This is a genomic window from Rhizobium sp. TH135 (assembly GCF_002855515.1).
In the GTDB taxonomy this organism is placed as follows: Bacteria; Pseudomonadota; Alphaproteobacteria; order Rhizobiales; family Rhizobiaceae; genus Allorhizobium.
In genome coordinates this window covers 226,684-283,144 of sequence record NZ_PKRP01000004.1, presented here as the reverse complement: position 1 = coordinate 283,144, position 56,461 = coordinate 226,684, and the positions used below count along the sequence as shown (strand labels likewise).

The following is a 56,461-nucleotide window of genomic DNA, read 5'->3' as shown; positions in this document are numbered from 1 at the left end:
AAGATGCTGGAGCTTTCCGTCTATGATGGCATCCCGCATCTGCTCACCCCCGTCGTCACGGATCCGAAGAAGGCCGTGATGGCGCTGAAATGGGCGGTGCGCGAGATGGAGGATCGCTATCGCAAGATGAGCCGCCTCGGCGTGCGCAATATCGACGGCTACAATGCCCGTGCGGCACAGGCGCGCGAAAAGGGCGAAACGATCACCGTCAGCGTCCAGACCGGTTTCGATCGGCAGAGCGGCGAAATCGTCTACGAAGACCAGGAACTCGACCTTTCGCCGATGCCCTATATCGTCGTGGTGGTCGACGAGATGGCCGACCTGATGATGGTGGCCGGCAAGGAGATCGAAGGTGCGATCCAGCGGCTGGCGCAGATGGCACGTGCGGCGGGTATCCACCTGATCATGGCGACGCAGCGGCCCTCGGTCGATGTCATCACCGGCACGATCAAGGCGAATTTCCCGACGCGTGTCTCCTTCCAGGTAACCTCGAAGATCGACAGCCGCACCATTCTGGGTGAGCCGGGCGCTGAACACCTGCTCGGCCAGGGCGACATGCTGCATATGGTCGGCGGCGGACGCATTGCCCGCGTTCATGGTCCCTTCGTGTCCGACGAGGAAGTCGAGAAGGTCGTCGCGCATCTGAAGATGCAGGGACGTCCGGATTATCTGGGCACCGTGACCGAAGATGCCGACGAGGTCGAAGACGAGCCGGAAGAAGATACCGCCGTCTTCGACAAGAGCGCCATGGCAGAAGAGGACGGCAACGACCTCTACGACAAGGCGGTCAAGGTGGTGCTGCGCGACAAGAAGTGCTCGACCTCCTACATCCAGCGCCGTCTTTCGATCGGCTACAACAAGGCCGCTTCGCTGGTGGAGCGCATGGAGCAGGAAGGCATCGTCGGTGCTGCCAACCATGTCGGCAAGCGGGCGATCATCGTCGGTGGCCGCGAGGTGAATGCCGAGGGTGACTTCGAAGGCTGAGCTTGCTCGCAACAGGTCAGGGACAGAGCCCGTCCCTGACCTCCTTCATCACCCGCTTTCCACCTTGAAACTCATTTCTTGAGGCCCTCTCTCAGGGCTTGTGACTCAGGCTCACTCCAGGCCAAATGGTGGCATGCGTCGCAGGCTGCGGCGCTTGGCAGGAGGAAGAGCATGAGTCGTCTGGATGGCAAAATCGCGGTTGTAACGGGGGGAACGCAGGGGCTGGGCGCCGAGGTTGCCCGGCTGTTTGCCGAGCGGGGGGCGGCGGGCTTGGTTATCTGCGGTCGTAGCGTCGCCAACGGCGAGGCGAAGGCTGAGGAGATCGGCGCACGCTATGGCACGCAGGTTCACTTTGTTGCCGCCGATCTGGCGCAGGTGGAGGACTGCCGCATGGTGATCGCGGCGGCACGCTCGCATTTCGGGCGGATCGATGCGCTGGTCAATGTGGCGGCGATCACGGATCGCGGGACCATTCTCGACACGGATCCAGAGCTGTTCGACCGGATGTTTGCGATCAACACGCGGGCGCCATTCTTCCTGATGCAGGAGGCAATCAAGCTGATGCTGGAGACGAAGACGGAAGGCACGATCGTCAACATCTCCTCGATGTCGGCCATGGCGGGCCAACCCTTCATCGCGGCCTATTGCGCCTCCAAGGGGGCGCTCGACACGCTGACGCGCAACACCGCTTTCGGGCTTCTCAAGAACCGTATCCGGGTGAACGGGCTGAATATCGGCTGGATGGCGAGCGATGGCGAAGATCGGATCCAGCGGGAGTTTCACGGGGCAGCCGACAACTGGCTGGCGGAAGCGGCGGCAAAGCAGCCGTTCGGCCGGCTGGTCGATCCGGCCGAAGTCGCACGCGCCTGCGCTTATCTCTCGTCACCCGAATCCGGACTGATGACGGGTGCGACGATCAATTTCGACCAGTCGATCTGGGGCGCCTATGAGGACAGCCCTCATCCCTCCAAGCCTTTCTGAGGTCAGTCCTGCACAGGCCGGATCACGTCGATGGCGATCTCGCCGTCGACGATGCCGCGGCTGAGATCGGTCCGGTCACGGTCGATCTCGATGACCGTGTAGAGCTTTTCTGAACGGAAGGCGCTGGCCGTGCTGGTGGTCACGTCTTCGGCGGGCTTGGCGTCAATTTCCATATAGTCGAGCTCGCGGGAGGATGCGACCAGGCGGGCATCGCCGGTGGAGCGTGCCGCAACGGTCACTTCGCCCTGGAAGGGTGAGTTGTCCCAGCGCGGATCGTCGGCTTCTGCAATCGGCACCAGACGGTAGAGGTTGAGCCGTTCATTCCCCTTCGGCAAGCCCTGCCCTGCGGCCGAGGCGTCGGCGCGCATCGCCGCGGCTTCTACCGGATCTGTCAGGCGCGGGTCGATCTCGTCCTGCGGCTGGTTCATGGGCGCTGCATTTTCGGTCGTGTCAGGCATGTTCTTCTCCCTCTGGAATGTCTGCCTCTCCAACCGAACGGGGCGACCAAGGGTTCCGTCCGGCGACCGACCGGTCGTCATGGAACATGCGGCCGTGCGGACCAGTTTCTCCGAGAACAAGGAGCCAGACATGCCGCCCACGACGCCCCCACCCTCTCAGCTTGAAGCCGGTCATATGCAGGACGAACGGGGGCGGGATGCGCAGAGTCCGGGCGAAATCCCGGCGCGCGGTCTTTGGGACGTCTCGATGAGGCTGCTGTCGCGGCTGACCTCCGACCGGGTGATGCTGGCCGCGGCGGGTGTTTCATTTTACGTGATGCTGTCGCTGTTTCCCGGGCTCGCGGCGCTTGTATCGCTCTACGGCCTGATCGCCGACCCGACCACGATTGCGGGGCGGCTCGGGTTTCTCTCCGAACTTCTGCCCGCCGATGGGGTTGCGATGATCCTCGGACAGCTACAGTCGCTGGCCGATGAAAACGACAGCACCTTGAGCATCGGTTTTCTGGTCGGCCTCGGCGTGTCGCTGTTCAGTGCGCGCAACGGCATGGTCGCTCTCTTCGAGGCGATGAACATTGCCTATCAGGAACCGGAGAAGCGCGGCTTCATCCAGACCACGCTTCTGGCCGTCGCGTTTACGCTTGGCGCCATGGCCATTCTCGCCATCATCGTCACGGCACTCGCGATCCTGCCGATCGCCATTTCTCTTGTCTTCATTTCCGAACGGGCCGAGATGATGGTCGGATTGATCCGCTGGCCGATCCTGATCTGCGTCGTCTGGCTCGGAACGGTCATGGTCTATCGATACGGGCCGAGCCGGGAGGATGCCAAGCTTCGATGGCTGACCTGGGGCACGCTGCTCAGTTCGCTGGTCTGGCTGATCATGTCGCTCGGCTTCTCCTTCTATCTGGAGCATTTCGCCGACTTCAACGCCACCTACGGCGCCCTCGGCACCTTTATCGGCTTCATGTTCTGGACCTGGCTGTCAGTGGTGATCCTGATCGTCGGGGCGATGCTGAACGCGGAACTCGAACATCAGACGGCGGTGGATACGACAACGGGGCCGACACAGCCGATGGGCTATCGGGGGGCGTATATGGCGGACACGATCGGCGAGTCACAGTAGTCGGCAGCAGGTCCCAAAGAAAAAGGGCGGCACCGGATGCCGCCCTTTCTCCAGACTTTGTTGGATAACCCGGAGCTTTAAACGTTGCGGCGCTCCTGGGCACGGCTGCCCGGGAACAGGAGCTGGATGAAGCTCTCGGCCGTCGGCTGCGGCTCGTGATTGGCAAGCCCCGGCCGCTCATTGGCTTCGATGAAGACATAGTCCGGCCTTGCGGGATCCTGGACCATGAAGTCGATGCCGACGACCGGGATTTTGATGGCCTTGGCGATCCGGCAGGCGGCATCGACGAGTTCAGGATGGACGGTTGCGGTGACGTCGTGGATCGTGCCGCCGGTGTGGAGATTGGCGGCCTTGCGCACGGTGATCTCGCGACCCTCTTCCAACACGCTGTCGAGATCGAGGTCCTGTTCGGCCAAGCATCGCTTCGTCTCGGCATCAACGGGAATGCGGCTTTCGCCGCCGGTTGCGGCAGCGCGGCGGCGGGACTGCTGCTCGATCAGCTTCCGGATGGGCGAGCGGCCATCCCCGACCACGCGGGGCGGGCGACGGACGGCGGCGGCCACAAGCTTGTAGTCGATAACGACGAGGCGCAGGTCCTCGCCTTCGAAGCAGGCTTCCAGAAGCACGCGGTCGCAGACCTGGCGAGCCTGGCGGATGGCAGTCTGCAGCGCATCCATTGAGGAAATGCCGACCGAGATGCCCCTACCCTGTTCGCCGCGCGCCGGTTTCACGACCAGCTTGCCGTGTTTCTCCAGGAAGGCCTGCTTCTCGGCATCGGAGGCGTCAGCGGAGAGCTGCGCCGGAACGCTTAAACCGGCTGCCTCGGCGAAGCGGCGGGTGACGGCCTTGTCGTCGCAGATCGACATGGCGACCGAAGAGGTCATGTCCGAAAGGCTTTCGCGGCAATGGATGCTGCGGCCGCCATGGCTAAGACGGAAGAAACCGCCCTCGGGATCGGTCACCTCGACATGAATGCCGCGGCGGAGCGCCTCGTCGACGATTAGGCGGGCATAGGGGTTGAGCGCCTCGTAGCCTTCGACCGGCTGGGCAAAGAACTTCTCGTTGATGGCGTTCTTGCGCTTGACGGCAAAGAGCGGCACCCGGCGAAAGCCGAGCTTCTCATAGAGGCCGATCGCCTTGTCATTGTCATGCAGGACGGAGAGATCGAGATAGGCGAGGCCACGCGCCTGGAAATGTTCAGCGAGGATCCGCACCAGGCCTTCGCCGATGCCAGGCTGGCGTGCCTGCGGGTGGACGGCGAGGCACCAGAGCGAGGCACCGCGCTCCGGATCGTCGAATAGGCGGTGATGATCGATGCCGGTGACGGTTCCGACAATCTCGCTGGTCAGATCGTCCTGGGCGACGAAATAGGTGACCGGGCGGTTGTCGCGCTCGCCGGTAAAAAAGTCCTCGCGCACCTGGACCATGCCGCAGCTGGCATAGACCGCGTTGATGCCCACCGCATCGCTCTCGGAGGAGAAACGCCTGAAGGTGACGCCCTTCGGACGGCGGCCCCCGGCGCGATAGGTGGAGAGATCGAGGCGGAAGGTGTGGGACGGATCGAGGAAGATTTCCTGCGGCGCCTGGGCGAGCAGGACATGGGGATCGCCGACGTGAAAGGCGATGTCGCGCGTATCAGGGGCTTCTTCGCGGAGCGCATCAAGCAGGTCCTGATATCGGTCGAAGGTTGGGGTGAAGAGGAGACGCCCCCAGCCGCAATCGAGGGCGATGTTGCGGTTTCGGCCCTCCGCTTCCGAGGGCCGGCTGGTTGTGCCGTGGCTGCCGCTGCCAGGTGTGCGCAGGCGCGTCAGACGATGTGACAAAGCATTGCCGCGGCGCGCCTTGCGCGGCTGGGTGGCGATCTTCTTTTCGGCCTTGCTCACGTCAGTTCTCCTGAGCCTGCAACCATATTTCGAGAAGGCCGATCTGCCAGAGTTCGGAGCCCTGCAGCGGCGTGATATGCGAGGCAGGATCTGCCACCAGACGATCGATATAATCCTGGCGGAAGAGGCCACGTTCTCGGGCAGCCTGTGACGATAAGGCATCGCGGAGCATGTCGAGATACGGGCCGGCGATGTATTTCAGCTGGGGTACGGGGAAATAACCCTTCTTGCGGTCGATGACCTCGGAAGGAATGACCTTGCGGGCAACGTCCTTGACGATGCCCTTGCCGCCATCGCGGAGCTTTTCCTCAGGCGGAATGCGGGCGGCGAGTTCAACCAGCTCGTGATCGAGGAAGGGGACGCGGGCTTCCAGGCCCCAGGCCATGGTCATATTGTCCACGCGCTTGACCGGATCGTCGACTAGCATGACGTTGGTATCGAGGCGGAGCGCCTGATCGACCGGGCTGTCGGCACCGGAGCGCAGGAGATGTTCGCGGAGCAGATCGCCGCTGACATCGCGGTCGGCAATCCAACGGTCCTGCAACTGGGTTGTCAGCGTTTCATGGGAGCGATCGCGGAAGGCGCGGCCATAATCGCTGACGACATCCTTGGAGCCGACCAGCGGCGGATACCAGTGATAACCGCCGAAGACCTCGTCGGCGCCCTGGCCCGACTGGACGACCTTGATGTGTTTCGAGACTTCCTTCGACAGAAGGTAGAAGCCGACATTGTCATAGGAGACCATGGGCTCGGACATGGCGGCGATCGTGCCGGGCAGCGCGCCCATGAGATCGGCCGAGGGCACGAAGATCTTGTGATGATCGGTGCCGAAGCGTTTGGCGATCAGGTCGGAATAGACGAATTCATCGCCCTTTTCGCCATTGGCTTCCTCGAAGCCGACGGAGAAGCTCATCAGTCCCGTCTGACCTGCTTCCGCGAGCAGACCGACGATCAGGCTCGAATCGACGCCGCCTGACAGAAGGACGCCGACGGGCACGTCGGCAATCATCCGGCGCTTGACGGCGAGGCGCAGGGCATCGAGCAATTGCTCCTGCCAGTCCTCGCGGCTCATACGGGCGTCTTCGGCGCGGCGCGTATAGGCTGGATCCCAATAACGCTTGTCCTCGAAGCTGCCATCGGGCTGGTAGACTCGGATCGTCGCAGGGGGAAGCTTGCGCACGCCCTTGTAGATCGTGCGCGGCGGCGGAACGACAGCGTGGAAGGTCATGTAGTGATGAAGGGCCGTGACATCGATCGCGGTATCGACACCACCCGCCTTGACGAGGGCCGGCAGCGAGGAGGCGAAACGCAGACCACCGGAGACTTCGGCCAGATAAAGCGGCTTGATGCCGAACCGGTCGCGCGCCATGACGACGCGGCCGGTGTCACGCTCATGGATGACGAAGGCGAACATGCCGTGAAAGCGGGAGACGCAGTCTGTGCCCCAGGCATGCCAGGCCTTCAGGATGACCTCGGTGTCGCCGTCGGAGAAGAAGCGGTAGCCCTTGGCTTCCAGTTCGCTACGCAGTTCACGGAAGTTATAGACACAGCCGTTGAAGACGAGCGAAAGGCCGAGATCGGGATCGACCATCGGCTGCTGCGATTTGTCGGAAAGATCGAGGATGCGCAATCGTCGATGGCCGAGCCCGACATTGCCCCTGACCATCACACCGGCCGAATCCGGCCCGCGGGGGGCCAGAACATCCGCCATGATCGAAACTGCCGCTACCGATGGCGACGCGCCATCGAATCTCACTTCTCCACAAATGCCACACATGAACTGGGCTGAAACCTCCGTTGAAAGATCAAACGCAAATGTGCCGGCGCGCCGATCAAGGATCGTCGGCGTACCGGTCACATGGTTTGCAAATGGCGGAGCGGTTCCATTGTTCCATTATTTTTTGCGGAAGATGGCTGGAAGCGAGGCGACGCCCCGGCCGGCCCGGGGCGTCGAATTCCGATTAGCTCAAGGCCTTCTTCAGCGGGGCAATGTGGCGGAAGACCAAGAGGTCGAGAAGGAGAACCACCAGGAGAACAGCGCCGGAGAGCGGGAAGAGGAGCGCTGTCGCGAGCATGACCAAGGCGCCGGTCTTCCAGAGTGGACCGGGCTCGCCGACCGACGGAGCGACCAGACGGGCGGCACCCTTGGGACGGCGTTTCCACCACATGACGAAGCCGCTGACCGAGAGGAAGATTATCGACAGACAGAAGATGTTGACGAAGACCAGGTTCCAGAGGCCCATGTCGCCCTCGTGGAAGGCGACACCGGCGGCCATGGCCTTGCCCGCTGCGCCGTAGTCACCGAAACCAACATCGGCAAGGATGCGGCCGGTATACTGATCGATATGGACGGTGCGATCATCAAGGGGGTTGGCGCTGTCATTGCTCATCGTGTCGCGGGAGATGGTCCAGACGGCCGTCTCGTCGCCCGGGAAAGCCAGCTGGAAGCGCTGGTCGAAGCCAAGCGTGCGGGCGAGCGTGACGATCGCGTCGAGATTGACGGGCTCGCCATCCGGCGTGCCGGTGACACCGGCATCCGAGCCGGAGGCCGGCATCGGGGTCTGCTCCAGCGTCCACGGAACCTGCTTGATGCCGCCATGGTTCATACTGGCATGGGTCTTGTCCGACAGGGGCACATTGTCCCACTTCTCCGCCGGGAAGGTGCTCCAGGCCTGGGTGAACTTCTCGCCCCAGATGCCAGCCCAGGTGAGGCCCGACAGCAGAAAGACGACGAGGAAGAGCGAGGCATAAAAGCCGATGCTCAGATGCAGCGACTTCCACAGCTGACGACCCTTGGCAGAGAGCTGCGGGACGAGCACGGAGCCGAAGCCGCGGCCGTCACGCGGCCACCACAGATAAAGGCCCGTGACAACGAGCATGATGGCGAAGCCGGCGGCAATCTCGATCAGGCGGTCTCCGAGATCACCGATCAGCAGCGTGCCGTGGATGGTGTCGGCGAGGTCATAAAGACCATTGCGACGTTCCCAGTTGCCAAGGACCTCGGCCTTGTAGGGATCGACGGCCACCATGAAGGAGGCGTCGCCCTGGTTGATGCGAAAGAGCGCGGCCTGCTCCGGCGTGCGCGGCGCAATGTACTGGATGATCTGGCCGGGGATCTCCAGGGTCGCGGCTCCCGCCTGGGCGGAAACGGAGGCAAGGGTCGCCTGGGGTTCGACCGAATAGATCTTCTCGCCATCACGGCCGAAAAGCGTTGCCGTCCAGAGCATGATGAGGCCGGTGACGGCGAGCATGATCAGGAAGGGGGCCACATAGAGGCCGGCATAGAAATGCCAGCGCCAGGCGGTGATGTAGAAGCGGCGCGACAGATCCTTGCTGTTCGCCTTGGTGGGGGAGAGGTCGGGAACGATGGTCATCCTGGGTCTCGACTGGTTGGAGAGAGGTTCAGTGGGAAAGCGAGCGATCGCCGGCGGCGAGGCCCGAGAGCTGCTGCGGGTCGAGCACGGTGACGAGATCGCCGCGCTGGATGTCGATGAGGCCCGCCTTCTTCAGGCGGGTGAGGCAGCGGCTGACGGTCTCGACGGTGAGGCCAAGCCAATCGGCAAGGTCGCCGCGGGTGGGATAAAGATGGAAGGTGATGGTGCCGCGCCGCTTGTCGCGTGCCGGGCGACCGAATTGCCGGGCGAGATCAAGCACGGCAAAGGCCACGCGTTCGGGCGCCGTCTTGCGGCCAAGCAGCATGACCAGGCCTTGAGAGCGGGCGAGCATTTCGCTGAGCGCCAGATCCCGTTCGCTCTGGCTGATGGTGTCAGACACGGCTTCCAGGCGGGTGAAGCCGAGGGTCTCGGCCGAATATTTGGTGTGTTCACCAAGCCCGAGGCCGATCAGTCGGCCGGGTCCGACGAGGTCGATAATCTGGCGCCGCCCATCCGACAGCGTCTGGGCTGTGGCGACACAGCCGTCGACCACGCGGTATTGCGGAGAGCCGGCGAGGCCTTCGAGGAAAACCACGGTTCTCGGCGGCAGAAGCGGGCCGGCCAAGGTGGGTCTTGTTGGCCTGGGGGTCGCGGAAGACGCGGGCGGAAACGCAGGCGACGGCCCGCGATCGGCAAGGAGTTGCAGCATGACAGACATCCGATTTCGACCGGAGCTGCAAAGCGTGCAAACTCACCGGCCTGACGACACTGGTGACCGGACGCGAGACGCGCCGGCCGTGACCTTCGATCAGGCGGTGACGGGTGGTGCGCGGGGATGGGTGTCGGGCGGAAAAAGCTGGCGGAAATGCGCCTCTGCCGGCGGCGGCAGGGCGACGGAGGTGGAGAGGGCCATGCGCGTGCCGACGGCATCGGCGGGCGCTGGCAGGAGGACGGCGGCCGAGATACGGCAGGCCTCGCAATCGGAGGCACCGGCATGGGGCTTCGCCTTGCCGTCATCCGACGGCAAGCAGAGCTCCGGCAGGCTGCCATCCGGCAGCATCAGGGCAGCGATTTCTTCCGGGGAGAATTGCGTCGCGGGTGCGGCGACCGGTTGATGGGCGAGGCCAAGCAGAACGAGCGCGACGACGCAGATCATGCGTATCGCTCGCTCAAAGCTCATCCGGACGCCCGTTTCAGTCATTCTATCCCCCGACAGATTTCCCGTGGATAGCATCGGGCAGCGCTGCTCACAAGACGGTGATCTCGCCGCATGTCGTCGCAGCGAGCACCGCTAAAACAGCGACGCCTGAAGCACTGGTGATCAGGCGGCGGGCTGGCTGCGCATCTGGCCGGGTGTGCGGCCATAGGTGCCCTTGAAGACGCGGGTGAAATGCGAGGTGTTCTGGAAACCGACCTGCAGCGCGATATCGATCAGCGAGGCATTGGTCTGGGTGACCAGCATCTTGGCGCGCTCCATCCTGAGCTTCGTGTAGATCCGGGCGGGCGATACATCAATTTTCTGGGCAAAGAGGCGCTCCAGCTGGCGGCGCGAGAGACCCACCGAGCGGGCGAGCTGATCAATGGTCAGCTCGTTTTCCAGGCTCTGTTCCATCAGGATCAGGACGGCCTTTACCCGGGGATCGTCGCATTCGATCGTCAGTGGCCGGCGTACCTGGATATCCTTATTGGTGCGGGCCTTCTCGATCTGCAGGACTTCAAGCGCGTTGCGCTCGGCGTCATGGCCGAGATATTGGCGGACGATGAAGGCTGCGAGATCGGCCGAGCTGCTGCCGCCGGCACAGGAGCCGCGGCGCCGATCGAGATTGAACAGGCGGTCGGAGCGGACCTCGTGATCGGGGAACCGATCGCGGAACTCCTGGTAATGCAGCCAGCTGACACAGGTCTGGTGGTTCTTCATCAGACCGGCTTCGGCCAAGATGAAGGTGCCGGTGCAAAGTCCGATCAAAGGCACCTTCTGCGCATCGGCCTTCTTCAGGAAGGCGATGGTCTGATCGTCCACGGCGGGCTGGCGACCGAGCAGGCCGCCGACCACGACGATATAGTCAAAGCGGCTGGGATTAACGAAATCGCTGGTGGGCGCCACCTGGACCCCGCAGCTGGAGGTGATCAGATGGCGTGTGCTGCCGATGACCTGCCAATCGGCGAGAACGCGGCCGGAGCGATCATATTCGTCGCTAGCAAGCCGGATGGTATCGATGAAAAGCGCAAAGGCGGACAGCGTAAACGACCGCGACAGCACGAAGCCAATCTTCAGCCGCGGCCTTTTTGTTGCCTCGTCACCCGCCATTGCCTGATTCTCCGAATTCCGGCGAAATCGCCGAGATAAACGCTAGCAGCGGGCGGATGTCGCTGCAATCACGACTCGTCGGGTTCGTCTGCTTTCAGGCTCTGCCGTGCAGGCTCGACCTTCTGGCGGGTGAAGCCGCGCAACCCCGAGACCTCTTCGGAATCACGCTCGATCTGCACCTCGCTCGCCGTATAGTAGACGACGAGCTTTGCCACCGACATCAGGGCATGAAGGTGGATGCGCTCATAGCCATGGGAGGCGTCGACGCCGAAGGCCAGGAGGGCCGTGCGCACATCATGGCCGGCTTCCACCGCCGAGGCCGCATCGGAGCGGTAGTAGCGGAAGACGTCCTTCTGCACGCGAATGCCGTGTTCTGCGCAGAGATCATAGAGCTTCTTCGACAAATGATAATCGAAGGGGCCGGTCTGGTCGGCCATGGCGAGCGTCACGCCGAATTCATCGGAATTCTGGCCGGGCGCCGTCGTGCCATTGTCGATGGCGACGAGGGAGGCGATCTCCGGCACGAGAGCTGCTGAGGCGCCGACGCCGACCTCCTCGCCGATGGTAAAGAGCCAGTAGGTATCGACCGGAGTTTCGATCTCCCCGCGCTGCATCGCCTCGATCGCCGCCAGCATGATCGCCACGCCCGCCTTGTCGTCCAGGTGCCTTGATACGATGAAGCCGTTGTCGAGGAATTCGGGCTGGGGGTCGATGGCGACGATATCACCGATATCGATGCCGAGTTGGACGATATCGTTCCTGTCGCGCGACAGTGCATCGATGCGCAGTTCGACATGGCGCCAGCCGGTAGGTTGCGTGTCCACCTCCTCGTTGAAGGTGTGGCCGGAGGCTTTCAGTGGCAGGATGGTGCCGCGATAGATGCCTTTGGTCGAGAAGATCGAGGCCCGGGCGCCCTCGGCAAAGCGCGCCGACGAGTGGCCGATCGAAACAAGCTCGAGCCGACCATTGTCTTTGAGCGCCTTAACTTGTGCGCCGAGCGTATCGAGATGGGAGACGATGGCGCGGGCCGGTCGTTCCGCAGCGCCCGGCCGTCTCGCGCGGATCGCGCCACGGCGGGTCAGCTTGACTTCGAGACCGAGACGCTCCAGTTCGCGCGCCGTGTAGCGAACAGCTTCGTCCGTGAAGCCGGTCGGGCTCGGGATGGCCAGCAATGCCTTGAGCCGAGCCCTCAGATAATCCGGGTCAATATTGATCGGTGTCTGCATCTTGGCTTTCTCGCAGTCGCTGCCGCCGGGGTCAACAGTAACGGGGCCATTCGCTTCGAAGCCGGGTGCATCTCCTGAGCTCTCCGGCCGGTGCTTTCAAGCCTTGTGCAGAGCCTCGGGCTTGTGAGCGGCGCGCTTTCCCGTCTTGCTGCTCTCGACGATGTATTGCGGTTCCGATTTAGAGGCCTTGACCTCGTGATCCTTGATCTTGGTCGGCGAAGTCTGCTTCTTGACGACCTTGCCTTCCGTCTTTCCCTGGCTGGTTTTCCACTCGACCTTGTCGCCCTTGTGCAGGTTCTTCGTCATGTTCTGATCTCCCGTTTGATGGCTTGCAGCGTATGCCGCGTTCACTGAAGCTGTTCCTTCACCCAGTCGCGTCCGGCATCGCCACCCCACAGGAGCCAGGCGATGTAGCCGGCGGAGGGATTGTCGTCGTCGCCGAAATTCTTCGCCCGCTTGTCGACCTTGTGGCGCGCGAAATAGCTCTTCATGCGCTTCATCGTGTCTTCACTCAGATTTCGCTGGTTCTTGAGATCACGCGCCCGGGCGACGCCGACCTGGGTTCCGCCGCGATTGAACTCCTGGCGCAATTCCAGCCCCCGCGCCGCCTCCTTGGCCACAGCTGCGGTCGGCTTGAACGTATCGGACATCTCGGCTTCCTCCGGCATGACTGGCGGGCACTGGAGTGGCTCGACAATGCGTGACGCGGCGCCAGTGGTCTCGCAGGAGAACGGCGCAGCCGGGATCCGGTTCCGGGGCGAGGCTTGGCAGAGAGCGCGGAGGGCGTGATGCTTACGCTGACGGGGATGCCGTCAGGGCGGGGAGAATGTGTTGGGATAGATGGCGGACAGGGTGGGATTCGAACCCACGGTACGCTTTCACGCACACACGCGTTCCAGGCGTGCGCCTTAAACCACTCGGCCACCTGTCCAGGGGGATCGCGGGGAAAAACCACCGCGGTTGGTCGGGCGGGATATATACCGAGGAATTTCGGCGGATCAACCGAAATCTATCAGAATTTTGACATCGGCCGACAATTCCCTATCTATAAGGCCGAGCGCGGCGAATTGCAGGCCGTGACGGGCTTCAGCCGGAGACTTTGGTCGTGCGTTTCCTCTTCAGGATCTTGAGTTTGCTTGCGCTTTGCGTCGGCGTCGTGTTCGGCGTGGTGGATTCGATTGCGTCGGTTTCGGCATCGCAGGTCATCCTGACGCCGATATCGGAGGCCTGGATCGATGCAAATCCGGGTTCGCTCATGACGCTTGAAGGACTGGTCGAGACACGGCTTGGCGCCGGCGCATGGCTTGCCTTGCGTGACGTGGTGCTGCCGCAGCCGGCTTCCGCCGCTTTCCTCGTGCTGTCGCTGGCGTTCTGGATGATCGGCTATAAGCGGCCCTCGCCTGCCGGGCGCTTTGCGGCCTGAGCCGGGACTTCCTTAGCGCGCGGGACAAGCCGTCCCTCGTGCCGGTTGTAAGTTTTAAGCGGGCCCCGCGACTAAGACCATAGAAACAGGAGCTGCAGACAGTGCAGCTTCTAGTGATCCGCCTCTGGCGGCGCTTCAGACGAACCAGCAGGCCGCTTAGGCCTCAGGAGGTAAAAGATGTTCCTGATCGACATGTTCAACAAGAAGACTGTGATGCCCACGGCGGAGAACGCCCTTCCCGGTCGGGCCGAGCCGATCCCGACGGCCGCCACGCATTTCGTGTCCGGCCTGCCCCTCAAGGGACCGGCGCCTGAGGGCATGAAGACCATCTATCTCGGCATGGGTTGCTTCTGGGGTGCGGAGCGGCTGCTCTGGCAGACGCCGGGCGTCTATCTGACCGTCTCCGGCTACCAGGGCGGCATCACGCCCAATCCGACCTATCAGGAGACCGTCACGGGGCTGACGGGTCACACCGAAGTGGTGAAGGTGGTCTATGATCCTGCGAAAATCGCGCTGGAAGGGCTGCTGAAGATCTTCTTCGAGGCGCATGATCCGACCCAGGGCATGCGCCAGGGCAATGATATCGGCACAACCTATCGCTCGGCCATCTATGTCGAGGACGAGGGCGACATGGCGCTTGCCATTACGGTTCGCGACCGGTTCCAGGACGCACTGGTGAAGGCCGGACGCAACAGCCGGGTGACGACTGAAATCGCCCATGCCGGACCGTTCTACTATGCCGAGGATTATCACCAGCAGTATCTGGCGAAGAATCCGAACGGTTACTGCGGCCTGCGCGGCACGGGCGTCGCCTGCCCGATCTCGCCCGCCGCTTAAGGGCGAATGCCCAAAGGTGCAGCATAAATCCCATTGATCTGACTGATTTTTCAGCGCGCGGCGCTGAAAAATCGGCAGGCTTGTGAATCTTTACCAGATGAAAAAAATCTGGTGAATTTTGAAACGAGCCATGCAAGGATGAAAGCCAGCCAGGACCTCCGGAAAAGGGGGCGGCGGTTCCGCAGACATGTCTTTCTCATGAGGAAGGCTTGCGGGAGGACCCAACAAGATCAATAGCAACAACAGGGCTGCACCATGAAGAAAACCCTCCTCAGTCTCTTTGCCTTGGCCGCGATGTCGGCGACCGCGCTTGCGGCCGACGTCAAGCCGGCGCTGGTCTACGGCACGGGCGGCAAGTTCGACAAATCCTTCAACGAAGCCGCTTACGGTGGCGCCGAGAAGTTCAAGGCCGAAACCGGCATCGACTACCGCGACTTCGAGCCGACCAGCGACACGCAGGGCGAACAGGCCATCCGTAACTTCGCGTCGCGCGGCTTCAACCCGGTTGTCGCCGTTTCCTTCGCCTGGACCTCGGCCGTCGAAAAGGTTGCCGCTGAATTCCCGGATACCCAGTTCGTGATCGTCGATTCCGTCGTCGACAAGCCGAATGTCCGTTCGGTTGTCTACAAGGAAGAGGAAGGTTCCTACCTCGTTGGCCTGCTGGCCGGCATGGCTTCCACCACCGGCAAGGTCGGCTTCGTCGGCGGCATGGACATTCCGCTGATCCGCAAGTTCGCCTGCGGCTACGAGCAGGGCGCACGCGCTGCCAAGGCTGACATCCAGGTCTTCCAGAACATGACCGGCACGACGGGTGCAGCCTGGAACGACCCGGTTCGCGGCGGTGAACTGACCAAGAACCAGATCGACCAGGGTGCGGACGTCGTTTACGCGGCAGCCGGTGCAACCGGTCTCGGCGTTCTGCAGACTGCTGCCGACAACGGCAAGCTGTCGATCGGCGTCGACTCCAACCAGAACCACCTGCATCCGGGCTCGGTTCTGACGTCGATGGTCAAGCGCGTCGACCTCGCCGTCTACAACGCTTACTCGGATTCGAAGAACGACAAGTTCACCCCCGGTCTGCAGGTTCTCGGCGTCGCACAGGAAGGTGTCGCCTACGCTCTGGACGACAACAACGCCAAGCTGATCACAGAAGAGATGAAGGCTGCTGTCGAGAAGGCCAAGGCCGACATCGCCGCCGGCACCATCAAGGTCCATGACTACATGTCGGACAATTCCTGCCCGAAGTGATCTGAAAGCCGGGCGCAGGACGGCGACCTCGTCGTCCTGCGCCCTTTTTGTATGTCTGGGGGACCGGAATGAGTGCAACGAACCAGGCACCCGCGATCGAATTGATCGGCATCGACAAGAAGTTCGGTGCGGTGCATGCCAACAAGAACATCAATCTGACGGTCGCCAAGGGCTCCATCCACGGCATCATCGGTGAAAACGGCGCCGGCAAGTCGACGCTGATGTCGATCCTTTACGGCTTCTACCAGGCCGACCAGGGATCCATCCAGATCGACGGCAAGCCGATCACGATCAAGGACAGCCAGGCTGCCATCAATTCCGGGATCGGAATGGTGCACCAGCACTTCATGCTGGTCGAGAATTTCTCCGTGCTCGAGAACCTGATGCTCGGTGCCGAAGGCGGCGCCTTGCTCGGCAAGGGCACCGATGCTGCGCGTGCAGCACTTAAGAAGCTGGAAGAAGACTACGAGCTGGAAGTGGATCCCGATGCCATCATCGAGGAACTGCCCGTTGGTCTGCAGCAGCGCGTCGAAATCCTGAAAGCGCTCTATCGCGGTGCCGAAATCCTGATCCTCGACGAACCCACGGGTGTTTTGACACCGGCGGAAGCCGATCACCTTTTCAAGATCCTCGGTGTGCTGCGCGACCAGGGCAAGACGGTCATCCTGATCACTCACAAGCTGCGGGAGATCATGGCGATTACCGATACGGTGTCGGTCATGCGCCGCGGCGAAATGGTCGCGACCCGCAAGACGGCGGAAACGACCGTCGAGGAACTCGCCGAGCTGATGGTCGGCCGCCGCGTGCTGCTGCATGTCGAGAAGAAGCCGGCCAATGCGGGCGAGATTTTCCTGTCCGTCCGCAATCTCACCGTTAAGGACAACCGCGGCGTCGTCATGGTCGACAATGTCTCCTTCGATGTCCGCTCCGGCGAGATCGTCGGGATTGCCGGCGTGGCCGGCAACGGCCAGAGCGAACTCCTGGAAGCGATCACCGGCATTCGCAAACCGACCTCCGGGGAGATCTGGATCAACGGCAATAATGTTGCCGGCCTCGACCCGGCGGAACTGCGCGGCATCGGTGTGGCGCATATCCCGGAAGATCGCCACCACATGGGCCTCGTGCTTCCCTTCGAGGAGAGCCAGAACGCAATCCTCGGCTATCACCGCGACGAGCGCTACGGGAAGGGCATGTTCCTAAACCCGGACCTTATTCGAAAGGCTGCGGTTGAAGAGATCGAGAAATACGATATCCGCCCGCCGAACCCGCGGCTGAAGACTGCCAACTTCTCCGGCGGCAACCAGCAGAAGATCGTCGTTGCCCGCGAGATCGAGCGCGATCCGAAGCTTCTGATCGTCGGCCAGCCGACGCGCGGCGTCGACATCGGCGCGATCGAGTTCATTCACAAGCGGATCGTCGAGACGCGCGACGCCGGCAAGGCCGTGCTGCTCGTCTCCGTCGAACTTGACGAGATCCGCTCACTCTCCGACCGTATCCTGGTAATGTTTGCCGGCAAGGTCGTCGGCGAGAAGACGCCTGATACAGGCGAACAGACACTCGGCCTGATGATGGCCGGCATTGCCGCTTGAGGATTTGATGAGCACTGCATCCGTACCACTTCCAAACTGGATCAATTATGCGCTGCTGCCGCTGATCAACCTCACGCTCGCCTTTCTGGTGTCGGGCCTCGTGGTCTGGATCATCGGGGAGAACCCCTGGGAGGCCCTGAAGCTTATGCTGGAAGGCGCGCTCGGCAGCGGCGAAGGCATTGGCTTCACCCTGTTTTATGCGACGAACTTCATCTTCACCGGGCTTTCTGTCGCGGTTGCCTATCATGCCGGCCTGTTCAATATCGGCTCCGAAGGCCAGGCCTACCTGGGCGGCCTGGGTGCCGCACTCGCAGCACTTGCGCTCGATCAATACGTGCCCTGGTATGTCACGATGCCGTTTGCGATCATGGCGGCGGCCCTCTTCGGCGCGGCCTGGGCGCTGATCCCGGCCTGGCTGCAGGCCAAGCGCGGCAGCCATATCGTCATCACCACGATCATGTTCAACTTCATCGGCGCAGCGCTGATGGTCTATCTTCTGGTCAACGTGCTGATCGTTCCCGGCAAGATGGCGCCTGAGACACGCACCTTCCTCGAAGGTGGCCAGCTGCCGAAGCTCGACTGGCTGATTGCCATGTTCGGGGGTACGCTTGGTCCTGCCCCGTTCAACGTGTCCTTCCTGATCGCACTCGTCATGTGCGTTGTCGTCTGGGTGCTGATCTGGCGCACCAAGCTCGGCTACGAGATGCGCACGCTCGGGATCAGCCGGTCGGCCGCCGCCTATGCCGGCATTCCCTATGTGAAGATCGTCATGATCACCATGCTGATTTCGGGCGGTCTCGCCGGGATGATGGCGCTGAACCCGGTGCTCGGGGCCTCCGCCCGCCTGCAGGTGGAATTCGTGGCTGGCGCCGGCTTCGTCGGGATCGCTGTATCGCTGATGGGGCGCAACCATCCGCTCGGCATCCTGCTAGCCGCCATCCTGTTCGGCATTCTCTATCAGGGCGGTGCGTGGCTTTCCTTTGATATGCCGAACATCACTCGCGAGATGATCGTGGTCATCCAGGGTCTGGTGATCCTGTTTGCCGGCGCGCTCGAATTCATGTGCCGGCCGATGATCGTGCGCATCTACCAGTCACTGACAAAGGCCTGAGGACGCGACCATGGAATCATTTGACATGCTCATCAGCATCCTCGGTTCGACGATCCGTCTGTCGATCCCGCTGATCCTGGCGGCCCTTGCCGGCCTCTATTCGGAACGCGCCGGTGTCTTCGACATCGGGCTTGAGGGCAAGATGCTGGCGGCAGCCTTCGCGGCAGCCTGCGTTGCCTATCTCACCGGTTCGGCCTGGCTGGGGCTGTTCTCCGGTATTGCCGTTTCGCTCGTCTTCTCGCTGATCCACGGCTTTGCCTCGATCACCAATCGCGGCAACCAGATCGTCTCCGGCGTGGCGTTGAACTTCGTGGCAGCCGGCTTGACTGTCGTGCTTGGCCAGGCCTGGTTCGGCCAGGGCGGTCGCACGCCACAGGTTTCGGGTGACGGGCGTTTTGCGCCAATCATCCTGCCAGGTGCCGACATGATGCGTGAGGTGCCGATCATCGGGCCGCTGTATTCCAACGTCATCTCGGGCAACAATATCCTGACCTATATCGCCTTCCTTGCGGTGCCAATCTCCTGGTGGGTGCTCTATCGCACGCGCTTTGGCCTGCGGCTCCGCGCTGTCGGTGAAAATCCGGGTGCGGTCGATACGGCCGGCATTTCGGTGACTTTCCTGCGCTACCGTGCCGTGCTGGTGGCGGGCCTGCTCTGCGGCATTGCCGGGACCTATCTCGCGATCGCTCAGTCGGCGGCCTTCATCAAGGACATGTCGGCGGGCAAGGGCTTCATCGCGCTTGCAGCCCTCATCTTCGCCAAGTGGAAGCCAGTGCCGGTGATGTTCGCCTGCCTGCTGTTCGGCTTCCTCGATGCGCTGGCAAACTTCATGCAGGGCAAGGAGATCCCTGTCATCGGCGAAGTGCCGGTGCAGCTCTTCCAGGCCCTGCCCTATATTCTCACCTGCATTCTGCTTGCGGGCTTCATCGGCTCTGCCAATCCGCCGAAGGCCGGTGGCGTCGCATATTCCAAGGAGCGTTGATCATGGCGCACGATCTTTTCGAAGCCGCGCGTGACGCGATGAAATTCGCGCATGCGCCCTATTCGAAGTTCCCGGTGGGGGCTGCGATCCGTGCCGATGACGGGCGCATCTATACCGGCGCCAATATAGAGAACCTCTCCTTCCCACAGGGCTGGTGTGCCGAGCCGACGGCGATCGGCTGCATGATCATGGGCGGCGGCAAGAAGATCATCGAGATGGCCGTGATTGCCGAGAAGCTGGCGCTTTGCCCGCCCTGTGGCGGTTGCCGGCAGAAGATCTCGGAATTCGCATCCGCCGACACCAAGATCTTTCTCTGCGACGAAGTGGGAGTGCAGAAGACCATGACCATGGACGAGCTTCTGCCGCTCAGCTTCAAGACGGATATCCTCGGATGAAGGCGGCAGTAGATCTGCTCGTCGAGCGGCTCAACGGGCTCGTTCCGCGCCATGCGATCGTGCTCGGCTCGGGCTTGGGATCGCTGGTCAACGAGGTTCGCGATGCGGTGCGCGTTCCCTATGCGGAGCTTCCCGGCTTTCCGTTGAGCGGCGTATCGGGCCATGCGGGCGAGATCGTTGCTGGTTATCTCGGGCGCACGCCGGTCATCATGCTTGCCGGACGCATGCATTACTACGAGCACGGCGATGCGAATGCGATGCGCAAGCCGATCGAAGTGCTGATGGGGCTTGGCGTGAAGTCGCTGATCCTGACCAATGCGGCTGGATCGCTGCGTGAAGACATGCCGCCTGGTTCGGTCATGCAGATCACCGACCACATCAACTTCTCTGGCAAGAACCCGCTGATCGGCGAGCCGAGCGACGGGCGCTTCGTCGGCATGACCTCGGCCTATGATGTCGAGCTGCAGGCAGCCATGCGGGCAGCCGCTGAAGCAGAAGATGTGCCGCTCTCGCAGGGTGTCTATATGTGGTTCTCGGGCCCGAGCTTCGAGACGCCCGCGGAAATCCGCATGGCGCGTGTTCTGGGCGCCGATGCCGTCGGCATGTCGACCGTGCCGGAGGTCATTCTGGCCCGTTTCTATGGCCTGAGGGTTGCAGCTGCGTCCGTCATCACCAATTATGGGGCAGGCATGACCGGTGGCGAACTCAGCCACGAAGAAACCAAGGACATGGCGCCGATCGGCGGCAAACGTCTGGCCGCCATCCTGAAACGGATGATCGGCGGAGGAAATGACATTGGATAATCAAGAACTGCGCGCCGTCGCTTCGCGAGCGCTTTCGCTGCTCGACCTCACCAACCTGAAGGACGACTGCACGCCCGAACAGATCGTGACGCTGTGCGGGCGCGCCCAGAGCGCCTTTGGTCCGACGGCTGCGATCTGCATCTGGCCGCGCTTCGTCATGCAGGCGCGGACCTTGCTGGGCCCCGACAGCCCGATCCGCATTGCGACCGTCGTCAACTTCCCCGCAGGCGAGATGAAGACCGAGGACGTGCTGGCCGAGACGCGGGATGCCGTGGCAGACGGTGCAGACGATATTGACCTCGTGATCCCTTACCGGGCGCTCGCCAAGGGCGACGAGAAGGCCGTGACGGACATGGTTTCGGCGGTGAAAGCGGCCTGTGGTCCGGCGATCCTGAAGACGATCCTGGAAACGGGTGAGCTCAAGGATATCTCGCTGATCCGTCGCGCCTCGGATCTCTCGATCGCGGCCGGTGCGGATTTCATCAAGACCTCGACCGGCAAGGTCGGCGTCAATGCGACGCTTGAGGCGGCCGACATCATGCTGCAGGCGATCCGCGACAGCCGCCGGAAGGTGGGCTTCAAGCCGGCCGGTGGCATTTCGACGGTGACGGATGCGGCGCTCTATCTCAGCCTTGCCGATACGATCATGGGTGAGGACTGGGTCATGCCCTCGACCTTCCGCTTCGGCGCTTCCGGCCTGCTTGACGATATCAACGCCGTGCTCTCGGGCGAGCGCTCGACGGCTACGGCATCGGGATATTGAGCCATGCTTCCCCAGGAGATCATCCGGCGCAAGCGTGATGGCGGGACCCTCAGCGGGCAAGAGATTGCCGGCTTCATCGAGGGACTTTCCAAGGAAACGATTTCCGAGGGGCAGGTTGCGGCCTTCGCCATGGCCGTGTTCTTCAAGGGCATGACGCCAGATGAAATCGTGGCTCTGACCCTTGCCATGCGCGATTCCGGCGACGTGCTCTCCTGGGCCGGCGTCGGCAAGCCGGTCGCGGACAAGCATTCGACCGGCGGCGTGGGCGACAATGTTTCGCTGATGCTGGCGCCGATCGTGGCGGCCTGCGGGCTCGCTGTCCCGATGATTTCAGGGCGCGGACTGGGCCACACCGGCGGCACGCTCGACAAGCTGCAGGCGATCCCCGGTTACGACGTGATGCCTGACAATGTCACCTTCCGCCGGACGGTTGACCGCGCCGGCTGCGCGATCATCGGACAGACGGGCGATCTGGCACCGGCCGACAAGCGGCTCTATGCGATCCGCGACGTGACGGCGACGGTCGAGTCCATTCCGCTGATCACCGCCTCGATCCTCTCCAAGAAGCTGGCGGCTGGGCTTGAGAGCCTGGTGCTCGACGTGAAGGTCGGCAACGGCGCCTTCATGGCCAAAGCTGAGGATGCAGAGGCCTTGGCGCGTTCGCTTGTCAGGGTCGCCAATGGGGCCGGTGTGAAGACCACGGCGCTTTTGACCGACATGAACGAGCCGCTTGCAGATTGCGCTGGAAACGCGATCGAGGTGCAGAACGCCGTCGACTTTCTGAAGTGCCAGAAGAGCGGTACGCGGCTCGAAGAGGTGACGCTGGCGCTCGGTGCCGAGATGCTGGTGAATGCTGGTGTGGAGACTGACCAGGCGGCGGCACTTGCCCGCTGCGCAAAGGTGCTCGCCTCCGGCCAGGCGGCAGAGATCTTCGGGAAGATGGTCAGCGAACTTGGCGGGCCTGTCGATTTCATGGAGAAGGCGGAAGGCTATCTGCCGCGCGCCAAGGTCGAAGTGGCCGTTCTTGCCGAGCAGGACGGTTATCTGAGCGCATGTGACACACGCGGGCTTGGGCTTGCCGTTGTCGCGCTCGGTGGTGGCCGCCAGCGTCCGAGCGACACGATCGATCACGGCGTAGGTCTCTCCGGCTTCAAGCCGCTGGGAACGAGGGTCGCGAAGGGTGAGCCGATCGCCTTCGTGCAGGCCAATGACGAGGCTGCCGCGGCTGCAGCGGCGAAGACAGTGGCGGAGTGCTGCCGGATCTCGGAAACGAAGCCGGCTGCCACGCCGGTCATCGGGCTGCGCATCGGCGCAGAGTGAGGGCCAGAGGCCTTATACCAAGTCTCGATGATAGGAACCTATAGGATCGGCTCGATCGCCCCTGCTGGCTAGGAGAGGTTCGAAGAGCGATGCTTGCGCATCGGTCGAGGAACTACTCGACGACGCCAGAAGGGACGAGAAGCCGACCGAAGGTGGCTTATGGCGGGCCTCTGGCGTTGTTGCGCCGCTTGGTCGATGCGACAGCATCGCCCGGCGCGTCGCGCCTAGCCAGCGACCCGCCATAAGCCATCCGATAGGTTCCTATCACCGAGATTTGGTATTACTGGATCATCCGCAGGACGCGCTTCTCGGCGGTATAGGACTTGAGCTTGCTCATGAAGCTCATGCCAACGAGTGTCGACGTCAGCGCGTCGTCGCTCAGGACGAAGGCATCGACTTCTTTCACCCGGATGCTGCCGATCTCGACACGGTCGAGCACGACATGGGCGGCCTTGATCGAGCCATTGGCCGTACTGACGTTATGACGGAAATCAAGCGCTGCGGGGCTGAAGCCAAGACGACGGGCGGTGGAAACATTGATCGCCACCGTCGAGGCACCCGTATCGACCATGGCATCAACGGGCTTGCCATTCATCTTGAACGTGCCCGTGTAGTGGCCGCCCGGCCCCATAGGGAGAACCATCTGACCGGCATGGGAGGCGGAAGGTTTGGCGGCGACCTCTTCGGGAGCGTTCGCTTCGCGTTCATCCAGCATGGCCTGAACCTTCTCCACGATCGTCGGCCACTGGCTGGCGGACAAAGCGAGCATCAGGACTGTGAACAGCGTGCGAGCGAACATCTGAAATCCCCGTGGATCGATGCCGGATGGTAGCAGTCGCTGTTCAGAAATTGGATAAGGCACCACGCAAAACGGCCCGAAACCGGGTTTCGGGCCGTCAAACCTTGCGATCTGGTTAAGAAATCACTTCGTTCCGTACATACGGTCGCCGGCATCGCCGAGGCCGGGCATGATATAGCCCTTCTCGTTCAAGTGGCTGTCGATCGATGCGGTGAAGATCGGCACGTCCGGATGGGCGGCGTGGAAGTTCTTGATGCCTTCGGGTGCGGCCAGCAGGCAGAGGAAGCGAATGTTCTTCGCGCCGCGCTCTTTCAGCTTTTCGATGGCGGCGATCGAGGAGTTGCCGGTGGCGAGCATGGGATCTACAACGATGATCAGGCGTTCCGACAGGGCTTCCGGCGCCTTGAAGTAGTATTCGACGGCCTGCAGCGTCTCGTGATCGCGGTAGACGCCAACATGGGCGACGCGGGCAGCGGGAACCAGTTCCAGCATGCCTTCGAGGAGCCCATTGCCGGCGCGCAGGATCGAGGCGAAGACGAGCTTCTTGCCTTCGAGGATCGGCGACTGCATCTCGGTCAGCGGCGTTTCGATCGTTTCCATGGTGAGTTCGAGATCGCGGGTCACCTCGTAGCAGAGGAGCGTCGAGATTTCGCGCAGGAGGCGACGGAAGCTTGAGGTCGACGTTTCCTTGCGGCGCATAATCGTCAGCTTGTGCTGCACGAGGGGGTGATTGATGACTGTTACGCCGTCCATGGTCGAGCCTTCTTTTCTTGTTTTCTGAGGTGCTTCTATTTTCACGTTCTCTGAAGAGGCCGCAAGAGCGATGCCGCTTTTTGGCCGGTCTTCAACAGTTGCGGTGTCACAACCGGGCGAGAAGCCGCGCGCGCGTCTCCTCGTCGACGAAGGCGGCCTCAATGGCCGTGCGCGTCATGCCGTTGATCTCAGCATCCGTGAAGCCGAATTCGCTCGACGCCCAGTCATATTCCTGGGCGAGTGACGTGCCGAAGAAGGGTGGATCGTCGGAATTGATGCAGACCCTGACGCCGGCCTCGTGGAATTTCCTCAGCGGATGGCTGGCGAAGTCGGGGAAAACCTTGAGTGCGATGTTGGAGCCCGGGCAGACTTCCAGCACGGTTCCGAGATCGACGAGGCGGCGGACGAGCTCGGGATCCTCGATGGCGCGGACGCCATGGCCGATGCGGGCGGGTTTGACGAGGTCGAGGGCATCCGTGACGCTGAAAGCGCCACAGACTTCACCAGCATGGATGGTGAGGCCGAGGCCGGCCTCGCGGGCGATGTCGAAGGCGCGGGCGTAATCCGCCACGCGGCCCATGCGCTCTTCGCCGGCCATGTTGAAGCCGGTGATGAGCGGGTTGTTGCTGCGGGCTGCATATTCGGCGGCGGCAATCACGCTTTCCGGGCCGAAATGGCGCTCGCCCGTGACGATGATGCGGGCTTCGATGCCAGTCGCAGCTTTCGCTGCCTTGATGCCGGCGGTGATGCCGGCGAGGTAGGTATCGGCGCCGAGACCAATCCGGTCGCCGTGATCGGGCGAGACGATGATCTCGCTATAAATCGTGTCAACGTCGGCGAGTTCGCGCAGATAGGTCTCGGTCAGGAGTGCGTAGTCCTCTTCCGTGCGGAAGAGAGCGGCGACCCGGTCGTAAGCCTTGATGAATTCGGCGAAATCGGTCCAGGCATAGGTTCCGTCGCGCATGAAGGTCTCAGGGTCCACGCCGTATTTATGCGCCTGGGACAGCGAAAGCGCCGGCGGGGCCGCCCCCTCGATGTGGCAGTGCAGTTCGGCCTTCTTCAGTCGGTTCGTCACAGAAAACTCCGTCCATAGCGACCGGGGGCGATCCCCAGATGCGCCGCGATCGTTTCGCCGATATCGGCATAGGTGTTGCGGACACCGATGTTGCGCGAGCGCACACCGGGACCAAAGCACATGATCGGTACACGCTCGCGGGTGTGGTCGGTGCCGCGCCAGGTCGGGTCACAGCCGTGATCCGCGGTCATGAGAACCATGTCCCCGGGCTTCAGCTTGCGATGGACTTCCGGCAGCCGGCGATCGAAGGCTTCGAGCGCTGCGGCATAACCCGGCACATCCCGGCGGTGGCCAAAGAGCATGTCGAAATCGACAAAATTGGTGAAGACAAGATCGCCGTCTTCCGCCTCATCCATGACCTTCAAGGTCGCGTCCATGAGCGCCATATTGCCATTGGCCTTGATGACACGGGAGACGCCCTGGTGGGCGAAGATATCGCCGATCTTGCCGACGGCATGCACCTTGCGGCCGGCCTCCACCAGCCGGTCGAGCAGCGTCGGTTCAGGTGGCAGGACGGAATAGTCGCGGCGATTGCCGGTGCGCTCGAAGGTCTGGACGGTTTCGCCGATGAAAGGACGGGCGATGACGCGGCCGATGTTCAAGGGATCGAGCAGTTTGCGAACGATCTGGCAGAGCTCAAGCAGGCGTTCGAGACCGAAATGGGTTTCGTGGGCTGCGATCTGGAAGACGGAATCGCTCGAGGTGTAGCAGATCGGTTTGCCGGTGCGGATATGCTCTTCGCCGAAACGATCAATGACCTCAGTGCCCGAGGCGTGGCAATTGCCGAGGATGCCGGGGAGGTTTGCCTCACGACAGATCGCTTCGACGAGATCCGCCGGAAAGGCTTCCTCGCCTTCGGGGAAATAGCCCCAATCGAACATGACGGGGGTTCCAGCGATTTCCCAGTGGCCAGAGGGGGTATCCTTGCCTTTCGACACTTCGCTGGCCGCGCCATGCAACCCGAAGACCCGTTCCGGGATCGCCATGCCATGCGGCGTGCGGCCCGTAGAGAGCCTGGCTGCGGCAAGCAGGCCAAGTGCCGACATATTGGGCAGCACCAGTGGGCCCTGGCGTAGGCCTTTCCGGTCACCGGCGCCAGCCGCGCAGAATTCGGCGATATGGCCGAGCGTATCGGAGCCGTCGTCACCATAAGCGGGTGCATCGAGTGCACCACCGATACCGAAGGAATCGAGAACGAAGAGGAAAGCGCGTGCCATGTGCAACTCACGGCCGGGTCTGGTTGCTGTGTGTGCCGGCCTTTGCCAGCATCCTTAGCGCCTGTCCAAGGCCTTGGCAAACCTGCTCAGCAGTCGCTGCAGGTGACTTCCGTGCCGAGGCGCTGGCGGAAATAGAACTCTCGGCCGATCGTCAGGCTCTTGGCCTGCGTACCGGACAGGCCGGGCAGGTACATCATCAATTCGTGCGTGACGCTGAGTTCGCTACGGATGAGAAAGGTATCGGCCACCAGCATATCGGCGGGCACGGGAGCCGTTGTTCCGACGGCATAGGGCGCCACTCCGGTTGTCGACCAGGACCAGGCCACCTTGGGGGCCTTGGCGGAGTCGATCTTGATCGCGCTCACTTTGATGACGAGATTGTTGGAGGGATAGGGAACGAAGACGGCTCCGGAGACATCCGCCATGGTGGCGAGGAAGGTCTTGTTGACCTTTTCCTGGCGGGCGACGAGATCGGCCACGGTGCTGCTCGCCATCGACGTCTTTTTGGCGACGCTAAGACCCATGGTGAGTTCAAAAGCCATGAGATAGAGGACGATGAGCATGGGAGCGACGATGGCGAATTCCACGCCTCCGACGCCCTGCCGGTCATGCAGGAAGCGCCTGAACGTGCTTCGAGCACCCGCCACGCCGCGCTGCAGAGAGGTCGCGCTTCGTATCAGCAAGGACATATCTCGGCCGCTGGTGCTCATGGATAGTTCTCGTTTTGGAAGGCGGTGGTGGCGACGATCAGGAAGTCTGACGGCATGGAGCCATCGGCGGGGCGAATGGTCGTGATGTAGGGGCGGACGAGGTCCGTGATCACCTGCCAGCGGTAGTAGGCGCGCAGCATGTTGATCGTGGAGGGGCCGCCGGGCGTGAACTTGAAGCTGGTCGGATCGATATCGGCGTAGCTGGCCGTCGAGACACGCGGGATGGTTTTCGGAATGGCAGCGAAACTCGCAAAGGTCCGGGCATCGATATAGAGCTTGCTCGGCGTGGTGATTTCACTCTCCGAGCACTGGATCATGATGTTAACCTCGTTGCAGAAGGCTCTGCGGAACTTCGTCACATCCATGTCCGTGTCGACACGGTTTAGCTGGTAGGTAATCTGTCCGGTGCGCAGCTGCCGGCCGAGCGTATTGACCGCGTTGGTCACAAGCTGCTCGGCGGCAAAGGCAACAAAGGTCTCGATGATCGCGAAGACGATCAGGAAATAGGGGATCGCCAAGATCGCGAATTCAATGGCAGCCGCGCCATCTCTCGACCGCGCAAGTTTCCGCCAGAGACGGAAGCGTGGTCTGCGGATGCGCTCAATCCTTTGATGTCGATCGATATGCTGGCTCGTCATAGCCTTGTTCACCCTCAAAGATGAGGAGAAGCTACGGGCCAAATGTTGATTTTCCGTTTCCCGAATATTTACACTTTGCAGAGCCGGCAGAACCGAAAACTCGCAAACGTTACGGAGTGGCGCCGGTCTGGGCGTGTTCCTCACAGTTCGGCGTGCAGGAAAGGACGGTGCGTGCCGTCGACTTGAACACGCGGACGGTGCTCGCTTCGTCGATGGACACGAGGATCCGCTCGTCGACAATCGCATTGCCATCGGCATCGAGCAGGACGAGGTTGGTGGTTCCGTAAGAGCGGCCGGTCAAGACGATCGTCTTTGAATCGGCGACCGTGGCATCCGCCACCTCCGCATTCCCGACGATAACCTTGCTCACGGGGCGATCCAGCTTCAGGACCCGCGCGCTATTCATATAGACACGCAGGATGCCTTCATCCTCCGCATACGCTGTGGGCGCGGGCGCGACCATGGCAATGGCCAGGATCATGGCTGCGGCAGCGGCGAAACGACGATCGGACATGGACGTGCCTTTGGAATACGCGCGTGAAGAAGTGCCGTGAGGATGCCGGCTTTAGGTGAATGAAGCGTTAAACCGGTGAGAAGGCCGACTTCGGGGCCCGTCCCGTCGCCCGCGCGCCCCTTTTTCATCGCCAGCACATGCCTGGAACCCTCAATCCGTGCCATCTCGGTACGATAAAGCGGCAGGACTTGTTAACTCGGCTCTTGCCCCCGTCTGCCAAGCGGGCACGTGCTGCGGCGGATACGCCGTCATGGAAGGCAAAAAGCCGGAAACCCGGGGCATTTCGCGGCATCTTAACAGTCGTCTCCAGCATTCGTTTACCACGGCGAATGCTAGCGGCGTTTCACGATCTGCTAACCGTTTTTCTTAAGTCGATGGCAACACGGCGGCGTTTAGGTTGGCGACATCCGAGCAACGGCAAACAGTTGCCGGCAGTGCTGATCAACCTCGCGGAGTAGGAGAAATAACATGACCAAGCTTTTCGCACGTTTCGTCAAGGACGAGTCCGGCGCAACCGCCATCGAATACGGCCTGATCGCCGCCCTGATTTCCGTAGCGCTCATCACCGGCGCGACGACCCTGGGTACGGCTCTGAACAACACGTTCGCTGGGGTCTCGACCAAGATGACCAACGCGGCTGCCAAGTACTAAGCGGTCCTCATCGACTGTCTGTTAAAGCCGCCTCAGGGCGGCTTTTTCAGTTTCTGACCATTCAATGGACCTCGCCGTTTGCCATTTGCAAACAGATTTCAGCCAGAATGGCGATCTGACTGGGAGCTTCACATGTATAATGCGGCCGTCTTTCTCATTCCTCCGCTCTGTCTCGTCTTGGCGTCGTTGACCGACTTCCTGGAGATGAAGATCCCCAACCGGATCCCTGCTATCCTTGCTGCGTCCTTTTTCCTGATCATGCCATTCAGTGGTCTCGGCCTTGTCGAGATTGGCTGGCATCTGGCCGCAGCCCTGATGGTCTTCGCCGTCTGCTTCACGCTTTTCGCTTTGAATGTCATGGGAGGCGGCGACGCCAAGATCCTGACCGCGGCGGCACTGTGGTTCGGTTTCAACACGTCCCTCTTCGAGTTTCTGGCGTTCACGGGATATATCGGTGGCCTGTTGACCGTTGCCGTGATTCTGCTGCGCGCAAACTGGGACAAGCTGGCGACGGTCGGGATGAAGCTTCCCCAAACCCTGATGGTCGCGAACAAAATTCCCTATGCAATCGCCATCGGCGCTGCCGGATTGATTGCCTATCCCAGCTCCCCGCTCGTCGTGGCCGCGATACAAAACCTCCACTGAGGGCGCGCGAGAAACCTTCTATTAACTACGATTGTAAGCGGCTTATTAACTATAAGTACACCAATTCCTGATCAATCTTGCCGGCAGAACCTATTGCGTCGCCCGAGGATCGATCATGAAACCCGCCCGCCTCATCATACTCGCTGTCGCCGTCGTGGCCGCCGGTATGGCCGGTCTCCTCGCCATGCGGCTGAGCGGCAACCAGACCGTTATCGTTCAAGACTCTGTCGTCGAAAAGGAACCGACGATCGACGTTTTGGTCTCGGCCAAGAACTTGCCCGTCGGTGCCCGGCTCGATGAAACGTCCATGCGCTGGATGCCCTGGCCGGAGGGAAGCCTCGTCGACGGCTTCATCACGTCTTCCACACGGCCTGACGCGCTGACGGAGTTAACGGGCGTCGTCGTCCGCCTGCCGGTCTTCGAGGGCGAACCCTTGCGCCGGGAAAAGATCGCCGATTCCTCGTCCCGCATCCTTTCTGCGCTGCTGCCTTCCGGCAAGCGCGCCGTCTCCACCGAAATCTCGGTTGCGACCGGCGCCGGCGGCTTCATCCTGCCGAACGACCGGGTCGACGTGATCATGGTGCGCAAGGGCGACGAGGACAACTTCCTGACGGAAACCGTTCTGTCCAACGTGCGGGTTCTCGCAATCGACCAGCAAATCGAGGAAGCGCCCGATGGATCCAAATCCGTTATCGGCACGACCGCGACGCTGGAGCTGACACCGGACCAGACCAAAGTGATTACCGTTGCCCAGCAGATGGCCGACCGCCTGTCGCTGGCACTTCGTTCCGTTGCAGATGCCCAGGAGGAAGACACCTCCGCCGCCGAGCATCTGTTAAGCGGCGGAGACGGCCAGCCGACCATCCAGGTCATCAAGTCCGGCGAGGTCGTCAAATCGACCGCCTCGCCAGCCAATTCCATGCAGTGAGTGGGGACGCATCGTGGCCAGCCTGACGCACCAACTTCGAGTTTCCTTGACCGCCAGCATTGCCTTTGCCATGGCGATCAGCGGCGTACCGACCTCGTTTTCCAAGCACGGATCGCCCTTCCCCGCGGCTGAAGCAGCACAGGAATCGGTGCTCCGGATCACCAATTCAGGCCCTGGCGCACGCAGGGCCATCAAGCTCGGGCTGAACAAGGCGCTGGTCGTCGATTTGCCGGCGGACGCACACGATATCCTCGTAGCCGACCCTGTGATGGCCGACGCCGTGACGCGCTCGTCTCGCCGGATCTATCTGTTCGGCAAGATGGTCGGCCAGACGAATATCTTCATCTTCGGTGCCGACGGCAACGAGATCGTCAGCCTCGATATCCAGATCGAGCGCGATATCTCGGGCCTTGAAACCAATTTGCGGCGCTTCATTCCAGAATCCGACATTAAGGTCGAGATTGTCTCTGACAACATCGTGCTGACAGGCACAGTGCGCACGCCGCAGGATGCATCTCGTGCAGCCAGCCTCGCCGAAGCCTTCCTCAAGGGCGGTGAAGCGACCACCCGCAACACGACCGCAACAAGCGAGAGCAGCGGCGACGGCGCCGTCGCGATCTATGCCGAACAGAGACAGACATCACAGATCGTCAACCTCCTGACAATCGAGGGTGAGGATCAGGTGACGCTCAAGGTCACCGTGGCGGAAGTGAGCCGCCAGGTGCTGAAGCAGCTCGGCTTCTCGGGTAGCATTTCCGACGGCTCGACGGGCATCAGCTACGCCAACCCTTCGAACCTCGGCAATGCGATCGATCCGACCGGTACTGCCACGATTTCCGCAGGCATCGGCAGCCTCGGGATCAATACCTACATCAATGCCATGGAACAGGCCGGCGTCATGCGGACGCTCGCAGAGCCGAGCCTCACAGCGATTTCGGGTGAGCCGGCAAAGTTCTATGTCGGCGGTGAGTTCCGACTCGCCGGTCAGCAAGAAGTAACCAGCGACGAAGAGGGCATATCCATCGACCGCACGACACAGTCGGTCGACTACGGGATCGAGCTGAACTTCCGCCCTGTGGTGCTCGCCCCCGGCCGCATCAGCCTGCAGATCGAGACCAATGTCTCGGAACCCACCTGGGAAGCATCCCAGGTGACGGGCAACATCCTGAACCAGATTCCTGGTTCGACCTATCTCTCGATCCGCAAGCGCGAAGCGTCGACAACAGTGGAACTGCCGTCCGGTGGTTCGATCGTGATTGCCGGTCTCGTGCAGGACAATATCCGCCAGGCAATGTCGGGCCTGCCGGGCCTTTCCAAGGTTCCGGTGCTGGGCACGCTTTTCCGAAGCAAGGACTTCCAGCGCAACGAGACCGAACTCGTCATCATTGCGACGCCCTATCTGGTGCGGCCTGTGGCGCGCGGCGCGCTGTCGCGCCCGGATGACAATTTCAACCCCGAGAACGACGGTGCGACCTTCTTCCTGAACAAGGTGAACAAGGTCTATGGCCGCCGCGAGAACAGCGAACCGACCGGCCAATACCATGGCGCGGTAGGCTTCATCTACAAGTGAACGGCGCGAGGATCGTGATGAAACACTCGGCACGTCAAGTCAGGGAAAGTCGGCCAGCCATGGCATCCGCACGTCAGTCATTCCAGCGTCTCGTTCTTTCCAGCCTGATCATCGGCTCGGCCGCCGTGCTTTCCGGCTGCGGCAGCATGAAGGATCAGATGTCGACATCGGCCGTTCCGGACGACTACCGCACGCGCCATCCGATCATGCTGAGCGAGGTCGAGCACACGCTCGACGTTCCGATCGCTTCCGGCGACCACAGGCTGACAGTGAGCGTGCAGGATTCGATTGCAGGCTTTGCCGCAGACTACCTCTCGGCCTCTACGGGTACGATCCAGGTCATGATTCCGCACGGTTCGCCGAATTCCGGTGCGGCCTCTGCCATGCGCAAGCAGATCCGTCAGGTTCTGACCACCCGCGGCGTGCCTTCGAACCGGATCATCGAGACCTCGTATCAGGCTGAGGCGAACAGCAATGCCGCACCGGTGCGGATCAGCTATGTGGCGATCACGGCGATGACCAACCCTTGCGGCGAGTGGCCCGAGGATCTGCAGAACAACACCTTCAGCAACAAGAACTACCACAATTTCGGCTGCGCGACGCAGAGCAACCTCGCCGCTCAGATTGCCAATCCGATGGATCTCGTTACCCCCCGCGATATGGCACCGATCGACGCGACCCGGCGGTCGACCGTCATCGGTCTCTATCGCGACGGAAGTGACACCTCCACCAACTGATGCGGCAGCGGTCCAAGAGGACGGGATGAGAGCATGAACGCGATCGATTATGACATCGGCGATACCAATGACGGATATCACGGGGCTTCCGCGACCGTTACGGCTGGAGACGTCGAGAACCTGCGGCCACTGCCACGCATTTCCATCCATGCCTTCTGCATCAGCGAGACGGTGCATCGGACGATGGAGCAATGCGCAGGCGATCGGCGCATGGCGCGCGTCAGCATGCGCGTTACGCATGGCAATATCTCTGCTGCGGCGAACATGTTCTCGTCGACGCCGACGCCGAACCTGATCATTTTGGAGACGGATGCGGCGCCACGTGATCTCTTGAGCGAACTCGCACCTCTGGCCGAGGTCTGCGACCCGAGTTCTCGCGTCATCGTGGTCGGTCGCCACAACGATATCGCGCTCTATCGCGAACTCATCCGCAGCGGCATTTCGGAATACATCGTAGCACCCTTCAGCATGGCCGACATGATGGGCGCGATTGCCTCGATCTTCGTTGATCCCGAGGCTGAGCCGCTCGGTCGCAGCATTGCCTTCATCGGCGCCAAGGGCGGCGTGGGTTCCTCGACTATCGCGCATAACTGTGCCTTCGGCATCTCCTCGCTGTTTTCGACCGAAACTGTTCTCGCCGACCTCGATCTTCCCTTCGGCACCGCGAATATCGACTTCGACCAGGATCCAGCCCAGGGCATGGCGGAAGCCGTGTTTTCGCCGGAGCGATTGGACGAGGTGTTCCTCGACCGCCTGCTGACGAAATGCGGTCAGAACCTTTCGCTGCTCGCGGCACCTTCGATGCTCGACCGCGGCTATGACTACGAGCGTGGGGCCTTCCAACCGATCCTCGATGTTCTCCAGCGCAGCGCGCCGGTGACCGTGCTCGACCTGCCGCACACCTGGGCGGACTGGACGCGGGCGGTGCTGGCCGATGTCGACGAGATCGTCATTACCTGTGCGCCCGACCTCGCCAACCTGCGCAACATGAAGAACATGATCGACGCGCTGAAGAAGCTGAGGCCGCAGGACAAGCCGCCGCATCTGATCCTCAATCAGGTGGGGATGCCGAAGCGGCCGGAGATCGCGCCGTCTGATTTCTTCGAACCGCTCGAGCTTGAGCCGGTCGCGATCATTCCCTTTGACGCGCAGCTTTTCGGCACGGCAGCCAATAGTGGTCGGATGATCAGCGAAATGGATGCGAAGTCGCCGACGGCGGAGACCTTCTCGCAGCTTGCCCATCTCGTGACGGGCCGCGCGACGATCAAGAAGCCCAAGAAGGCGGGACTCGGCTCGTTCATCGAGAAACTGCGCAAGAAGTAGACCCGTAACAGGAACAGGTAGAGCTCATGTTTGGCAAACGCGGAAACGACGGTTTCGGCAAAGGTGGGGCGGGTATCGGCACGATCCCCGCACAGCCGGCTGCTGCCGCGCCTGCGGCACGCTCCAGCACGCTGATCGAGCCTGGCAGCCCTGAGGTCAGCAACCGGCAGCAGGTGACACCGCCTTCGATGCAGACCCCGAGCCGCAAGAAGCCACCGCGGACGGAAGATTATTACGACACCAAGAGCCAGGTGTTTTCGGCGCTGATCGACACGATCGACCTGTCGCAGTTGGCCAAGCTCGATGGCGAAAGCGCGCGCGAAGAAATCCGCGATATCGTCAACGACATCATCACGATCAAAAATTTCGCGATGTCGATCTCCGAGCAGGAAGAGCTGCTCGAGGACATCTGTAACGACGTTCTGGGCTATGGTCCGCTCGAGCCACTGCTGGCACGCGACGATATCGCCGATATCATGGTCAACGGGGCTGGCCAGACCTTCATCGAAGTCGGTGGAAAGACGATCGAGTCGGAGATCCGCTTCCGCGACAATTCGCAGCTTCTGTCGATCTGCCAGCGTATCGTCAGCCAGGTCGGCCGCCGCGTCGATGAATCCAGCCCGATCTGCGACGCGCGTCTTCCCGACGGTTCGCGTGTGAACGTCATCGCTCCGCCGCTTGCGATCGACGGGCCAGCACTCACCATTCGTAAGTTCAAGAAGGACAAGCTGAACCTCGCTCAGCTCGTCAAGTTCGGGGCGATCACCCCGGAAGGTGCCGAGGTCCTGCAGATCATCGGCCGCGTACGCTGCAATGTCGTCATCTCTGGCGGTACCGGCTCGGGTAAGACAACGCTTCTCAACTGCCTTACCGGTTTCATCGATTCGGACGAGCGCATCATCACCTGCGAAGATACGGCTGAACTTCAGCTGCAGCAGCCGCATGTCGTGCGTCTTGAAACGCGTCCGCCTAATATCGAAGGCGAAGGCGAGATCACCATGCGTGACCTCGTGAAGAACTGCCTGCGTATGCGTCCGGAACGCATCATCGTCGGTGAAGTGCGCGGACCTGAAGTTTTCGACCTTCTTCAGGCGATGAACACCGGCCACGACGGCTCGATGGGTACGATCCACGCCAACACGCCGCGCGAATGCCTGAGCCGTATGGAATCGATGATCGCCATGGGCGGCTTCTCGCTGCCGGCCAAGACCGTCCGCGAAATCATCTCCGGCTCGATCGACGTCATCATCCAGGCGGCACGCCTGCGCGACGGTTCGCGCCGCATCACCCACATCACCGAGGTGATCGGGATGGAAGGCGATGTGATCATCACTCAGGACCTGATGCGCTACGAGATCGACGGCGAAGACGCCGGCGGCAAGATCATCGGCCGGCACATGTCGACCGGCATCGGCAAGCCGCATTTCTGGGATCGCGCCCGTTACTACAACGAGGATCGGCGTCTGGCGGCCGCTCTGGATACGATGGAACAGAAGTCGAAGGGGATCTAACCAATATGTTCGGCATCGATCCCACCATTATCGCCATTGTGCTCCTGGTCGCCGTCTCGACCGGTGCAGTGGCTTATGGTGTGCTCTTTTCGCGGATCGAAACCGACAAGAAGACGTCAAGCCGCATCAACCGCGTCAGGTCCGCCGAGACGGACACCAATCAGATGAAGGCCGCACGCGACCGCGTGCAGGAAGTCTCCAAACGCCGTAAGTCGGTCCAGGATTCTCTGAAAGAGCTGGAAAAGAAGCAGCAGCAGGAGAAAACTAAGAAGGCCAATGCCACGAGCCTGAAAGCCAAGCTGGCGCAGTCCGGCCTGTCGGTGACGTTGACACAGTTCTATCTGATGAGCGCGGTTCTCGGTCTTGTCGTGCTCGCAATGACCTTCCTTTCCGGCATGCCGCCGCTCGTGATGGCCGGCGCCTCCTTCGTTGCGGGCCTCGGTTTGCCGCGCTGGATCGTCGGATTTCTCGTCAGCCGACGGCAGAAGAAGTTTCTTGAGGAATTTCCGAACTCGCTCGACGTCATGGTGCGTTCGATCCGGTCCGGCCTCCCGTTGAATGATGCGATCCGGATGATCGCCTCGGATGGTCAGGAGCCGGTCAAGGCCGAATTTCGTCGCATGGTCGAGTCGCAACAGCTTGGTCTCAGCGTGCCCGATTCAGTCGCCCGCATGCACCAGACCATGCCGCTCAACGAAGTGAGCTTCTTTTCCATCGTCATCGCCATCCAGGGGCAGGCGGGCGGCAACCTTTCGGAAGCCCTGTCGAACCTTTCCCGCGTGCTGCGCGATCGCAAGAAGATGAAGGCCAAGGTCAATGCGCTTTCGATGGAAGCGAAGGCTTCGGCTGCAATCATCGGCGCCCTGCCCTTTATCGTGGCGCTTCTCGTCTACCTGACGTCGCCAGCCTACATCATGATCCTCTTCACCGATTCCCGCGGACATCTGATCCTCGGCTTCTCGGCGGTCTGGATGAGCATCGGGCTACTTGTGATGCGCAACATGATCAACTTCGAGATCTGAGGAACGGACGCGATGACGGAAGACTGGGCCGCACAAGTCACCGATCCCGCCCTGCTGATCGCCGTGCTCGTGGCGCTCGCGGTTTTCGGGACGTTTTACACTATCGCGATGCCCTATCTGGAGCGCGGCGACCTGAACAAGCGGATGCGCGCCGTCTCGACCGAGCGCGACCTGATCCGGGCCCGGGAGCGGGCGAAGCTGAATGCGGAAACCGCACAGAGCCGCGCTTCGCTCAGAACGACAAACAACAAGTCGGCTCTCAAGCTCGTGGAGCGCTTCAACCTGCGCAAAGCGCTTGTAGACGACACAACGGTCGACAAGTTGAAGGCAGCCGGCCTCAGATCACAGAACGCGCTGAACGTGTTTCTGGTCGCGCGCTTCCTATTGCCCTTCGCGACGCTGGCGCTCACGGCGTTCTGGATCTTCGTGATGGGAAATCTGGCGGAAAAGCCTCTGCCGATCCGGCTTTTTGCCACCATCGTCGGCGGCTATATCGGTTTCTATCTGCCGAACATCTATATTTCGAACCGCATCAGCAAGCGGCAACAGTCGATCAAGCGGGCCTGGCCAGATGCGCTTGACCTGATGCTGATTTGCGTCGAATCGGGCATTTCGCTCGAAGCCTCCATGCGACGCGTGTCGGAGGAGATCGGCGAGCAGTCGCCGGAGCTGGCAGAAGAAATGGTGCTGACGACGGCCGAACTGTCGTTCTTGCCCGATCGGCGGCAGGCTCTCGAAAATCTCGGGACACGCACGCAGCTCGACGGCGTCCGGAACGTGGTTCAGGCCCTCATCCAGGCCGATCGATACGGTACCCCGGTGGCGCAGGCCTTGCGCGTTCTGGCTCAGGAAGGTCGCGACGAGCGCATGAACGAGGCGGAGAAGAAGGCCGCAGCCCTGCCTCCGAAGCTCACCGTTCCAATGATCCTGTTCTTCCTGCCCGTACTGATCGCCGTCATTCTGGGCCCCGCTGGCATCCAGGTGTCCGACCGGTTCTGAGCCACCGGTCGCGCAAGGTCAGTGAACGGTCGCGAGTTCCTCTTCGAGGAGCTTCAGCGCATCCTGCAGCGCTTCCACCAGGATATCCGTCAGTTCGTCGGATTTGTTCTCGAGAAGCATCAGCTTGACTGCCATGTCCTGCTGCTCGAAATACTGATCAGGTCCTTCGTTCATCGTCATGTCCCCTTAAGGCCGAATCATCTCGGCTGGTTCCACGATGATGATCTTTCCTTGCGCAGGGCTTTCACCGTATTGCCGACGTGCGGTCAAGCCTCGGCCTTTACGTCACCGGCCGTGACGGCGGCGCTGAAGTTCGAGAAGAATTCGCCGGCCAGTTTTTTCGACGTCGATTCGATCAGGCGGCTTCCGAGCTGAGCGATCTTGCCCCCTACCTCTGCTCTCACCGTATAGGTCAGTAGAGTGGCACCGTCCTCTTCGGACGCCAGCGTGACGTCGGCACCGCCCTTGGCAAAGCCCGCAAGGCCACCCTTACCTTCACCGGCGATGGTGTATGAATGCGGCGGGTTGAGGTTCTGCAGTTCGACAGCACCTTCGAACTTTGCCTTGATCGGCCCGATCTTCAGGACGACTTTGGCGGTCATGTGGGTGTCGGAGGTTTTTTCCAGGCTTTCGCAGCCGGGGATCGATTGGCGGAGTATCTCGGGGTCGTTCAGGGCCTGCCATACGGTCTCAACCGGCGCCTCTATGCGCTCGCTGCCTTGCATGTCCATGCAGCATTCCTCCCTTGCAGATCGCGGGCTCCCTCCCGCAGCGATCAGACTGCATCGCGAAAGGGGCGGATGCAAGACTGCTAATACCAAGTCTCTATCATCGAGACTCGGTATCAAGCATCAAAGGGAAATGGTCAGACGAGCACGGCCTGCTCGACGCGGTCCTTCGACCCGAAGAAGCGCAGGTAACGATCGACTTCCGCCGGATCTCCGGTCGCCTTGCGCGGATTGTCCGAGAGCTTCACGGCCGGACGGCCGTTGGCTTCCGACACCTTGCAGACGATCGAGATCGGCTTCAGGCCGGCGATTTCCACGGGCGCGCAGCCTGCGAAATCATTGGTGAGATTGGTGCCCCAGCCAAAGGACATGCGCACGCGACCGGCGAAATGTCGGTAAGTGTCGATGATCGCATCGACATCGAGGCCGTCGGAGAAGATCAGCAGCTTCTTGCGCGGATCGCGGCCCATCTTTTTCCACCAGTCGATGATCTTCTCACCACCCTCGATCGGCGGCGCGCTGTCTGGGCGGAAGCCCGTCCAGTCTGCCACCCATTCCGGCGCGTGCTCCAGGAAGGATGTGGTGCCATAAGCATCGGGAAGAACGATCAAAAGGTTGCCGCCGTAGAGACGATTCCAGTCTTTCAGGACCTGATAGGGTGCTGCTGCCAACTGTTCGTCAGTCTTGGCAAGTGCCGCGACGACCATTGGCAGTTCGTGAGCGTTGGTACCGACCGCTTCGAGATCAGAATCCATGGCCAGCAGGACATTGCTGGTGCCGGTAAAAGCTGGACCGATGCCTTCCTTCAGGGCATCGACGCACCAGCGCTGCCAGAGGAAGCTGTGGCGGCGGCGGGTGCCGAAATCGGAAATGCGCAGGCCAGGAAGCTCACGCAGGCGCTCGACCTTGGACCACATCTTGGCCTTGGCGCGTGCATAGAGCACGTCGAGTGTGAAATAGCCGAGGCTGCGCATGGCAGCGCGCGAGCGCAACTCGTTGATGATGGCAAGTGCCGGGATTTCCCAGAGCGTCGTCTCCATCCAGCTGCCATGGAAGGTCAGCTCATATTGGCCGTCGCGCTTGGCGAGCTCATATTCTGGGAGCTGGAGATTGCCGAGCCAGGCGAGGAATTCCGGTTCAAAGATCTGGGCCCGGCCATAAAAGGTGTTACCCGCAAGCCAGATCATTTCCTTCTTGGTCAAACGCAGCGATCGAACGTGATCCAGCTGATCGCGCAACTCCTGCTCGTCGATCTCATCGGCGAGACGGACCGAGGTGGTGCGGTTGATCAGCGTGAAGGTTGCGTTGACTTCCGGATAGAGCTTCCAGATCATCTGAAGCATCAAGAGCTTGTAGAAGTCGGTGTCTATGAGGCTGCGGATGATGGGATCAAGCTTCCAGGTGTGATTGTAGACCCTGGTCGCGATATCTGTCTTGGTCATAATCCACTGCCTTCCCACCCGCAGCAGTCGCTGCGGCGAGCGACCGGAATCTTCGGTCGCTTCCGCAGCAGTTATCGGCAATCGATTTCAGATTGTCCAGTGAGCGAGGTGCACTCATCGGACAGGTTGCAATTACTGGCCCGGGGTGGGGTTAGACTGCGGCATGTTTTGGCCTTCGCTGGCCGTGCCGCCCGGAGATGGAGCCGGAGCCGTCTGCTGCGACTCATTGGCCGGGTTATCAGGGGCAATCGAATTGCCCCACCATTCCGCCGGGATCCAGACCAGCATGGCGAGGATTAGTCCGCCGAGAAGGACGATCAGGACGGGTTTGCCGCGAAAGCCCTGGCGGGCCTCGACCGGGGTCATGGGCTCGGGCTTCAGGCCACGGGTCCGACGGTCGGTCGTGTCGGGCATATCGGTTCTGTTGCTCATGGTGATGCTCCCATTGTTCCGAGGCGCTCAAGGCGCTTTTCATCAGGACAAACGGGGGCTATCGCGGTTTGTTCCGCGAATTCAGCCGTTGCTCAGTATCCGGACGTGCGGTCGACGACGAATTCCAGAGGATTGCCGGCCTCCAGGCGAACGATCTGCGCTTCCACATGGCGGCAAAGGGCGCGGACATCGGACGCCGCTGCCGCGTGAGGCGTGACGATCACATTGGGCATGGACCAGAGTGGGCTATCAGCGGCAAGCGGCTCTTTTTCGAACACGTCCAGGGATGCTGCCTTCAGCGTTCCGTCGGTCAGGCACTCGATCAGTTCGGCTTCCTTCTGGCTGCCGCCACGGCCGGCATTGAGGAAAACCGGGCCGCCTAAGGCGCCGGTACGGCGAAGCTTGGAGAAGAGAGCGCGATCATAGATGCCGCGGGTATCGTCCGTCAGGGGTAGAAGACCGACGAGGATGTCGGCTCGACCGAGGAAGGCGTCGAGCTTCGAGGCATCGAAGGTTTCGACACCGTCGATTGCCTTCGGTCGACGCGACCAGCCAATGACATCGAAGCCCATGACCTTGAGCTTGCGGACGGCGTCCGCCCCGAGGACGCCAAGGCCCATGACGCCGACGGTGACGTCTCGGGCCTCGGGCTGATCGGCGATCTCGTGCCAAATGCGATCTCGCTGCTGGCCGGCATAGGCGATGCCGTCGCGCAGGTGGTGAAGGCATTGCCAGACGACCCATTCGCTCATGCGGTCCGTCAGGCTGCGATCGACGAATCGGATGATGGGGAGGTCCGGCAGTTCATAGGCCGAGAGGATGTGATCGACGCCCGCGCCACCGGAGAAGATGGCCTTCAAGCCAGACGCCCGCTGGAACAATGCCGGGTCCGGCTTCCAGACGACGGCGAATTCGGCATCGGTGAGGTCCCGATCTGCATTTGCCGGGTCGCCCATGTCGATGACAGGTCGATCCTTGAAGGCGGACCGGAGGGCGGACACCACGCTTTCGCGCGCGAAGCGGAGGTCGATGACAACAGGGCGTTTGTCGGACATGGGGAACTCACATTATTGGCGGATGCCGCCGGCCTCGACGGCTTCAAGATTGAACGCGGCGGCCATCAGGGCGCGGGTGTAATCGGCCTTCGGGGCGGCAAAGACTTCTGCTGCGGGCCCCTTTTCGACTACCTTGCCGCCGCGCATGACGATCAGCTCGTTGGCGAGAGCCTTCACCACCTTCAGGTCATGGCTGATGAAGAGATAGGCGAGGTCGTGCTTAGCTTGCAGGTCGCGCAGGAGATCGACGACCTGAGCCTGCACCGTCATGTCGAGGGCGGACGTCGGTTCGTCGAGCATGACGAAACGGGGTTTCAGAACCATGGCTCGGGCAATTGCGATGCGCTGGCGCTGGCCGCCGGAGAATTCATGCGGGTAGCGCCAGCGAGTTGCGGGATCGAGGCCGACTTCTTCGAGTGCCCAGGCAACGCGGCTGTCGCGCTCCTCCGCCGTGAGCTGCTTTTCGTGGACCTTCAGTCCTTCGGCGATGATCTCGCCCACCGACATGCGGGGACTGAGCGAGCCGAAGGGATCCTGGAAGACGATCTGAAGGCGATCTCGCAAGGGGCGCATTTCGCTGTAGGAGAAGGCGTGGATGTCCTTGCCGATGAAACTGATGCGGCCCTTTGACGAGATGAGGCGCGAAAGTGCAAGGCCAAGTGTGGTCTTGCCCGAGCCGGATTCGCCGACGACGCCGAGTGTCTGGCCGGCTCTGAGCGTGAGGTCAACGCCGTCAACCGCCTTCACGTGGTCGACGGTGCGGCGCAGGAACCCGGCCTTGATCGGGAACCAGACACGGATGTCTTCGCCCTGCATGACAATGGGCTTTGTCTCGTCCAGCAACGGCGGTTCGCCGCGTGGCTCGGAGGCGAGCAGCTTCTTCGTATAGGGATGCTGCGGACGCTCGAAAATCTCTTCGACCGCGCCCGCCTCGACGATCTCACCCTTGGTCATGACGCAGACGCGATCGGCAAACTTGCGGACAATGCCGAGATCGTGGGTGATGAAAAGCATCGACATGCCATGCTCGGACTTCAGACGGCCCAGGAGTTCGAGGATCTGGGCCTGGACCGTGACGTCGAGTGCGGTGGTCGGCTCGTCGGCGATCAGGAGCTTGGGGCGGTTGGCAAGCGCCATGGCGATCATCACGCGCTGGCGCTGGCCGCCGGAGAGCTCATGCGGAAAAGCTGACAGCCGCTTCTCCGGTTCGCGGATGCCGACTTGATGTAGGAGTTCAAGCACCCGGGCACGCGCGCCATCACCTTCCAGACCCTGATGCAGGGCCAGGATCTCGCCGATCTGCCGCTCGATCGTGTGTAGCGGATTGAGCGACGTCATCGGCTCCTGGAAGATCATGGTGATGTCGTTGCCGCGCACCGAGCGGAGCTCCGGCTCGCTGGCTGTCATCAAGTCACGACCGTCGAAAAGGATCTGGCCGGAGGGGTGGCTGGCGGCGGGATAAGGCAGGAGCTTCAGGATCGACGCGGCGGAGACGGACTTGCCGGAGCCGGATTCGCCGACCAAAGCGACGATCTCGCCACGTCCGATGTCGAAGGAGACGCGATCAACCGCCAGGCTTTCGCGACCGCCCTGGTGGAAGGCGACGGAGAGATCGCGCACGGAGAGCAGAGGCTTCATGTGTTCGCTCATCGGAAGGTCTTCCTCGGATCAAACGCATCGCGGACGGCTTCGCCGACGAAGATCAGCAGCGACAGCATGATCGACATTGTGAAGAAGGCGGTGAGGCCGAGCCAGGGGGCCTGGAGGTTGCGTTTGCCCTGGGCAATCAGTTCGCCGAGCGAGGGCGAGCCGGGGGGCATGCCGAAGCCGAGGAAGTCGAGCGAGGTGAGCGTTGTGATCGAGCCGGAGAGGATGAAGGGCAGGAAGGTTAGGGTCGCGACCATGGCGTTCGGCAGCAGGTGGCGGAACATGATGGTCCAGTTGCCGACACCAAGGGCGCGGGCCGCATTCACATATTCGAAGTTTCGCGCGCGCAGGAACTCGGCGCGAACGATGCCGACGAAACCGACCCAGGAGAAGAGCAGCATGATGCCGAGCAGGACGAAGAAGCCGGGCGGCAGGATGGCTGCGATGATCAAGAGAATGTAGAGGACCGGCATGGACGACCAGATCTCGATGAAGCGCTGCATCAGGAGATCGGTCCAGCCGCCAAAATAACCCTGCACGGCACCGGCCGTCACCCCGATCGCAGCGGAGGCGAGCGTGAGTGCGAGCCCGAAGAGGATCGAGATGCGGAAGCCATAGATCATGCGCGCCATGACGTCGCGCGCCTGGTCGTCTGTGCCGAGCCAGTTCATGTTGCCGAGCACGCAGTTGGGGTCTTCTGCCTTCAGCGGATAGGCGGCGCAGCGGGTCTCCTTGTCCATCAGCCAGAAGGGCGCCGTTGGTGCCGAATGCGGGACCTCGGAATTGACCGTGCGGTAGGAGTAGCGGATCGGCGGCCAGATCATCCAGCCGTTGGCGTTGATCTCGTCTGAGATGAAGGGCGAGCGATAATCGGTGACGGCAAGGAAGCCGCCGAATTTTTCTTCCGGATAATCGACGACGACGGGGAAGAGGATCTCGCCCTTGTAGGATGCGATGATTGGCCGGTCATTGGCAATGAACTCGGCAAACATGCTGAGCACGAACAGGACCATGAAGATCCAGAAGGACCAGAAGCCGCGCCGGTTCGCCTTGAAGTTTTCAAGGCGGCGAGCGTTGGTGGGCTTGAGCCAGGTCTTTTTCGGCGGGGTGATGGCGGTGGTATCGACGGCGGACATCAGACATCCCTCCGGTCGAAATCGATGCGCGGATCGATCCAAGTGTAGATCAGGTCGGAGATCAGACCGACAACGAGGCCCATCAGCGAGAAAATGTAGAGGGTGGCGAAGACGATCGGGTAATCGCGGTTGACGACAGCGAGATAGCCAAGGCGGCCAAGGCCATCGAGCGAGAAAATGTTCTCGATCAGCAGCGAACCGGTGAAGAAGGCGGAGATGAAGGCCGCAGGGATCCCGGCAATCACGATCAGCATGGCGTTGCGGAAGACATGGCCATAGAGCACCTGGCGTTCGCCGAGACCCTTGGCGCGCGCAGTCACCACATACTGTTTCTTGATCTCGTCGATGAAAGAATTCTTGGTGAGCAGCGTCGTTGTTGCAAAGGCCGAGAGCAGGAGTGCGGTCAGCGGCAAAGCGAGATGCCAGAAGTAGTCGATGACCTTCTCCCACCAGGAGAGTTCGGCGAAATTGTCGGAGGTGAGACCCCGAAGCGGGAACCAGTCGAAGAAAGAGCCGCCGGCAAAAAGGACGATCAGAAGGATGCCGAAGAGGAAGCCCGGGACGGCATAACCGATAACGATGACGCCTGAAGTCCAGACATCAAAACGGGAGCCGTCAGAGACGGCCTTCCGGATCCCAAGCGGGATGGAGATCGCATAAGAGATCAGCAGCACCCAGAGGCCGAGCGAGATCGACACCGGCATCTTTTCGATGATCAGGTCGATGACGGACGTGTTGCGGAAGAAACTTTCGCCGAAATCGAAGCGAATGTAATTCCACATCATTTCGAGGAAGCGCTCGAGCGGCGGCTTGTCGAAGCCGAACTGCTTTTCGAGTTTGGCGATCAGTTCCGGATCGAGGCCCTGGGCGCCGCGATAACGGGACCCGCCCTCCTCCGTTCCGACCGACTGGTTCAGCATATCGCCGCCGCCAGACAGACGAGCGTCAGCGCTGTCGCCCTGACCGCTCAGCTGCGCGATGACCTGTTCGACCGGGCCGCCGGGGGCGAACTGGATGACGATGAAGGAGATGCCCATGATGCCGATCATAGTCGGGATCATCAGCAGCAGACGCCGAAGAATATAGGCGGTCATGCGCGACGTCCCGCTTCAGGGTCGGGTCTCACCATGATGTCCAAGCTCGTTTCGTCCGCCAATATAAGCCGCTCCGTTGTCCAGCGATTCGCCCCCTACATTCCTAGAGTCTCACGCTCCCGGCGCAAGCCCCGAGGCGGGATCACGGGCTTTTCGCCCACCAGATCGAGGGAAAGCCGGTGCTGTAGGTCGGCAGTTCGGCCGGGTGCTCGAACTTGTCCCAGAAGGCATAGCGGGCCGTGCCTCCGTAGTAGAGCGGGATGACGTAATCATGGGCGAGGAGCACGCGGTCCATGGCCTTGGTGGCCGCGATCTGCTCATCGCGATCGGCGGGGAAGATGATCTTTTCGATCAGGGCATCGACGGCCGGATCGGAAATGCCGGCATAGTTCTGGGAGCCTTCGCGGTTCACCGATGTCGATCCCCAGTAGTCGCGCTGCTCGTTGCCGGGGTTGAGCGTCTGGGCCCAGACGGTCCAGGTCATGTCGTAGTCGAAGGTGCGTGTTCGATTGGTGTATTGCGAGGGGTCGACCGTGCGCACGGCCATTTCCACACCGATCTTGCGCAATTGCTGCTGATAGGGAACCGCCACGACCTCCAGCTGGGGGTTGGACAGCAGGAGTTCGAAACGGAAGGGCTGACCGGTCTGCGAATTGACCATGGCATTGCCACGGAGTTCATAGCCTGCCTGCTTGAAGAGCTCGACGGCCTTGCGCAGATTGTCGCGTGAGGCCTGCGGAGAACCGCCGACTGGATTCGCGTAGGGTGTCTCGAAGACAGAGGCCGGAACCTTGTCCTTGAGAGATGTGAGGAGCTCCAGTTCCTGGCCTTGGGGCAGCCCGCTGGAGGCAAGTTCCGTTCCATTGAAAAAGCTGTCGACGCGGTGGTAGGCGTTGTAGAAGACGGTGCGGTTCAGCTCCTCGAAGTCGAGGGCATAATTCAGCGCCTTGCGGACGCGCTGGTCCTTGAACAGTTCGCGGCGCATATTGGGCACCAGTGCCTGCATGACGCCCGTTGCGCGGAATGGGTTTTCGTATTCCTCCTTCTTCACGCGGCCATCCTGGGCAGCGGGGAAGTCGAAGCCGGTTGCCCAGCGGGCGGCACGTGTCTCCTGCCAGAAATCGGTATTGCCGGAGCGGAAAGCCTCGAACTCCACGTCGCGGTCGCCGAACATCGTGTAGGTGACATTGCGGAAGTTGTTGTAGCCGACGTTGACGTTGAGATCCTTGCCCCAATAGTCGTCGCGCAGCTCGTAGCGGATCGTGGCGCCGGCATTGAACTCGGCGATCTTGTAGGGTCCGGAGCCCATAACCGGCTCGAGCGTGGTGCGGGCGATGTCTCGCGGCTTACCGTCTCCGCCGTTTGCTTCCCACCAGTGTTTGGCGACAACCGGGAACTGGCCGAGGATCATCGGCAGTTCACGGTTGTTCTTCTGATCGAAGCGGAAAGTCACATCGCGATCACCGGTCTTTTCGGCGGAGATCACATGGCTGTAGTAGCTCATGTAGAGCGGGTTCAGCTCTTTCAGCTTTTCGAAGCTGAAGATGACATCCTCAGGCTGGACCGGCTCGCCATCGGCGAAGCGCGCTTCGGCCCGGAGCCTGAACGTGGCGCTGGAGATATCGGCCGGGAAGGAGACGCCTTCGGCGAGCAATCCGTAACCAGTAGAGATCTCGTCGCTGGTGTCCTTCAGGAGCGTATCAAAGACTGTGGGGAGGCCGGGGGCTGCCTCTCCCCTGTCGAGCACGGGATTGAACGTGTCGAAGGTTCCGGTCGAGGACATGCGCAAGGTGCCGCCCTTGGGTGCCTCGGGATTCACATAATCGAACCGGGCAAAGCCGGGCGGATACTTGACGTCGCCGAGAATTGAAACGCCGTGGCGGAACGGCTCCGCGGGTTCCTGCGCTTGGGCGACAGTGGAGGCAATCATGGGGGCCAGCCCCAGACTGGCAATGACACCCCAAATTGCGACGCGCTTGTTCCTCAGACTCATCACCCAAGATCCCCTTATTCTTTTCCGTGGTTGCGAAGCAGAATAGGACAAATGGAGGCAAAATACAGACGACTGACAGAGAAGTGAGCGTGAGTGCCTCCGCAGATTCACCCCATTTCCGTTTCAGGCTAGACTGACAGGTGATTCACCCGGCACCCAGCCGAGAGGAATCCGGACAGACCGGGGACAAACAGACGATGAAAAAGACCTGGGGCACCCGCCCGATTGCCACCGCCTTGATGCTTGCGGCGGCTTTTGCGAGCGTCATCAGCGATACCGCGCTGGCCGAAGGGCGGCCGGCGAAGGAGCTTTTCGGCGGGATGGCTTTGCCGGCAAAGGCTGCTCCTTCGCCCTATGGATCCTATGCGAAGGGCTGTATCGCCGGTGCGGTTGCCATTCCGACCGATGGCCCGACATGGCAAGCGATGCGGCTTTCGCGCAACCGTCGCTGGGGACATCCGCAGATGATCGCGCTGCTCGAGCGCTTCTCCAGGGACGCCGTGCAGCTCGGCTGGGGATCCGGCATCCTGATCGGGGACATTTCGCAACCGCGCGGCGGACCGATGCTGTCAGGCCATGCTTCGCACCAGATCGGGTTGGATGCCGATATCTGGTTCACGCCGAAGCCGGCGAACCCGCTTTCAGCGCAGCAGCGCGAGGATATGCCTTTCACCTCGATGCTGCAGAAGGACAAGTTCCTGACTGTTGATCGGCGTCTCTGGACGAACACCCATGCGCAGGTCGTGGTGCAGGCGGCGAGTTATCCGCAGGTGGAGCGCATTTTCGTCAATCCGGCGATCAAGAAGAAACTCTGCGACACCTGGACGGGCGACCGCTCCGTGCTCGGCAAGATCCGACCGATCTATGGCCACGACGCCCATTTCCATATCCGCATGCGCTGCCCCGACGGCGCGAGCGGCTGCAAGCCGCAGGCGGCCGTGCCGCCCGGCGACGGCTGCGACAAGTCGCTCGCCTGGTGGTTCACCCAGGAGCCCTGGGCGGCGCCGAAGAAGGATCCGAACGCCAAGCCGGCTCCAAAGCCGAGAGCCATGCAGGTTTCCGACCTGCCGAAGGCTTGCGCCATGGTCCTGGATGCCCGGGGTCCGTCCAACGAGATGGAAGCGACGTACCAGGCGGGCGGCGGTTCAATGCCGAGCAGCGCGGCCTCGGCCTTTGTCGCGCCGCAAGCGGCAGGGGGCCAGGCCTTCGAGTTGCCAGCGGTAGTTCCCGTGCCCGCTGTGCGGCCGTCAGGCTGGTGAATCATCGACGGCTGCACGTCTTTTCAAGTTCGGTGTGCTGCGCTAGATGGGTTTATCAAATCGATTTAAATCAGCTGGGGACCTTTCGTGAGCCGCACCCGTTGCATCGCCCTGATCGCGCATGACCAGAAGAAGGACGACATGGCGGAATTTGCCAGTCGTCATCAGGCCAAGCTGATGAACTGGCGGATCGTGGCGACCGGTACGACGGGGGGGCGGATCAAGGATGCGGTTCCCGAGCTCGACGTCACCCGGTTGAAGAGCGGGCCGCTTGGCGGCGACCAGCAGATCGGCGCACTGATCTCGACCGGCGAAGTGGACATGCTTGTCTTCTTCGTCGACCCCTTGACTCCCATGCCCCATGATGTGGATGTCAAGGCATTGATGCGGCTTGCGACCGTGTACGACATTCCGATGGCGCTGAACCTCGCAACCGCCGACATCCTGATGCAGACCCTGACTGCCTAAAGGCAGAGGGGCCCAAGACCGGACAGACCATGGCCCAGACACACCGCGACGACCAACTCCCCTTCCCGATCCTGATCGGCGACATCGGCGGCACCAATGCCCGCTTCTCGATCCTGATCGACGAAAGCGGCGAGCGGATCAGCTTCCCCAATGTGGTGAACAAGGATTTTGCGACGATCGACGATGCGATCCGCACCTGCGTTCTGGAGACGACGAGCCACAAGCCGCGCTCGCTGATCCTGGCGCTGGCCGGGCCGATCAAGGGCGACGAGGTGCCGCTTACCAACTGTCCCTGGGTGGTTCGTCCGAAGGTCCTGATGGCCGATCTCGGCTTTGCCGAAGTGTTGCTCCTCAACGACTTCGAGGCCCAGGCACTCGCCGCTGCGACGCTGGAAGCCAGTGACCGGCAGAACCTTGGCTCCATCAGCGAGGCGCCGCTCGGTTCGCGCGTCGTGCTTGGCCCGGGCACCGGTCTTGGCGTTGCCGGCCTGGTCAGAGCGCGGGACATGTGGTTTCCGGTTCCGGGCGAAGGTGGGCATGTGGATGTCGGTCCACGGACTGCGCGCGATCATCAGATCTGGCCGCATCTGACGCCGGTGCGCGACCCGAATGCAGCGCTTGGGCGCATTTCCGCCGAAGAGCTTCTGTCCGGACGCGGGCTGATGAACATCTACCGTGCACTCTGCAAGGCGGACGGCAATCTGACCCCGCGTTACGACGAGCCCGCCGAAGTATCGGCCTCGGGTATCTCTGGCGCAGACGCGAGGGCGGGCGAAGCGCTCAGCCTGTTTGCCACCTATCTCGGCCGGGTGGCCGGCGATCTCGCGCTGATCTTCATGGCCAAGGGTGGTGTATTCCTGGCAGGCGGCATTTCGCCAAAAATCCTGCCGGCGCTGCAGAGCGGCGAGTTCCGCGCCGCCTTCGAGGACAAGGCGCCGCATCAGGCCCTGATGCACGGCATCCCGACCTTCGTCGTCACGCATCCTCAAGCGGCTTTGCATGGGCTTGCCGCGTTTGCAACATCACCGGCTGACTTCGGTCTGGCCACCGAGGGGCGGCACTGGCGCTGAGCGTCGAAAACGCCCGCCTATGGCCAAAGGCGCCGCGACTGGCTATAGAGCGGCGGCGCCTGCGCGGGCGTGAAAGAGCAATCGCACAGGACATTTCTTCTTGGACGCCAGGAACACCGAAAGCCAGAAGCCGGATATCGAAAGCGTCTCCGCCATCCTCAAGCGTGTGATCGCTGAAAACGGACGCGAACACGTCAAGGGCTATGCCTTTGCCATCGTCTGCCTGCTGACGGTCGCGGCGACCACGGCTTTCACCGCCTGGATCATGGAGGCCGTGATCAACGAGGCGTTTGCCAATCGGCGGGCCGACCTCGTCTGGATCATCTGCGGATCGATCTTTGCCGCTTTCGTCATCCGCGGGTTTGCCGGCTACGGGCAGGCCGTGACGCTATCGAAGATCGGCAACAACATCGTTGCCCGCTATCAGCGCCGGCTGTTCGGCCATCTGATGTCGCTTTCCGTCGGCTATTTCAGCGAAGCCCGCTCGGCGAGGCTTGCGGCGCAGATCAACGAGAACATCAACGGCGTTCGGGATGTCCTGAACCTCACCGTGACCTCTCTGGCGCGCGATCTGGTGACGCTTGTCGCCCTGATCGGGGTCATGCTGTTCCAGGATCTGGTTTTGACGCTGATCGTCTTTACCGTGGCGCCGCCGCTTCTGATCGGGCTGCGCTATCTCTCGAGGCGGCTGCGCAGCGCGACCAAAGAAAGCATCATCCTCAATTCGCATGTTCTTGGCGCGGTCCAGGAAACCGTCCAGGGGATCGCCATCGTCAAGGCCTTCACCATGGAGGCCCAACTGCAGGAGCGGATCCAGTCGACGATCGACCAGGCTGAATGGCGCGCCAACAAGATTGCCCAGCTGAGTGAACGCAACGGTCCGATGACGGAAACCGTGGCCGGCTTCTCGATTGCCGGCGTCATGGCCTACGCCGCCTATCAGGCGATTTATGGCGGCGTGCTTCCCGGCGCCTTCTTCTCCTTCGTCACGGCACTTCTGCTCGCCTATGAGCCGGCCAAGCGGCTTGCGCGCCTGCAGGTGCAGATGGAACGCGCGGCCGTCAATGCACGCATGATCTACGAAATCCTCGATACCCAGCCACACCAGCGCGACAAGCCGGGTGCGGCAGCGCTTTCGGTGACGGATGCGCGGATCGAATTCCGCGACGTGACCTTTGCCTATGGCGCCAACTCGCCTGTGCTGCGCAAGCTTAACTTCACGGCCGAGGGTGGCAAGACGACGGCGCTGGTAGGACCTTCGGGCGCCGGCAAGTCGACCGTCATCACGCTCGTTCCGCGCTTCTACGATCCGGCCAGCGGCGAAATCCTGATCGACGGGCAGAATATCGCCGACGTGACGAAGTCGTCGCTCCGCCAGCATCTCGCCTACGTCTCGCAGCAACCTTATCTCTTCGAAGGCTCGATCCGCGACAACATCCGCTATGGCCGTCCGGAGGCGACCGATGCCGAGATCGAGGATGCAGCGCGGCTGGCGAATGCGCATGATTTCATTCTTGCCCAACCGCAGGGCTATGACACCCCCGTCGGTGAAAACGGCGTGACGCTCTCCGGCGGGCAACGGCAGCGGCTGTCGATTGCACGTGCGCTTGTGCGCAATGCGCCGATCCTGCTGCTCGACGAGGCGACCTCCGCGCTCGATACGGAATCGGAAGCCGCCGTGCAGCAGGCGCTGGACGCCGCAATGGCGGGGCGTACCGTCATCGTCATCGCGCACCGCCTGTCGACCGTCGTCAATGCCGACAAGATCATCGTCATGCAGGCGGGCGAAGTGGCCGAGGAAGGCACGCATCAGAGCCTTGCACAGCAGCCGGGCGGTCTTTACGCTCGACTCAACAACCTGCAGGCCGCACCCAACGGCCCGCTCAGCATTCAGGAATAGACCCGCATGGATACGCCCATGAAGCTCGTCGTCGTCGGTGCCGCCGGTCGCATGGGCAGGACGCTGATCAAGCTGATCAGCGAGACAGAGGGCGTTGTGCTGCATGCGGCTGTCGAACGGACAGGGTCTGCCGTTGTCGGACAGGATGCCGGCGAACTGGCAGGCGTGCCAAAGCTCGGCATTGCCGTCACCGACGATCCGTTGGCGGCTTTCGTGCATGCGGATGGCGTCATCGATTTCACCACACCGGCGTCGACCGTAGAATTCGCAGCACTCGCAGCACAGGCCCGCATCGTGCATGTAATCGGCACCACCGGCTGCCTGCCGGAGCATGAGGAGAAGATCGACGCGGCAGCACGGCATGCGCGGGTCGTGAAGTCCGGGAACATGAGCCTCGGCGTCAACCTGCTCTCGGTGCTGATCAAGCAGGCAGCGCGTGCGCTAGATGCCGCCGGCTGGGATATCGAAGTGCTCGAAATGCACCATAAGCACAAGGTTGATGCGCCCTCCGGCACGGCGCTTTTGCTCGGCGAAGCAGCGGCAGAAGGTCGTGGAATTTCGCTTGCGGAAAATTCCGTACGCGTGCGCGACGGCCATACCGGACCGCGCGAGGAAGGCTCGATCGGCTTTGCTACGCTGCGCGGTGGCTCCGTGATCGGCGAGCACTCCGTTCTGTTTGCCAGCGAAGGCGAGATGGTCACCCTGTCTCACAGCGCGACCGACCGTTCGCTCTTTGCTCGTGGTGCGCTGAAGGCCGCCACCTGGGCCCGGGACAAGAAGCCCGGCCGCTATACCATGCTCGACGTGCTCGGGCTCAACTCCACCCCCTGATCGTCAAGAGAGGAATTGTCGATGACCGGTACACTCGTGCTCGTGCGCCATGGCCAGAGCGACTGGAACCTGAAGAACCTGTTTACCGGCTGGCGTGATCCGGATCTCACCGAACTCGGCGTGCAGGAAGCCAATGCCGGCGGCAAGGCGCTTGCCGATTACGGCATCAAGTTCGATATCGCGTTCACCTCGGTGCTGACGCGTGCGCAGAAGACCTGCAACATTATCCTCGAAAACGTCGGCCAGACCGGCCTTGAGACGATCAAGGACGAGGCGCTCAACGAGCGCGATTACGGTGATCTCTCGGGTCTCAACAAGGACGACGCGCGCGCAAAGTGGGGCGAAGAGCAGGTGCATATCTGGCGCCGGTCCTACGACATCCCGCCGCCGGGCGGCGAAAGCCTGCGCGACACCGGTGCGCGCGTCTGGCCCTATTATATGACCGAAATCCTGCCGCGCGTTCTGCGCGGCGAGAAAGTGCTCGTGGCCGCACATGGCAACTCGCTGCGGTCGCTGGTCATGGTTCTCGACAAGCTGACCAAGGAGCAGATTCTCGGCGTCAATCTCGCGACCGGCGTTCCCATGGTCTACAAGCTGAACGCGGATTCGACCGTGGCTTCCAAGGAAGTGCTGGGCGACATGTCCGCAGCGCATTGAGCGCCAGCACCCTCACAGAAATGAAAGAAGCCGCCCATGAGGCGGCTTCTGCATTTTTAGTGACAATTCTCAGTTCGCTTGCTTGCGCATGAAGCCCTGGATCAGTTCGGCGAGTGCTTCCGGCTGTTCCACCGACGGGATATGGGCGCAATCGGCGATTTCCTCAAAACGGGCGCCGGGCACGAGTTGCGAGCCGGCCTCGACCGTTGCGGGCGGCGTCGAGCCGTCCTGGTCGCCGACAACGAAGAGCGTGGGCACGGTCACCGTCGGAAGGACGTCGGAGAAATCCGTGTCGCGCAGGGCAGCACAGGTCGCGAGATAGCCGGAGAGAGACTGACGCGTCATCATCAGCCGATAGCCGGCCAGTTCATCGGCGCGGTCTTCATGGAAGGCAGGCGTAAACCAGCGCGCCATGGCGTTGTCGGCAGCACTTTCCAGGCCGCCCTTTTCGATGCCGGCGATACGCTCGGCCCAGATCTCGGCAGAACCGATGCGGGGTGCGGTGTCGCAGAGGATGAGCTTGCGGAACAGATCCGGCCGCTCCTGCCAGAGGCCCTGGCAGACGAGACCGCCAACGGAGAGGCCGCAGAAGGTTGCCTTGCGGATGCCGAGTTCGTCGCAGAGGGTTGCGAGATCCGAGACGAGATCGGCCATGCCGAAGGGCTTGTCGGCACCGCCCGAGAGGCCATGGCCGCGGCTATCGTAGAACAGCACCGAGACGTCGTCGCCGAGTTCATCGAAGAGCGGCAGCCAGATGCGGAAGTCGGTGCCGAGCCCGTTGGAGAAAACGATCAGGTTCTTGGCTTTCGCCTCTCCGATCAGCTCGTAATGGACGACATTGCCGTTGATGGCGGTGAAAGCCAAATCTCATACTCCTGTGGGGCCGTTTGCGCCCCGTTGTTGTGGTTCCGGCCAGGCCAGGAATGTTCAGTGTGCCTCGTCCCAATTGTGGGCGGCGCGGGCGTCGACCTTGAGCGGCACGCGCATGGAGACGGCCGGCATGGCAGCATTTTCCATGATGTCGACGATGACGGGCATGGCGGCATCGACCGCCTCGTCCTCGACCTCGAAGATCAGTTCGTCGTGTACCTGCAAGAGCATGCGGACGCGCTCCGACAGACCGGCAGCGGCGAGTGCGGGTTCGATCTGGATCATGGCACGGCGGATGACGTCGGCGGCAGAGCCCTGGATCGGGGCGTTGATCGCGGCCCGTTCGTTGAAAGCGCGCATCGAGGGGTTGGACGACTTGATCTCCGGGTAATGGGCGCGGCGGCCGAAGATGGTTTCCACATAGCCGTGCTCGCGGGCGAAGGCCTTGGTGGATTCCATGTAGTCCTTGATGCCGGGGAAGCGCTCGAAATACTTCTTGATGTAATCGCCGGCTTCCGAGCGCTCGATGCTCAACTGGTTGGCAAGACCGAAGGCCGAGATGCCGTAGATGATGCCGAAGTTGATCGCCTTGGCACGGCGGCGGACTTCCGACGGCATGCCCTCGACCGGCACGCCGAACATCTCGGATGCGGTCATGGCATGGATGTCGATGCCGTCGGCAAAGGCCTGACGGAGCTGCGGGATGTCGGCGACATGGGCGAGGACACGCAGTTCGATCTGGCTGTAGTCGGCTGACAAGAGCTTATGGCCCGGCGTCGAGATGAAGGCCGTGCGGATCTTGCGGCCTTCGGCGGTGCGGACCGGAATGTTCTGCAGGTTCGGCTCTGACGACGAGAGGCGACCCGTTGTCGTCGACGCCAGGGAGTAGCCCGTGTGGACGCGTTTGGTCTGCGGATGGATGTATCCGGGAAGCGCATCCGTATAGGTAGACTTCAGCTTGGTCAGCTGGCGCCAGTCGACGATCTTGCGCGGCAGCGGCGCACCTTCGGCAGCGAGGTCTTCCAGCACCTGGGCGGAAGTGGACCACTGGCCGGTCTTGGTCTTGGAGCCGCCGGGCAGGCCCATGCGGCCAAACAGGATGTCGCCGAGCTGCTTCGGCGAGCCGATGTTGAAACGCTCGCCGGCGAGTTCATAGACCTCGTCCTCGGCGGCAGCGGCCTTCTGGGCAAGTTCGCCTGAGAGACGCGAGAGGATCTGGCGGTCGACGGTGATGCCGCGCTCTTCCATATGAGCGAGCACGGGCACCAGCGGGCGCTCCAGACGCTCGTAGATGCGGGTGAGGCCCTCGGCAGCGAGACGTGGCTTCAGAACCAGCCAGAGACGCAGCGTTACGTCGGCGTCCTCGGCGGCATAGGCGGTTGCCCGATCGATGTCGACGAGGTCGAAGGTGACGGAGGATTTCCCGGAACCGGCGACATCCTTGTAGGCGATCGGCGTGTGGCCCAGCCATCTCTCGGAGAGGCCATCCATGCCGTGATTGCCCTTGCCGGCGTCGAGCACGTAGGACATCAGCATGGTGTCGTCGAAGGACTGAAGCGTCACGCCGTGGCGCTTCATCACCAGGTAGTCGTATTTGAGGTTCTGCGCGACCTTGAGCACGGAGGGGTCTTCGAGCAGACCCTTCAATGCCGCGAGCGCATCCTTCATCGGGATCTGGCCTTCGGCATGGCCACCGCCGAGCAGATCGCCGATACCGGTCTTGTGGGACAGCGGGATATAGGCCGCGCGGATATCGGTCGAGCCGGGCGAGAGCACGTTGTCCTGGATGGCGAGCGAGACGCCGACGAGTTCGGCCTGCATGGGATCGAGCGAGGTGGTCTCTGTGTCGAAGGCGACGAGGCCGGTTTCGCGGGCAGCAGCAATCCAGAGCTCAAGGGTTTCGATATCGCGGATCGTCACGTAAGTGCTGGTGTCGATCGGCTTGCCGGCGAATGCGTTGGCACGGCTTGCCACGAGAT

Annotated in this window: 56 protein-coding genes and 1 tRNA gene (2 of these 57 running past the window's edge); 28 read left to right on the top strand and 29 right to left on the bottom strand. The window is 61.8% G+C overall.

Annotated features, from left to right (window positions below; translation table 11 throughout):
- A protein-coding gene (locus tag C0V73_RS14105; RefSeq protein ID WP_102020626.1) for a DNA translocase FtsK crosses the window boundary here: on the top strand, positions 1-984 show its end. It extends 2,067 nt beyond the left edge of the window; the window shows 984 of its 3,051 coding nt (coding positions 2,068-3,051); the start codon falls outside the window, past its left edge; the stop codon is at positions 982-984.
- Between the two features lie 171 nt (positions 985-1,155).
- Positions 1,156-1,965, top strand: coding sequence for an SDR family oxidoreductase (locus C0V73_RS14100; RefSeq protein ID WP_102020625.1), 810 nt, complete (start codon positions 1,156-1,158; stop codon positions 1,963-1,965).
- Between the two features lie 2 nt (positions 1,966-1,967).
- Here the strand turns inward: C0V73_RS14100 and C0V73_RS14095 are convergent, their stop codons facing one another.
- Positions 1,968-2,423, bottom strand: coding sequence for a hypothetical protein (locus C0V73_RS14095; protein WP_245407974.1), 456 nt, complete (start codon positions 2,421-2,423; stop codon positions 1,968-1,970).
- Between the two features lie 130 nt (positions 2,424-2,553).
- Between C0V73_RS14095 and C0V73_RS14090 the strand changes: the two genes are divergently transcribed.
- Positions 2,554-3,546, top strand: a complete 993-nt coding sequence (locus C0V73_RS14090) for a YihY/virulence factor BrkB family protein (RefSeq protein WP_102020839.1) — start codon at positions 2,554-2,556, stop codon at positions 3,544-3,546.
- A 77-nt stretch (positions 3,547-3,623) separates the two neighbouring features.
- Here the strand turns inward: C0V73_RS14090 and ngg are convergent, their stop codons facing one another.
- The 10 genes from ngg to C0V73_RS14040 form a co-directional block, all read right to left on the bottom strand.
- Positions 3,624-5,429, bottom strand: a complete 1,806-nt coding sequence (gene ngg, locus C0V73_RS14085) for an N-acetylglutaminylglutamine synthetase (RefSeq protein ID WP_102020624.1) — start codon at positions 5,427-5,429, stop codon at positions 3,624-3,626.
- A gap of 1 nt (position 5,430) precedes the next feature.
- Positions 5,431-7,206, bottom strand: a complete 1,776-nt coding sequence (locus tag C0V73_RS14080) for an N-acetylglutaminylglutamine amidotransferase (protein ID WP_102020838.1) — start codon at positions 7,204-7,206, stop codon at positions 5,431-5,433.
- Positions 7,207-7,390: 184 nt separating this feature from the next.
- The gene (locus C0V73_RS14075; protein ID WP_102020623.1) at positions 7,391-8,803 is read right to left on the bottom strand and encodes a PepSY domain-containing protein; all 1,413 of its coding nucleotides are present in this window, start codon (positions 8,801-8,803) and stop codon (positions 7,391-7,393) included.
- A 28-nt stretch (positions 8,804-8,831) separates the two neighbouring features.
- A complete protein-coding gene (locus C0V73_RS14070; protein WP_172450176.1) occupies positions 8,832-9,428 on the bottom strand; it encodes a helix-turn-helix domain-containing protein in 597 nt (198 codons plus the stop codon).
- Between the two features lie 183 nt (positions 9,429-9,611).
- Positions 9,612-10,004, bottom strand: coding sequence for a hypothetical protein (locus C0V73_RS14065; RefSeq protein ID WP_102020621.1), 393 nt, complete (start codon positions 10,002-10,004; stop codon positions 9,612-9,614).
- A gap of 120 nt (positions 10,005-10,124) precedes the next feature.
- The gene (locus tag C0V73_RS14060) at positions 10,125-11,111 is read right to left on the bottom strand and encodes a GlxA family transcriptional regulator (protein ID WP_102020620.1); all 987 of its coding nucleotides are present in this window, start codon (positions 11,109-11,111) and stop codon (positions 10,125-10,127) included.
- A gap of 68 nt (positions 11,112-11,179) precedes the next feature.
- The gene (locus C0V73_RS14055; RefSeq protein WP_102020619.1) at positions 11,180-12,337 is read right to left on the bottom strand and encodes an osmoprotectant NAGGN system M42 family peptidase; all 1,158 of its coding nucleotides are present in this window, start codon (positions 12,335-12,337) and stop codon (positions 11,180-11,182) included.
- Positions 12,338-12,433: 96 nt separating this feature from the next.
- Positions 12,434-12,643, bottom strand: a complete 210-nt coding sequence (locus tag C0V73_RS14050; RefSeq protein WP_102020618.1) for a DUF2945 domain-containing protein — start codon at positions 12,641-12,643, stop codon at positions 12,434-12,436.
- A 41-nt stretch (positions 12,644-12,684) separates the two neighbouring features.
- Positions 12,685-12,987: a hypothetical protein gene (locus C0V73_RS14045; RefSeq protein WP_102020837.1), complete on the bottom strand. Its 303-nt coding sequence runs from the start codon at positions 12,985-12,987 to the stop codon at positions 12,685-12,687.
- A gap of 191 nt (positions 12,988-13,178) precedes the next feature.
- Positions 13,179-13,268, bottom strand: a tRNA-Ser gene (locus C0V73_RS14040).
- Between the two features lie 174 nt (positions 13,269-13,442).
- Between C0V73_RS14040 and C0V73_RS14035 the strand changes: the two genes are divergently transcribed.
- From C0V73_RS14035 to deoA, 10 genes are all read left to right on the top strand, one after another.
- On the top strand, positions 13,443-13,760 hold the full coding sequence (locus C0V73_RS14035) for a hypothetical protein (RefSeq protein WP_102020836.1): 318 nt from the start codon (positions 13,443-13,445) through the stop codon (positions 13,758-13,760).
- Between the two features lie 177 nt (positions 13,761-13,937).
- Complete coding sequence (gene msrA / locus C0V73_RS14030) at positions 13,938-14,597, top strand: peptide-methionine (S)-S-oxide reductase MsrA (protein WP_102020617.1); 660 nt, start codon at positions 13,938-13,940, stop codon at positions 14,595-14,597.
- Between the two features lie 255 nt (positions 14,598-14,852).
- Positions 14,853-15,845, top strand: coding sequence for a BMP family ABC transporter substrate-binding protein (locus C0V73_RS14025; RefSeq protein WP_102020616.1), 993 nt, complete (start codon positions 14,853-14,855; stop codon positions 15,843-15,845).
- A 68-nt stretch (positions 15,846-15,913) separates the two neighbouring features.
- On the top strand, positions 15,914-17,434 hold the full coding sequence (locus C0V73_RS14020) for an ABC transporter ATP-binding protein (protein ID WP_102020615.1): 1,521 nt from the start codon (positions 15,914-15,916) through the stop codon (positions 17,432-17,434).
- Positions 17,435-17,441: 7 nt separating this feature from the next.
- On the top strand, positions 17,442-18,545 hold the full coding sequence (locus C0V73_RS14015) for an ABC transporter permease (RefSeq protein ID WP_102020614.1): 1,104 nt from the start codon (positions 17,442-17,444) through the stop codon (positions 18,543-18,545).
- A 10-nt stretch (positions 18,546-18,555) separates the two neighbouring features.
- Complete coding sequence (locus tag C0V73_RS14010) at positions 18,556-19,527, top strand: ABC transporter permease (protein WP_102020613.1); 972 nt, start codon at positions 18,556-18,558, stop codon at positions 19,525-19,527.
- A gap of 2 nt (positions 19,528-19,529) precedes the next feature.
- Positions 19,530-19,922 (top strand): cytidine deaminase, encoded by a 393-nt coding sequence (locus C0V73_RS14005; RefSeq protein ID WP_102020612.1) that lies wholly within the window; start codon positions 19,530-19,532, stop codon positions 19,920-19,922.
- Entirely contained in the window at positions 19,919-20,725 is an 807-nt protein-coding gene (locus C0V73_RS14000; protein WP_102020611.1) for a purine-nucleoside phosphorylase, read from the top strand. The genes C0V73_RS14005 and C0V73_RS14000 overlap by 4 nt, the downstream gene beginning before the upstream one ends.
- Positions 20,718-21,488, top strand: coding sequence for a deoxyribose-phosphate aldolase (gene deoC, locus C0V73_RS13995; RefSeq protein WP_102020610.1), 771 nt, complete (start codon positions 20,718-20,720; stop codon positions 21,486-21,488). Before C0V73_RS14000 ends, deoC begins: the two co-directional genes overlap by 8 nt.
- A 3-nt stretch (positions 21,489-21,491) precedes the next feature.
- Positions 21,492-22,808, top strand: a complete 1,317-nt coding sequence (gene deoA / locus C0V73_RS13990; protein ID WP_102020609.1) for a thymidine phosphorylase — start codon at positions 21,492-21,494, stop codon at positions 22,806-22,808.
- 280 nt (positions 22,809-23,088) lie between these two features.
- On the opposite strand, the gene C0V73_RS13985 is transcribed toward deoA, so the two are convergent.
- The 7 genes from C0V73_RS13985 to C0V73_RS13955 all read right to left on the bottom strand — a co-directional run bounded on the left by C0V73_RS13985 (position 23,089) and on the right by C0V73_RS13955 (position 28,481).
- Entirely contained in the window at positions 23,089-23,607 is a 519-nt protein-coding gene (locus tag C0V73_RS13985; protein WP_102020608.1) for a TIGR02281 family clan AA aspartic protease, read from the bottom strand.
- A gap of 123 nt (positions 23,608-23,730) precedes the next feature.
- A complete protein-coding gene (upp, locus tag C0V73_RS13980; RefSeq protein WP_102020607.1) occupies positions 23,731-24,360 on the bottom strand; it encodes a uracil phosphoribosyltransferase in 630 nt (209 codons plus the stop codon).
- 106 nt (positions 24,361-24,466) lie between these two features.
- Entirely contained in the window at positions 24,467-25,435 is a 969-nt protein-coding gene (locus C0V73_RS13975) for an adenosine deaminase (RefSeq protein WP_102020606.1), read from the bottom strand.
- Positions 25,432-26,652, bottom strand: a complete 1,221-nt coding sequence (locus C0V73_RS13970) for a phosphopentomutase (RefSeq protein WP_102020605.1) — start codon at positions 26,650-26,652, stop codon at positions 25,432-25,434. The genes C0V73_RS13975 and C0V73_RS13970 overlap by 4 nt, the downstream gene beginning before the upstream one ends.
- An 86-nt stretch (positions 26,653-26,738) precedes the next feature.
- Complete coding sequence (locus tag C0V73_RS13965; protein WP_245407973.1) at positions 26,739-27,362, bottom strand: TadE/TadG family type IV pilus assembly protein; 624 nt, start codon at positions 27,360-27,362, stop codon at positions 26,739-26,741.
- On the bottom strand, positions 27,359-28,000 hold the full coding sequence (locus C0V73_RS13960; RefSeq protein ID WP_102020604.1) for a TadE/TadG family type IV pilus assembly protein: 642 nt from the start codon (positions 27,998-28,000) through the stop codon (positions 27,359-27,361). Before C0V73_RS13960 ends, C0V73_RS13965 begins: the two co-directional genes overlap by 4 nt.
- 109 nt (positions 28,001-28,109) lie before the next feature.
- Positions 28,110-28,481: a pilus assembly protein N-terminal domain-containing protein gene (locus tag C0V73_RS13955; RefSeq protein WP_102020834.1), complete on the bottom strand. Its 372-nt coding sequence runs from the start codon at positions 28,479-28,481 to the stop codon at positions 28,110-28,112.
- A 501-nt stretch (positions 28,482-28,982) separates the two neighbouring features.
- On the opposite strand from C0V73_RS13955, the gene C0V73_RS13950 reads away from it, so the two are divergent.
- The 9 genes from C0V73_RS13950 (at position 28,983) to C0V73_RS13910 (ending at position 37,900) form a co-directional block, all read left to right on the top strand.
- Positions 28,983-29,165 carry a Flp family type IVb pilin gene (locus C0V73_RS13950; protein ID WP_102020603.1) on the top strand — a complete coding sequence of 61 codons (183 nt, stop codon included), beginning with the start codon at positions 28,983-28,985 and terminating at the stop codon, positions 29,163-29,165.
- Positions 29,166-29,297: 132 nt separating this feature from the next.
- Positions 29,298-29,810, top strand: a complete 513-nt coding sequence (locus tag C0V73_RS13945) for a prepilin peptidase (RefSeq protein WP_102020602.1) — start codon at positions 29,298-29,300, stop codon at positions 29,808-29,810.
- A 115-nt stretch (positions 29,811-29,925) separates the two neighbouring features.
- Positions 29,926-30,738, top strand: a complete 813-nt coding sequence (cpaB, locus tag C0V73_RS13940) for a Flp pilus assembly protein CpaB (protein ID WP_102020601.1) — start codon at positions 29,926-29,928, stop codon at positions 30,736-30,738.
- A 70-nt stretch (positions 30,739-30,808) separates the two neighbouring features.
- Positions 30,809-32,308, top strand: a complete 1,500-nt coding sequence (locus C0V73_RS13935; protein ID WP_245407986.1) for a type II and III secretion system protein family protein — start codon at positions 30,809-30,811, stop codon at positions 32,306-32,308.
- A gap of 59 nt (positions 32,309-32,367) precedes the next feature.
- Positions 32,368-33,045, top strand: coding sequence for a CpaD family pilus assembly protein (locus tag C0V73_RS13930; RefSeq protein WP_102020599.1), 678 nt, complete (start codon positions 32,368-32,370; stop codon positions 33,043-33,045).
- A 33-nt stretch (positions 33,046-33,078) separates the two neighbouring features.
- Complete coding sequence (locus C0V73_RS13925) at positions 33,079-34,368, top strand: CpaE family protein (RefSeq protein WP_102020598.1); 1,290 nt, start codon at positions 33,079-33,081, stop codon at positions 34,366-34,368.
- A gap of 26 nt (positions 34,369-34,394) precedes the next feature.
- Positions 34,395-35,879, top strand: a complete 1,485-nt coding sequence (locus C0V73_RS13920) for a CpaF family protein (RefSeq protein ID WP_102020597.1) — start codon at positions 34,395-34,397, stop codon at positions 35,877-35,879.
- Positions 35,880-35,884: 5 nt separating this feature from the next.
- Complete coding sequence (locus tag C0V73_RS13915; RefSeq protein WP_102020596.1) at positions 35,885-36,901, top strand: type II secretion system F family protein; 1,017 nt, start codon at positions 35,885-35,887, stop codon at positions 36,899-36,901.
- 12 nt (positions 36,902-36,913) lie between these two features.
- The gene (locus C0V73_RS13910; RefSeq protein ID WP_102020595.1) at positions 36,914-37,900 is read left to right on the top strand and encodes a type II secretion system F family protein; all 987 of its coding nucleotides are present in this window, start codon (positions 36,914-36,916) and stop codon (positions 37,898-37,900) included.
- Between the two features lie 18 nt (positions 37,901-37,918).
- Here C0V73_RS13910 and C0V73_RS23090 read toward each other — a convergent pair whose 3' ends face one another.
- The 9 genes from C0V73_RS23090 to C0V73_RS13870 form a co-directional block, all read right to left on the bottom strand.
- The gene (locus C0V73_RS23090; RefSeq protein ID WP_167494934.1) at positions 37,919-38,074 is read right to left on the bottom strand and encodes a hypothetical protein; all 156 of its coding nucleotides are present in this window, start codon (positions 38,072-38,074) and stop codon (positions 37,919-37,921) included.
- Positions 38,075-38,166: 92 nt separating this feature from the next.
- Entirely contained in the window at positions 38,167-38,631 is a 465-nt protein-coding gene (locus C0V73_RS13905; RefSeq protein WP_102020594.1) for a carbon monoxide dehydrogenase subunit G, read from the bottom strand.
- Positions 38,632-38,765: 134 nt separating this feature from the next.
- Positions 38,766-40,070: a nicotinate phosphoribosyltransferase gene (pncB, locus tag C0V73_RS13900; RefSeq protein WP_102020593.1), complete on the bottom strand. Its 1,305-nt coding sequence runs from the start codon at positions 40,068-40,070 to the stop codon at positions 38,766-38,768.
- 132 nt (positions 40,071-40,202) lie between these two features.
- Complete coding sequence (locus C0V73_RS13895; RefSeq protein WP_102020592.1) at positions 40,203-40,502, bottom strand: hypothetical protein; 300 nt, start codon at positions 40,500-40,502, stop codon at positions 40,203-40,205.
- 92 nt (positions 40,503-40,594) lie between these two features.
- Positions 40,595-41,557 (bottom strand): glyoxylate/hydroxypyruvate reductase A, encoded by a 963-nt coding sequence (locus C0V73_RS13890; RefSeq protein ID WP_102020591.1) that lies wholly within the window; start codon positions 41,555-41,557, stop codon positions 40,595-40,597.
- 12 nt (positions 41,558-41,569) lie between these two features.
- Positions 41,570-43,207 (bottom strand): ABC transporter ATP-binding protein, encoded by a 1,638-nt coding sequence (locus C0V73_RS13885; RefSeq protein ID WP_102020590.1) that lies wholly within the window; start codon positions 43,205-43,207, stop codon positions 41,570-41,572.
- Positions 43,204-44,340: an ABC transporter permease gene (locus C0V73_RS13880; RefSeq protein ID WP_102020589.1), complete on the bottom strand. Its 1,137-nt coding sequence runs from the start codon at positions 44,338-44,340 to the stop codon at positions 43,204-43,206. Before C0V73_RS13880 ends, C0V73_RS13885 begins: the two co-directional genes overlap by 4 nt.
- Positions 44,340-45,434, bottom strand: coding sequence for a microcin C ABC transporter permease YejB (locus C0V73_RS13875; protein ID WP_102020588.1), 1,095 nt, complete (start codon positions 45,432-45,434; stop codon positions 44,340-44,342). The genes C0V73_RS13880 and C0V73_RS13875 overlap by 1 nt, the downstream gene beginning before the upstream one ends.
- Positions 45,435-45,576: 142 nt before the next feature.
- The gene (locus tag C0V73_RS13870) at positions 45,577-47,364 is read right to left on the bottom strand and encodes an extracellular solute-binding protein (protein WP_245407985.1); all 1,788 of its coding nucleotides are present in this window, start codon (positions 47,362-47,364) and stop codon (positions 45,577-45,579) included.
- 302 nt (positions 47,365-47,666) lie between these two features.
- On the opposite strand from C0V73_RS13870, the gene mepA reads away from it, so the two are divergent.
- From mepA to C0V73_RS13840, 6 genes are all read left to right on the top strand, one after another.
- On the top strand, positions 47,667-48,686 hold the full coding sequence (gene mepA / locus C0V73_RS13865; protein WP_245407984.1) for a penicillin-insensitive murein endopeptidase: 1,020 nt from the start codon (positions 47,667-47,669) through the stop codon (positions 48,684-48,686).
- An 87-nt stretch (positions 48,687-48,773) separates the two neighbouring features.
- On the top strand, positions 48,774-49,154 hold the full coding sequence (locus C0V73_RS13860; RefSeq protein WP_102020585.1) for a methylglyoxal synthase: 381 nt from the start codon (positions 48,774-48,776) through the stop codon (positions 49,152-49,154).
- A gap of 29 nt (positions 49,155-49,183) precedes the next feature.
- Complete coding sequence (locus C0V73_RS13855; RefSeq protein WP_102020584.1) at positions 49,184-50,224, top strand: glucokinase; 1,041 nt, start codon at positions 49,184-49,186, stop codon at positions 50,222-50,224.
- A gap of 100 nt (positions 50,225-50,324) precedes the next feature.
- Positions 50,325-52,124: an ABC transporter ATP-binding protein gene (locus C0V73_RS13850; protein WP_102020583.1), complete on the top strand. Its 1,800-nt coding sequence runs from the start codon at positions 50,325-50,327 to the stop codon at positions 52,122-52,124.
- Positions 52,125-52,142: 18 nt separating this feature from the next.
- Positions 52,143-52,955 carry a 4-hydroxy-tetrahydrodipicolinate reductase gene (gene dapB, locus C0V73_RS13845; RefSeq protein WP_102020833.1) on the top strand — a complete coding sequence of 271 codons (813 nt, stop codon included), beginning with the start codon at positions 52,143-52,145 and terminating at the stop codon, positions 52,953-52,955.
- 21 nt (positions 52,956-52,976) lie between these two features.
- Positions 52,977-53,612: a 2,3-bisphosphoglycerate-dependent phosphoglycerate mutase gene (locus C0V73_RS13840; protein WP_069042601.1), complete on the top strand. Its 636-nt coding sequence runs from the start codon at positions 52,977-52,979 to the stop codon at positions 53,610-53,612.
- A gap of 69 nt (positions 53,613-53,681) precedes the next feature.
- On the opposite strand, the gene pcaD is transcribed toward C0V73_RS13840, so the two are convergent.
- Positions 53,682-54,476 (bottom strand): 3-oxoadipate enol-lactonase, encoded by a 795-nt coding sequence (gene pcaD, locus C0V73_RS13835; protein WP_102020582.1) that lies wholly within the window; start codon positions 54,474-54,476, stop codon positions 53,682-53,684.
- A gap of 63 nt (positions 54,477-54,539) precedes the next feature.
- A protein-coding gene (polA, locus tag C0V73_RS13830) for a DNA polymerase I (protein WP_102020581.1) crosses the window boundary here: on the bottom strand, positions 54,540-56,461 show its 3' portion. 1,060 nt of this gene lie beyond the right edge of the window; 1,922 of the gene's 2,982 nt are visible here — the last part of the coding sequence; the start codon falls outside the window, past its right edge; it ends in the stop codon at positions 54,540-54,542.

What these genes read in the sequence shown, in the direction of transcription:
- C0V73_RS13920 (WP_102020597.1), top strand. Translation starts at nt 34,395, where the DNA reads ATGTTTGGCAAACGCGGAAACGACGGTTTCGGCAAAGGTGGGGCGGGT.
- C0V73_RS13930 (WP_102020599.1), top strand. Translation starts at nt 32,368, where the DNA reads ATGGCATCCGCACGTCAGTCATTCCAGCGTCTCGTTCTTTCCAGCCTG.
- C0V73_RS14060 (WP_102020620.1), bottom strand. Translation starts at nt 11,111, where the DNA reads ATGGCGGGTGACGAGGCAACAAAAAGGCCGCGGCTGAAGATTGGCTTC.
- C0V73_RS13970 (WP_102020605.1), bottom strand. Translation starts at nt 26,652, where the DNA reads ATGGCACGCGCTTTCCTCTTCGTTCTCGATTCCTTCGGTATCGGTGGT.
- C0V73_RS13915 (WP_102020596.1), top strand. Translation starts at nt 35,885, where the DNA reads ATGTTCGGCATCGATCCCACCATTATCGCCATTGTGCTCCTGGTCGCC.
- C0V73_RS13905 (WP_102020594.1), bottom strand. Translation starts at nt 38,631, where the DNA reads ATGGACATGCAAGGCAGCGAGCGCATAGAGGCGCCGGTTGAGACCGTA.
- C0V73_RS14095 (WP_245407974.1), bottom strand. Translation starts at nt 2,423, where the DNA reads ATGCCTGACACGACCGAAAATGCAGCGCCCATGAACCAGCCGCAGGAC.
- C0V73_RS13890 (WP_102020591.1), bottom strand. Translation starts at nt 41,557, where the DNA reads ATGTCCGACAAACGCCCTGTTGTCATCGACCTCCGCTTCGCGCGCGAA.
- C0V73_RS13870 (WP_245407985.1), bottom strand. Translation starts at nt 47,364, where the DNA reads ATGATTGCCTCCACTGTCGCCCAAGCGCAGGAACCCGCGGAGCCGTTC.
- C0V73_RS14020 (WP_102020615.1), top strand. Translation starts at nt 15,914, where the DNA reads ATGAGTGCAACGAACCAGGCACCCGCGATCGAATTGATCGGCATCGAC.
- C0V73_RS23090 (WP_167494934.1), bottom strand. Translation starts at nt 38,074, where the DNA reads ATGAACGAAGGACCTGATCAGTATTTCGAGCAGCAGGACATGGCAGTC.
- C0V73_RS14010 (WP_102020613.1), top strand. Translation starts at nt 18,556, where the DNA reads ATGGAATCATTTGACATGCTCATCAGCATCCTCGGTTCGACGATCCGT.
- C0V73_RS13965 (WP_245407973.1), bottom strand. Translation starts at nt 27,362, where the DNA reads ATGAGCACCAGCGGCCGAGATATGTCCTTGCTGATACGAAGCGCGACC.
- C0V73_RS14050 (WP_102020618.1), bottom strand. Translation starts at nt 12,643, where the DNA reads ATGACGAAGAACCTGCACAAGGGCGACAAGGTCGAGTGGAAAACCAGC.
- C0V73_RS13925 (WP_102020598.1), top strand. Translation starts at nt 33,079, where the DNA reads ATGAACGCGATCGATTATGACATCGGCGATACCAATGACGGATATCAC.
- dapB (WP_102020833.1), top strand. Translation starts at nt 52,143, where the DNA reads ATGAAGCTCGTCGTCGTCGGTGCCGCCGGTCGCATGGGCAGGACGCTG.
- C0V73_RS13960 (WP_102020604.1), bottom strand. Translation starts at nt 28,000, where the DNA reads ATGACGAGCCAGCATATCGATCGACATCAAAGGATTGAGCGCATCCGC.
- pncB (WP_102020593.1), bottom strand. Translation starts at nt 40,070, where the DNA reads ATGACCAAGACAGATATCGCGACCAGGGTCTACAATCACACCTGGAAG.
- C0V73_RS13985 (WP_102020608.1), bottom strand. Translation starts at nt 23,607, where the DNA reads ATGTTCGCTCGCACGCTGTTCACAGTCCTGATGCTCGCTTTGTCCGCC.
- C0V73_RS14025 (WP_102020616.1), top strand. Translation starts at nt 14,853, where the DNA reads ATGAAGAAAACCCTCCTCAGTCTCTTTGCCTTGGCCGCGATGTCGGCG.
- C0V73_RS14000 (WP_102020611.1), top strand. Translation starts at nt 19,919, where the DNA reads ATGAAGGCGGCAGTAGATCTGCTCGTCGAGCGGCTCAACGGGCTCGTT.
- C0V73_RS14045 (WP_102020837.1), bottom strand. Translation starts at nt 12,987, where the DNA reads ATGTCCGATACGTTCAAGCCGACCGCAGCTGTGGCCAAGGAGGCGGCG.
- C0V73_RS13935 (WP_245407986.1), top strand. Translation starts at nt 30,809, where the DNA reads ATGGCGATCAGCGGCGTACCGACCTCGTTTTCCAAGCACGGATCGCCC.
- C0V73_RS13875 (WP_102020588.1), bottom strand. Translation starts at nt 45,434, where the DNA reads ATGACCGCCTATATTCTTCGGCGTCTGCTGCTGATGATCCCGACTATG.
- msrA (WP_102020617.1), top strand. Translation starts at nt 13,938, where the DNA reads ATGTTCCTGATCGACATGTTCAACAAGAAGACTGTGATGCCCACGGCG.
- upp (WP_102020607.1), bottom strand. Translation starts at nt 24,360, where the DNA reads ATGGACGGCGTAACAGTCATCAATCACCCCCTCGTGCAGCACAAGCTG.
- C0V73_RS14090 (WP_102020839.1), top strand. Translation starts at nt 2,554, where the DNA reads ATGCCGCCCACGACGCCCCCACCCTCTCAGCTTGAAGCCGGTCATATG.
- C0V73_RS13880 (WP_102020589.1), bottom strand. Translation starts at nt 44,340, where the DNA reads ATGTCCGCCGTCGATACCACCGCCATCACCCCGCCGAAAAAGACCTGG.
- C0V73_RS13840 (WP_069042601.1), top strand. Translation starts at nt 52,977, where the DNA reads ATGACCGGTACACTCGTGCTCGTGCGCCATGGCCAGAGCGACTGGAAC.
- C0V73_RS14080 (WP_102020838.1), bottom strand. Translation starts at nt 7,206, where the DNA reads ATGTGTGGCATTTGTGGAGAAGTGAGATTCGATGGCGCGTCGCCATCG.
- C0V73_RS14015 (WP_102020614.1), top strand. Translation starts at nt 17,442, where the DNA reads ATGAGCACTGCATCCGTACCACTTCCAAACTGGATCAATTATGCGCTG.
- C0V73_RS13855 (WP_102020584.1), top strand. Translation starts at nt 49,184, where the DNA reads ATGGCCCAGACACACCGCGACGACCAACTCCCCTTCCCGATCCTGATC.
- cpaB (WP_102020601.1), top strand. Translation starts at nt 29,926, where the DNA reads ATGAAACCCGCCCGCCTCATCATACTCGCTGTCGCCGTCGTGGCCGCC.
- C0V73_RS14065 (WP_102020621.1), bottom strand. Translation starts at nt 10,004, where the DNA reads ATGACTGAAACGGGCGTCCGGATGAGCTTTGAGCGAGCGATACGCATG.
- C0V73_RS14005 (WP_102020612.1), top strand. Translation starts at nt 19,530, where the DNA reads ATGGCGCACGATCTTTTCGAAGCCGCGCGTGACGCGATGAAATTCGCG.
- mepA (WP_245407984.1), top strand. Translation starts at nt 47,667, where the DNA reads ATGCTTGCGGCGGCTTTTGCGAGCGTCATCAGCGATACCGCGCTGGCC.
- C0V73_RS13950 (WP_102020603.1), top strand. Translation starts at nt 28,983, where the DNA reads ATGACCAAGCTTTTCGCACGTTTCGTCAAGGACGAGTCCGGCGCAACC.
- C0V73_RS13910 (WP_102020595.1), top strand. Translation starts at nt 36,914, where the DNA reads ATGACGGAAGACTGGGCCGCACAAGTCACCGATCCCGCCCTGCTGATC.
- C0V73_RS14075 (WP_102020623.1), bottom strand. Translation starts at nt 8,803, where the DNA reads ATGACCATCGTTCCCGACCTCTCCCCCACCAAGGCGAACAGCAAGGAT.
- C0V73_RS14055 (WP_102020619.1), bottom strand. Translation starts at nt 12,337, where the DNA reads ATGCAGACACCGATCAATATTGACCCGGATTATCTGAGGGCTCGGCTC.
- C0V73_RS14100 (WP_102020625.1), top strand. Translation starts at nt 1,156, where the DNA reads ATGAGTCGTCTGGATGGCAAAATCGCGGTTGTAACGGGGGGAACGCAG.
- deoA (WP_102020609.1), top strand. Translation starts at nt 21,492, where the DNA reads ATGCTTCCCCAGGAGATCATCCGGCGCAAGCGTGATGGCGGGACCCTC.
- C0V73_RS13885 (WP_102020590.1), bottom strand. Translation starts at nt 43,207, where the DNA reads ATGAGCGAACACATGAAGCCTCTGCTCTCCGTGCGCGATCTCTCCGTC.
- C0V73_RS13955 (WP_102020834.1), bottom strand. Translation starts at nt 28,481, where the DNA reads ATGATCCTGGCCATTGCCATGGTCGCGCCCGCGCCCACAGCGTATGCG.
- C0V73_RS13895 (WP_102020592.1), bottom strand. Translation starts at nt 40,502, where the DNA reads ATGAGCAACAGAACCGATATGCCCGACACGACCGACCGTCGGACCCGT.
- C0V73_RS13945 (WP_102020602.1), top strand. Translation starts at nt 29,298, where the DNA reads ATGTATAATGCGGCCGTCTTTCTCATTCCTCCGCTCTGTCTCGTCTTG.